Below are 56567 nucleotides of genomic sequence, written 5' to 3'. Positions count from 1 at the left end.
GCAGCGCGTCATCGTCGATCAGCGTGCCGCGCCCGGGGTTGATGAGGGCCGCGCCGCGCGGCAGCAGGCTGAGGGTCTCGGCGTTGAGGGTATTCTCGGTCTCGGGCGTCGAGGGCAGGAGGGTGACGACGATCTGCGCCTGCCTGAGCGCGGCGCGCAGCCCCGCATCGCCGTGCAGGCAGGCAATGCCGGAGACATCCCTGGCGCGACGGCTCCAGCCCAGCACCGGAAAGCCCAGCCCGGCGAGGGCCTTTGCGCAGGCCGTTCCCAGCGCGCCCAACCCCAGCATGGCTACCGGGCGCTCGGACGCCAGCGGCGGCACCACCGGGTTCCAGCGCCCGTTCTGGCTGCTCAGCAGTGCGTCGATGCCCAGATGGGCGCGCAGCACATGGCCGGTGACATATTCGACCATTCCCTGCGTCAGCCCCGGATCAACCATGCGGCACAGCGGCTGGGTCAGGGTGGGGTTGCCCACGATCCGCTCCACCCCGGCCCAGAGGCTGAGCACCGCCTTGCAGCGCGTGAAGGGTGTGAAATCCGGCGGGGTATCGCCGCCTGGAGCATAGAGGATGTAATCGACGGTTTCGGGCGCGGCGGTTGTCACCAGATCGGCGTCGATCTGCGCATCATGGAGGGCGGCGCGCAAGGGCCCCTCCCAATGGGGCCAGCGAGTGACGCCACCGGCAAACAGGATCACGGGTTTCATGGTCGCTCCCTCGGGCGGTGGACGCAGGCGCTTTGGACAAGGCCGAAACCTATCATGATCATGAGCATGGCCGAACCGCCATAGGAAACCAGCGGCAGCGGCACCCCCACCACCGGGGCCAGCCCCATGACCATTGCCATGTTGACGGCGAAATACAGGAAGAAATTGCCCGCCACGCCCAGAATGATCAGCGAGGCAAAGCGTTTGCGGGCCTGAAGCGCGGCAATGACGCAGGTAACGATGATCGCCAGATACAGGATCAGAAGCGACACCCCGCCGATGAAGCCGAATTCCTCGGCCAGGGTGGTGAAGATGAAATCGGTGTGTTTCTCGGGCAGGAAGTTGAGCCGTGACTGCGTTCCCTGCATGAAACCGCGTCCGGACCAGCCGCCAGACCCCAGCGCGATCATCGCCTGATTGATGTGATAGCCCGCGCCAAGCGGGTCAAGGGTGGGGTCAAGGAAGCTGTCGATGCGGCGGAACTGGTAGTCTTTCAGCAACTGCCATTCCGTCCCGCGCGAGGACAGCACCAGTGTGACCAACCCGCCGCCTGCCGCCACCACCACGAAGAAATACCACAGGCTGACTCCGGCAAAGAACATCACCAGCCCGCCGCCGCCCAGGATCAGCAACGAGGTGCCAAGGTCAGGCTGGCGCAGGGTCAGAAAGGCGGGCAGCGCGATGATCAGAACCGCCACAAGCACCCAGAGCGGATGCGAGGTCTTGCGCACGTCAAGCCAGTCATAATAGGCCGCCATCGCCATGATCACCGAGATCTTGGCCAGTTCCGACGGTTGCAGCCGGATCGGCCCCAGCTCAAGCCAGCGCTGCGCGCCCATGCCGACCGATCCGAAGAATTCCACCCCCAGCAGCAGGATCACCGAGAGCGCATAGGCGATCCCCGACATGGAGCGCCAGAACCACAGCGGCACAAAGCCCACGGCAAGCATCACCGCCAGCCCCAGTGCGAAGCGCTTCATCTGCGGCTCTGCCCAGCGCTCCAGATCGCCCCCTGCGACCGAGTACAGCATCAGAAAGCCCACCGAGGCCACCGCCGTCAGCAGCAGCACCAGCGCCCAGTTGACGTGCAGAACCTTGACCAGCCCGGAGGGGGTATGTTTGACGTTATATTCGAGATAGCTCATGCCCGGCCGCGCCCCGAGGCGGGGGTATCAAGCGGACCGATACGCTCGCTGATCTCGCGCAGCATCGATTCGATGCGGTTGCGTTGCGGCTGCGGATAGGCCTCGATCGGAGGCAGTCCACCGGCCTGCGCCGCCAGCATGAGATCGCGGCCGATGGGTGCGGCCGCAGAAGAGCCACCGCCGCCATGCTCAACCACCACCGAAACGGCATAGCGCGGATCCGGATCAGGCCCGAAACCCACGAAAAGCGCGTGGTTACGCCGGTTCCACGGCAACTGATCCTGACTGCGGATGCCTGACGCGCGTTCTGCGGCGGTGATGGAAAACACCTGGCTGGTGCCGGTCTTGCCGCACATGCGCATGCCGTCCTGCACGATACGCGAGGAATACGCGGTGCCGCGCGTGTGGTTGGAACATTCCCACATCCCGCGTTTCACAAGGCTCATGGCAGCGGGCGACAGCCCCAGTGGGGCGTATTCGGGCACCGCCGTCTCTTCGCCGTTGATGGCGCGGACAAGGCGGGGCAGCACGGCGCGGTTGGTGGCCAGCCGCGCCGTCATCACTGCCAGTTGCAACGGTGTGGACAAAACGAAGCCCTGCCCGATGGAGGCATTGACGGTATCGCCGACCAGCCACTCCGCCCCGCGCCGTTCGCGCTTCCATTCGCGCGAGGGGTTCAGCCCCTCGGACATGGAGGAAAACGGCAGGTCGTAACGCACCCCCAGCCCCAGACGCTGCGACATGGCATTGATCCGGTCGATACCGACGCGCTGCGCCATGTCATAGAAGTAGATGTCGCAGCTTTCCGACAGGGCAGTCACCAGATTGACCCGCCCGTGGCCGGAACGGTTCCAGCAATGAAAGCGCCGCCCGGCGATTTCGACATGGCCGGGGCAATAGACGCGCTCCTCCGGCGTGGCGAGCCCGGCATCAAACGCGGCCAGCGCGGTGACCATTTTGAAGGTGGAGCCGGGCGGATAGGCGCCCTGCACCGATTTGTTCGACATCGGGCGATAGATATTCTCGCGCAGTTCGTTGAAATCAGTCACCGAAATGCCGCGCACAAACAGATTGGGGTCAAACGAGGGGGTAGAGGCGATGGCAAGAATGTCGCCTGTCGTCACTTCCAGGATCACCGCCGCCGCGCTTTCCTCATGCAGCCGGGCCATGGTGAAAGCCTGCAACGTGCGGTCAACGGTCAGCTGCACGTTATGGCCCGCATCGCCATCCTGCCGGTCAAGCTCGCGCATTTCGCGGCCCACGGCGTTGACCTCGACCCGCCGGTGCCCGGCGGTTCCCCGCAGTGAATCCTCCATCTCGCGCTCAACCCCGACCTTGCCGATCTGGAAGCGCGGGATCATCAGCAGCGGCTCGGGCGATTCGCGCGCGGCCAGATCGGCCTCCGACACCGGGCCGACATAGCCGACCAGATGGGCGAATTCGGCCTGAAAGGGATAGTGGCGCGAAAAACCGACCTCGGGCGTGATGCCCGGCATGGCGGGGGCATTGGCGGCGACGCGCGCCACCTCTTCCCAGTTCAGGCGGTCGGCGATGGTGACCGGAACAAAGGGTCGGTGGCGCATGATCTCGCGCTCGGCACGGTCGATCTCATCGGGGGTAAGCGCGATGATCTGTGCCAGCCGCTCCAGTGCCGCGCGCGGATCGCCCGCATCCTCGCGCACCAGAACCACGCGGTAATTCTGCACATTATTGGCCAGAATCGTTCCGTGGCGATCCTGAATCAACCCGCGCGCCGGGGGCAGCAGGCGGATGTTGATGCGGTTCTCTTCGGCCAGAAGGCGATACTGATCAGATTCCGCCACCTGCATGGTGCGCATCCGCAGCACCAGCGCGCCGGCAAACACCAGCTGCGCCCCGCCCAGCAGCGCGGCACGCCGCGAGATGGTGCGCACGCTTTCTGCATTGTCCTTTGGTGGCCGTTTCATAGTTTGCGCCCCAGATCATCTACTTCGCCGGTTGCGGGCTTGCGCACCCTGAGCACGAAATGCAGGACCAACACGACGACCGGATAAGCGGCCAGTGTGAAGGCAAGTTTGAGCAGGCTCAAGTCCAGCGGCGGTTGCGGCACCATCACAATCGCAAGAACCAGCCGGTTGGCAAGGGTCATCGCCACGATCACGCCCGAAACCATCGCCCACTCAAGCGCCAGATTGATCTCGCGCACCACCAGCTGGCGACGGCGCAGAAACTCGGTCCCCGCCAGGACCAGCAGTGCCCAAAGGCCGGGCGGGCGCAGCGTGAGCAGGTCTTCGATCAGATAGACTGCGCCGATGACCGGGGCCGGAAGATGTACGGGGCGGCGCAGCAGCCATGCCATGGTCAGGCATAACAGCAGGTCAGGCCCCGGCAGGCCCGTGCCCGTCAGATCCAGCGGCAGAAGGCGCAGGAAGAGCGTGGCGCTCACGATCAGCAGATAGAGCGCCAGAAAGGCCAGCGTATCGAAGCGCAGCGCGTCATTCATCGGCTGTGCCGGTGGTTTCGCTGTCCTCTGCCGGCGTCTGGGCGGCAGGGGCGCCGGTGGCAGGGTCCAGCGGCAGGCCCGTGGCGTCTACCGGGCGCAGCAGGGTGCCCGAATGCCCGATCCGCTCCGCCGGGCGCGAGCGCAGCACGCGCAGAAAATCCAGCCGCCCGTAATCGGCGGCAAGGCGCACCCGCAGGCGACGGTCTGTGCCCTGTAGCACTTCGCCCACCAGCAGCCCGGGCGGGAACACGCCGCCGTCCGAAGCGCTGACCACACGGTCCCCGGGGCGCACGTCATCGGGCGATTCCAGAAACTCCAGCACCGGAACCGGCCCGTTGTCGCCGCTCAGCAGCGCGCGCTGGCCCGAGGGTTGCAGCATCACCGGCACCCGGCTGTTCGAATCGGTCAGCAGGATCACCCGGGATGAGCGCTGGCCGACTCCGGCGATGCGCCCCGCCAAGCCCAGCCCGTCCATCACCGCCCAGCCATCGACGATCCCGTCGCGCGCGCCGACATTGATCAGCACCGATTTGCGGTAAGGTGAGCCCGCATCCGCCATCACCACCCCGGTAACATGCGTCAGCTGCGGGTCCAGCCGCACCTGCGCCAGATCCAGCAGCTGGGCATTGCGCTGCTCAAGCTGTAACGCGGCCTCGCGCCAGGCGCGCATCTGTTGCAATTCGCGGCGAAGCTCCTGGTTCTGCTCATAAATCCGCGCGTAAGAGCGGAAATCCTCGATCATGCGGCTGGCGCGGGTGACGGGGGCCATGGCCCAGTCCATATTGGGCACCACCGCATCGACAAAGGCCATGCGGAAGCGCTCAACCCGTGGGCTGTCGATGCGCCACAACAGGAAGAGGGCGCCAAAGACGATGATCACCACGCCCAGAACGAGCCGGCGCACCGGGCGGACGTAATCAGCCTCGTTCAGACGGTCGTTCGGCACAAGCGGGCCTCGATGGAGCGGCCAGGTCAGCTATCGTAATCGATCGCGTGACGCAGCTGTTTTTCATATTCCAGCGCCTTGCCGGTGCCCAGTGCCACGCAGTTCAGCGACTGGTCGGCCACGGTGATGATCAGGCCGGTCTGCTCGCGCAGCGCCAGATCAAGGTCACCCAGCAGCGCGCCGCCGCCGGTCAGCATGACACCGCGATCAACGATATCGGCGGCCAGATCGGGTGGCGTCGTTTCCAGCGCGATCATCACCGCCTCACAGATGGTCTGCACGGTCTCCGACAGCGCCTCGGCGATCTGACCCTGGGTGATCTCGATTTCCTTGGGCACACCGTTCAGCAGGTCGCGCCCGCGCACATGCATGGTCTGGCCGCGCCCGTCATCGGGCATGCGGGCGGTGCCGATGGTTGTCTTGATGCGCTCGGCGGTGGATTCGCCGATCAGAAGGTTCTGGTGGCGGCGCAGATAGCTGATGATCGCCTCATCCATCCGGTCGCCACCCACCCGGACCGAGCGGGCATAGACGATATCGCCCAACGACAGAACCGCCACCTCGGTGGTGCCGCCGCCGATATCGACAACCATGCTGCCGGTGGGGTCGGTGATCGGCATGCCCGCGCCGATGGCGGCGGCAATGGGCTCGGAAATCAGCCCCGCGCGCCGCGCGCCCGCCGAGAGAACCGACTGGCGGATCGCGCGCTTTTCAACTGGCGTGGCGCCATAGGGCACACAGACAATGACCTTGGGCTTGGAAAACGTGGAACGTTTGGTGACCTTGCGGATGAAATGCTTGATCATCTCTTCGGCGACATCGAAATCGGCGATCACGCCGTCACGCATCGGCCGGATCGCCTCGATGGAGCCGGGGGTACGGCCCAGCATGAGCTTGGCATCCTCGCCCACCGCCAGAACCTGCTTGCGCCCGTCCTTGACGTGATAGGCTACGACAGAGGGCTCATTAAGGATGATCCCGCGCCCCTTGACATAGACAAGCGTATTGGCCGTGCCGAGATCGATCGCCATATCTGACGAAAATAGCCCTCTGAGTCCGAACATTCCGCGTCTTTCCAGCATGCATGATACCGTTCCGCAGGCTGCGGAACGCATTGCGCGCACTTATAGGCCTGCGAGCCCCGCGTCGTAAAGGGCCGAGGCAGGAACCACCGGCACCAAACCGCCCGCGAACGCTCACGTTTCGGTAACAAGGCGCCTCACAGGCAAGTTTGAAGGCAGACCTGAATGCCTGCTTGCGCAGAAGCCTGTTTGCTTGCCGCTGCGCGGCGTTGGGGGGCGCTGCCCCCGCCGCCCTTCGGGCGACTCCCCCGGGATATTTTTGAACAGGTGAAAGAGAAAAGAATGCGCTTTCATCTGTTCGATAAATATCCTGGGGGTGAATGGGCCGCAGGCCCAGAGGGGGCAAAGCCCCCTCTTTTGACGCCCGCCTGTCAGCCAGCCGATTGCATCAGGGCCGAGTTGTTGCCACGGTTCTGGTGCAGGTGCAGCCGGTTGAGCGCGTTGACATAGGCGCGGGCCGAGGCCACCACCGTGTCGGTATCGGCCGATTGCCCGGAATAGACCTGCCCGTCTTTTGACAGCCTGACCGAGACGGTTGCCTGCGCATCGGTGCCTTCGGTCACGGCATGGACCTGATAGAGTTCCAGTTGCGCCTCATGCGGATAGAGCATTTTCACCGCGTTGAAGGTTGCATCCACCGGGCCGTCGCCGGTGGCATCGATGCTTTTCTCGCTGTCGCCGACCAGCATGGTCAGTTCGGCTTCTTGCGGGCCATCGGTGCCGCAGACCACGCGCAGGCGGCGGATCTGCAGGAAATCGTCCTCGCCGGTCGATGCCGTATCCTGCAGCAGGGCGACCAGATCGTCGTCAAAGACCTCTTTCTTGCGATCCGCCAGTGCCTTGAAGCGGACGAACACGTCTTTCAGCTGGTTATCCCCCAGCTCAAACCCCAGTTCAGACAGTTTCGCGCGCAGCGCCGCGCGGCCCGAATGCTTGCCCATGGCGATGTTCTTGGCGGTCAGGCCGATGTCTTCAGGGCGCATGATCTCGAAGGTCTGCACGTTCTTCAGCACCCCGTCCTGATGGATGCCCGATTCGTGCAGGAAGGCGTTCTTGCCCACCACGGCCTTGTTGAACTGCACCGCGAAGCCTGAAACCTGCGCCACGCGGCGCGAGAGGTTCATGATTTTCGTGGTGTCGATGGCGGTGGTGAAGGGCATGATGTCATGGCGCACGCGCATGGCCATCACCACCTCTTCCAGCGCCGTATTGCCTGCCCGCTCGCCCAACCCGTTGATCGTGCATTCGATCTGGCGCGCGCCCGCTTCCACGGCGGCGAGGCTGTTGGCCGTGGCCATCCCCAGATCGTTGTGGCAATGCGTTGAGAAGACGACCGTATCGGCGCCCGGCACCCGCTCCAGCAGCATGAGGATCAGATCGGCGCTTTCGCGGGGCGCGGTGTAGCCGACCGTATCGGGGATGTTGATGGTGCTGGCACCTGCCTTGATCGCCGTTTCAACCACGCGGCACAGGTAGTCGCGTTCCGTGCGCGTGGCGTCCATCGGCGACCATTGTACATTGTCGCACAGATTGCGGGCATGGGCGACGGTCGCCTGAATGCGCGCGACCATGTCGTCCAGGTTCAGGGCGGTGATATCACGGTGCAGCGGCGAGGTGCCGATGAAGGTGTGGATACGCGGGCGGGCCGCGTGTTTCACCGCTTCCCAGGCGCGGTCGATATCGGTGAGATTGGCGCGGGCCAGCCCACAAATCACCGAGTTTTTTGCATTGATGGCGATGTCGCGCACGGCCTCGAAATCGCCTTCCGAGGCGATGGGAAAGCCCGCCTCGATGATATCGACACCCATCTCATCGAGCAGGGCGGCGATTTCCAGTTTCTCGGCATGGCTCATGGTTGCGCCGGGCGATTGCTCACCGTCACGCAGGCTGGTGTCGAAGATCAGAACGCGGTTCTGTTCGGTATTGGTGTTCATGGCTGTCTCTTGGTCTGGTTTCCGAAGCGGGCGGGCGTTGGGCGCTGCATACCTCTGAGCGGTCGCGCCCTATGAAGGCACGCTCAGAGGCCGCTAAGGAGGAGGAGGCCGCGCAGGCCATGCCGTGCCGCTGCATGCGGGGCAAGGTCAGGGCAGAAAGGGCGCATTCCGGTATCCATGCGCCGGACTATACGGGGGCGCGCGGAAAAGAAAAGGGGAAATGTCGCCCCCTGCGCCCCCAGCGCGCGCAGCCCCGGCGGTCAGGCGGCAAAGAACCGTTCGGCTGGCAGGTAGTAGCCGAGCCGCGCGGCCAGTGCCCATTCGTGCTCCGGCCCGGTGTCACCGACCAGCACCACGCCGCCGCGCGGCCAGCCCGGCCCGGTGAGTGCGCCAAGCACGCGGGCGCGGGCCTCGGACCAGGGGGCATAGGGGGCAGGGGCCTGGCTGGCGTGGTCAAGCAGGGCGGGCATGAAGCGGCTCAGGTCGGCGGGGCTGAGCGGGGCCTGCGCCAGTGCCGCGCGGCCCGCACCGGCAACGGTTTCAAGCCGCCGGGCGCGGTTTTCAGACAGATCAGGGCGCCGGGGCAGCAGGTGCAGCGCATTGGTGGAGAACAGGAACGCCACCACATCATGGCCTGAGGCCGCGCGGATGGAAGCATAGGTGCGGTAGTCCAGCCCGATTTCGGCGGCGCGTTTCACCCGCTGGCGCAGCACCTCGATGGGCAAGGTGGGCAGCAGCGCCTCGCGCGCCACGCTCCAGCAATGGCGACGCCAGCCCGCGCCGGGTTCCATGCTCGGGCCGTTGTTATGGCCGGGGCCGGGGATTGCACTGGCTTTTTGGGTGGTGCCGGGCATCTGCCCCTCCATGGCTCTCATGTCTGAGTGCAAGCTGCGGGGGGAAAGCGCGAAAGAAAAGGGCTGTTGCACAGAAAACCGCCCCCGGTGGTGTTCCGGGGGCGGGGCGTGCTGCGGTTTGCTGAAATTTACGGCAGTGCGGGCACTTCGATATGCGGCATGTCGCCGGTCAGCGCTTCGAGGAAGGCGACCAGATCTTCCAGTTCCTCCTCGGCAAAATCATGGCCCAGCATCTGCTGCCCCATCAGATTGACTGCATCGCGCAGATTGGCGACCGAGCCGTTGTTGAAATACGGGTAGGTCACGGTGACGTTGCGCAGGGTCGGTGTGCGGAAGGCGAAGCGGTCAGCCTCGTCGCCCGTCACAAGGAAGCGGCCCGCATCGGTCGAACCCGGAAGCTCGAAGCGATGGAAGTTGCTGTCCGACAGGTTGGGGCCGTTGTGGCAGGCCACGCAGCCGTTATCGACAAACAGGCGCATCCCGCTTTGCTGCTGCGCGGTCATCGCCATCTCATCGCCCATCAGGAAGCGGTCAAAGGGCGAGTTGGGGGTGTTCAGCGTCCGCTCGAACGCCGCGATGGCCAGTGCCACATTGGGCGGGTTCACCGGATCGGGGTCACCGGGGAAGGCCACGGCAAAGGCCGAACGATACACCTCGAACTCTTTCAGGCGGTCGATTGCCTGTTCGAGGGTCATGTTCATCTCGATCTCGGCCTGAATCGGCCCCAGCGCCTGCCCTTCAAGATCAGGCTCGCGCCCGTCCCAGAATTGCGCGCGCAGGAAGCCGGAGTTCAGAACCGTCGGCGTGTTGCGGTCGCCGACCTGCCCGTCATGGCCGGTGGCCCGGGGGATACGGTCGGTCCAGCCCAGTGCGGGGTTGTGGCAGGTCGCGCAGCTGATCACGCCCGAGGCGGAAATGCGCGGTTCAAAAAACAGCATGCGGCCCAAGTCAATGCGCTCGGTGGACATGGTGGCGCCGGATGGAATCGGCGGAATGGCGGGCAGCGGCTCGAACATGGTGATATACTCACCCATGTCCTGGGCCGAGGCCGCGCCGCCAAGGCACAGCGCAATCGCGGTGGCCGTGATGGCAAAAGGCTTGGCAAGTCGCAGGGTCACCAGAAGTCTCCTTTGTTGCCCTGTGCTGCCGATGATTCGTCCTGAACGGCACAGGGGAGGGTGGCTTGTCGCGCGTCACGGGCAGACAAGCAGAGTTCCGGTCACGAAGACATGATCCATGTCAATTTGTGGAATGATTCTAAAGATGACTGGCTTCTGCGCCAAATGGACCTGCTGTGGCAGACGGCGGTCGCGGCGCGGATGCGGTCAGCTCTGACGCGCGGGCGGCCAGGGGCGCAGGGCATCTGCGGCGATCCATGCGCCGACCCATTCCGGCAGCGCCGGGCATTCAAGGCCGGGATAGCCCATGGCCGCGATCAGTTTCTCGGGCGGCAGGATGCCGTTTTCATTGGTCGCCGCCAGCCGGATAAGGATATGGTTCAGCGCCTCGCCGTTTCGCCACATCGACTGCTCTACATAGAGAAAGCGCCGGTCCCAGCCCACCATGCGTGTCCGGGTGCTGAAGCGATGAAACACCCGCACCCGGCGACGGTAGCGGGTGCTGTTGCCTGCCACAGTCATGCCCCAGCCGTGGGCCCGCATGGCCCGGAACATGCCGGTGCGGGTGGAAAAGGGCATGCGGCCAAGGTCGAACAGGGTGAGCGTGCGGCCGTTGTTCAGCTCCATCCAGGGGTCGATATCCCAGGGCCAGCAGCGGTGATGCGACACATGCGTGTCGAACAGCCCCAGCGGCGGGGCATTGCGGAACTTGAACTGCTCTTTGATCAGCCTGACGATCGGATACATGGCGCGCCTTTCCTGCGGTGCGTTTCGTGAACCAGTGCTGTCAGAAGGTCAAGCGCCCGTAGTGCCTTTGCAGGGTTTCACGCCTGCGTGTCACCGGGCGGGATGACCCGGGGGCAGACTTGCCGCGCGGGGGGCATCGGGGCTATCCTGTATGCTGACCCGCGCCTTGCCGATGTCTTGCCCAGTCCTGACCATGCCCTGCCCTAACGCTGAAAGAGAGCCCGCCATGCCCCTTGCCACCGCCACACCCAGCCGCTACAGCCGTGCCGAGCGGCTGTCGGATGCGGTGGTTCATGTCGCCGGGCTGTCGCTGGTGCTGATGGCGGTGCCGGTGCTGATTGTGGTGACAATGCTGCAACGGGGCGATGCCCTGTCGCTGACCGGGGTCAGCATCTATGGCGCGGCGCTGATTGCGATGATCTTCTGTTCGGCGCTGTATAACATGAGCCAGAGCCTGGACTGGGGTGCCGCGCGCGAATGGCTGTTCAAGCGACTGGACCATTCGGCGATCTATGTGAAGATCGCGGGCACCTACACGCCGTTCACGCTGCTTTCCGGCCATGGCATGGCGCTGACCGCCGGGCTGTGGGGGGCCGCGCTGGCGGGTGTGGCGCTGAAGCTGATCTGCCCCTGGCGCTTCCGCTGGCTGGGGCTTGCGCTGTATCTGGGCATGGGCTGGGCCGGGGTGGTGGCCGGGCAGGCGCTGCTGGCGGAACTGCCGCTGACGGTGGTGGTGCTGATGGTGATCGGCGGCAGCCTCTATACCGCAGGGGTGATTTTTTACCTGTGGGAGAAGTTGCCGTTTCACAACACGATCTGGCATGGTTTCGTGCTGGCGGCGAGCCTTGTGTTCTATGCGGCCGTGCTGACCTATGTGCTGAGTGGCGGCTGAGTGGCGGCCGGGCAGGGGGCTTCCTGCCCCCTCTGGGCCTGCGGCCCATTCACCCCCGGGGATATTTTCAGACAGAAAATGAAGGGGCCGGGGCGGGCGTCAGTTTTCCGGGTTGGTCTGGAAAAGATCAAGGAAGGCCGGGCCGAAGCGTTCTGTTGCGCGCTCGCCGATCAGACGGGTGAGCGCATTCAGGTCACCCGGGCGCTGGGCGGCGAGACGGGCGCGCTGGGCCGGGGTGAGGGAGAGCGGCTTGAGCGTGCCACATGCGCCGCGCGCAAGGCGCTGTTCCTCGGCCAGAAGCCGGTCATAGAGCGGGGCAGCATCGGCACCCGCAAGCTTGCGCCGCGCCGGGTGCGGCATGGCGACCGGGGCGCGGGTGATGACCTCAAGGAAGCTGGCGCCGTAGCGTTCGAGTTTGGTGGCGCCGACCCCGGTGATGCGCGCGAATGCGTCCAGCGATTGCGGCTTGCGCTCGGCCATCTCGATCAGCGAGCGGTCGGTGAAGATGACATAGGAGGGCACGCGCGCGGCCTCGGCCAGGCTGCGGCGGTGGGCCTTGAGCGCGGCCAGAAGCGGCGCGTCCTCATCGGAGACCAGCGCGCGGGCCTCGTTGCGGGTGGGGGCATCGGTGACGGTATCTTCGCGCAGATGAATCTCGGCCTCGCCGCGCAGGATGGGACGGGCGGCTTCGGTCATGCGCAGGGCGCCGTGGCGCTCGGAATCAGGGCGGACCAGATCGCGGCCCATCATCTGACGAAACACCGCCTGCCAGCCGGCGCGCGGCAGATCGCGCCCGACGGCGAAGGTGGGCAACTGGTCATGCCCGCGCGCGCGCACCTTCTCGGTGGCATTGCCGGTCAGAATGTCGATCAGATGCCCGGTGCCGAAATACTCGCCGGTGCGCAGCATGGCCGACAGCGCCTTGCGCACCGGCTCGGTCGCGTTGAACAGTTTGGCAGGGGCCGCGCACATGTCGCAATTGCCGCAATCCTCGCTGACCTCGCCGAAATAGGCCAGCAACATACGGCGGCGGCAATGGGCGGTTTCGGCCAGCCCCAGAAGGGTGTTGAGCCGGGCATGATCAGCCGCGCGCCGCTCTGAGGGGGCGGTGCTTTCGTCGATCTGGGCGCGGCGCAGGCGGATGTCATCGGGGCCATAAAGGGTGAGCGTGTCGGCGGGCAGGCCATCGCGCCCGGCGCGCCCGATCTCCTGATAATAGGCCTCGATGGATTTGGGCAGATCGGCATGCGCCACCCAGCGCACATCGGGCTTGTCCACGCCCATGCCAAAAGCCACGGTTGCGCAGACGATCAGCCCCTCTTCGCGCTGAAACATCTCTTCGACCTTGCGCCGCTCCCAGTCTTCCAGCCCGCCGTGGTAGGCGCGCACGGAAAACCCGCTTTCTTCCAGCGCGCGGGCAAGGGTTTCGGTGCGCGCGCGCGTCGCGCAATAGACGATGCCGGACTGGCCGCGCCGCGCCTCGGCAAAGGCCATGATCTGGCGGCGGGGGCTGTTCTTGACGGCGAAGGCCAGCCGGATATTGGGCCGGTCAAAGCCGCGCAGAAAGGTGACCGGCGGCTTGTCGGCAAAGAGGCGGGTGATGATTTCGTCGCGGGTGGCGGCGTCGGCGGTAGCGGTGAAGGCGGCCAGCGGCACACCCAATGCGCGGCGTAACTCACCGATGCGCAGGTAATCCGGGCGGAAATCATGGCCCCACTGGCTGACGCAATGCGCCTCATCCACCGCGATCAGCGAGCAGCCTGAGCGGCGCAGCAGCGCGGTTGTGGCGCTGGCGGCAAGCCGTTCGGGCGCGATATAGAGCAGTTTGAGCCGCTCTTCCTCCAGCGCTGAAAAGATCTCGGCATTCTCGTCGGGCGAATTGCCGGAGGTGAGCGCGGCGGCGGCCACCCCGGCCTCCTGCAAAGCGCGGACCTGATCGCGCATCAGGGCGATCAGCGGTGAAATCACCACCGTCAGTCCGGTACGGCACAGTGCGGGCAGCTGATAGCACAGCGACTTGCCGCCGCCGGTGGGCATGATCGCCAGCACATCCTGCCCCTCGATCACGGCATGCGCGATCTCGCCCTGACCGGGGCGGAAGCCGGGAAAGCCGAAGACGCGGGCGAGAATGTCTTCGGGGCTGGGCCGCGACAGTTCGGGGGGGCTGGATGTCACGGGATCAGACGAAGGCGGACATGTTGTTGGCGATCACGATGCGCACCGCGTAAAGCGCCAGCAGCAGGATCAGGGGCGCAAGGTCAATGCCGCCCATCGAGGGCAGAAAGCTGCGGATCCGGCTGTAGATGGGTTCAAGCAGGCGGTTCAGCCCGTCCCAGATCTGGGCGACAAGCGGCTGGCGCAGGTTGAGCACCTGAAAGTTGATCAGCCAGCTGAGCACGACATGAACGATCACGATGAACCACATCACATCGAGGATCAGGTAGATAATTTGCAGGATCGAGAGCATGCGGCCTCCGGGCAGGCAGAAGGGGCGGGCGAGAAGTCTGGTGCCTTTTCAAGTAAGGTGCGCCCGCGCCAAGGGCAACCGCAAATGCCGCCCCTTGGTTGATGCCGCGCCGCTTGCGGGCTATCTGACGCCTGCTCAGTCGCAAAGGAGGCGCGCATGCTGGTTGTGATTTCCCCGGCCAAGAAGCTGGACTGGCGGCCCGTGGCGGCACCCGTCGGGCTGCCCCGGCTTCATGAGGAAGCCGTTGCGCTGGCGGATATCGCACGCGGCCTTTCGGCGGCGCAGCTGGGGCGGCTGATGCATCTGAGCCCGGCGCTGAGCGCGCTGAACCACGGGCGGTTTCAGCGTTTCGCCGCCGAGCCCGCGCCCGAGGTGCTGCGCCCGGCGGCGCTGGGCTTTGCGGGCGACACCTATGTGGGTCTGCACGCGGCCTCGCTTGAACCCGCCGCGCGGGACTGGGCGCAGGGGCATTTGCGCATCCTTTCAGGGCTTTACGGGCTTCTTCGCCCCGAAGACGGGATACAGGAACACCGGCTTGAGATGGGCACGCGGCTGGCCACCCCGCGCGGCAAGACGCTTTATGACTGGTGGGGCGCGCGCATTGCCCGGCTGCTGAAGGCCGATGCCGAAGCAGTGGGCGCGGCGGCGGTGGTGAACTGCGCATCACAGGAATATTTCGCATCGGTGGCGCCGGAGGTGCTGGGCCTGCCGGTTGTCACCCCCCGCTTTGTGGACAGCGCGGAGGGTGAGGCGCCGCGGGTGATCAGCTTTCACGCCAAGCGCGCCCGCGGGGCCATGGCCCGTTTCGTGATGGAAAACCGCCTGACAGACCCGGCCGAGCTGCGCCATTTCGACGCGATGGGCTACAGGTTTCAGCCCGGCGACAGCCGCCCTGACGCCCCGGTTTTCCTGCGCGAGCACCCGGCGCGCTGAGCATGGCACCCTCATGCCGTCTGGCGCGGCAGAGGGATGGGCGGGCGGACATCGTCGGGCAGGTGGCGGATGATCATATCCGCCAGAAGCGGTTTGCGCAGCGGTTTGGTCAGGTAGTGATCCAGCCCCGCAGACAGGATCGCATCGCGGTCCCCGGCCAGCGCGTGGGCGGTGAGCGCGACAATGGCCACCTGCGCCCCGCCGGGCATCTGGCGGATGGTGCGCGTGGCCTCCCGCCCGTCCATCTCGGGCATGGAGATGTCCATGAAGATGATATCGGGCCGGATATCGGCAAAGCCCTCAACCGCCTGCTGTCCGTTCTCAGCAAAGGTCAGTTCGATGTCGAAACCATCGACCATCTTGGAAAAGACCAGCCGGTTGGTGCGGTTATCCTCAGCGACGAGGACGCGCATGGCGCGGCCCTGGCTGTGATCAGGCCGGGGCGCGGCGACCGGGTTATCCGGCACCAAGGGGCTGCCCGCAGGATCGCTGAGAAGCTGGAGCTGGCGCATCAGCTCCCGCCGGAGAAGGGGTTTTTGCAGGATCGTATGGAAATGCGCGACGCCGGGGTGGTCGCGCAGCTGCGCGGGGCTGGAACTGAGCATGATCAGCGGGATATCGCAGCCCCCGGCACGCAGGTGGGTGGCCAGATCGAACCCGTTCATGCCCACCATCTCATGATCGGTGATCAGCAGATCAAAGGCCGGCCCCTCGCCGCGTTGCATCCGGGAAACCTGCCTGAGCACCTCTTCGCCCGATTCGCACAAGGTCACCTCCAGCCCCTGCGCGCTGAGTTGGCGCTCAAGGATGGTTCGGTTGATCAGGTGATCATCGGCCACCAGAACGTGGCTCAGGCGGATCGGCGCATGGGGGTGCTGCGGCGCATCCTCGGCCACCGGCAGGCTGAGCGTGAAGCCAAAGCACGATCCCCGGCCCTGCTCGGATTCAACCCAGATGTCCCCGCCCATCATCTCGATCAGGCGGCGGCTGATGGCCAGTCCCAGCCCTGTCCCCTCGAACCGGCGGTTGGTCTGGTCATCGACCTGGGCGAATTCGTCAAAGATGGTCTGCAGATTCTCGGGCGCAATGCCGATCCCCGTATCCTCGATCAGGATATGAAGCTGCTGTGTCGCCGCCCCGGATTCGACCCCGGTAACGCGGATCAGCACATGCCCCACTTCGGTGAATTTCACGGCATTGCCGATGAGGTTGGTCAGCACCTGACGCGTCCGCCCCGGATCAGCCAGAAAGCGGGTGGGGAGGAAAAGGTCGTAATCCATCAGGAGGTTGATCTTGCGCTTGCGTGCGCCTGCCTGCAGCAGGATCAGCACTTCATGGATGCAGCGCTCAAGGTCAAAGGGTTCGGGGTGCAGCGCCAGCTTCTCGGCCTCGATCTTGGAGAAATCGAGCACGTCATTGATGATGTTCAGCAATGCCTCACCCGAAGAGCGGATGGTTTCGGCGTATAGAAGCTGCTCATCGCCAAGCGGCGTGTCGCACAGAAGCTCTGCCATGCCCACGACACCGTTCATCGGCGTGCGGATCTCATGGCTCATGTTCGCGAGAAAGGCAGATTTCGCGCGGCTGGCGGCCTCGGCGCGCAGGCGGGCCTCCTCCAGCTCGGTCTCATGGCGCGCGGCCTCGGTCACGTCGCGCACGATCGAGACGATATCGCCGCCCCGCGCACGCCGGTCGATGATCTTGGCCGTCCGCCCCTCCGCGAACCGCACAACCAGCGAGGCGATCGTTTCCTGCTGCCAGCGCTCAACCATCGCCTCCACCCATTCGTCGGGCGCGATGTCCTGCAAGGTGATCAGACCGTCATGCGCAAGGATTTCCAGCAGGCGACGGTACTGCACGCCCGGGCGCACCTCAGGGAAGGCTGTGAAATGGCTCAGGAAAGCCTGATTGGCAATCACCAGTTCCTGGCTGGCGTTATAAACGGCAAAGCCATCGCGGATGGTGTTGAGCGAATCCCACAACCGGCGCTCGGCCATCACGGCGTTGCGATGCGCCGCTTCCAGATCGCCGCGCGCCTTGATCTGTTGCCCTTCCAGCGCACCCGATTGCGCATCGCGCTGTCTGCGCCGCTCCTCGGTCAATACGCGGCCCAGACGCTCGATTTCGGCGCGCGCGGCATCCAGATCGCGGGTGCGCTGGTCCAGCAGCCTTTCAGCCACCAGCCGGGCGCGGCGCTCCTGGGCCAGCTTGTCAAACAGCGTCATTGAAATGCGCGCTCCGAAATCCTGCGCGCCCGCCCGTCGCGGGCAGGCTTTCGCCGCAGGATTGCAGATCAGACGTGAAGGTCAGATTAACCGCGCCCGGCGGAGAGGAATTTTCCGGGCGCGGCCTGCGCCGTGGTCAGAGGCGCTCGATCGCCAGTGCAATGCCCTGACCGCCGCCGATGCACATGGTCACCAGCGCGCGCTTGCCGCCAATGCGCTCAAGCTCGTAAAGCGCCTTGACCGTGATGATCACCCCGGTGGCCCCCACCGGATGGCCCAGCGCAATGGCGCCGCCGTTGGGGTTCACGCGGGCAGGGTCAAGGCCCAGCACCTTGTTCACGGCCAGCGCCTGTGCGGCAAAGGCCTCGTTCGATTCGATCACATCGAAATCGCTTGCCTTGAGTCCGGTGCGGGCCAGAAGCTGCTCCACCGCCGGAACCGGGCCAATGCCCATGACTTCCGGGCGGACCCCGGCGACGGCATAGCCCAGAATGCGCGCCAGCGGCTTCAGGCCCGCGGCCTGCGCGGCAGAGGCGCGCGCCAGCACCACCGCCGCCGCCCCGTCATTGATGCCGCTGGCATTGCCCGCCGTCACCGTGCCGTTCTTCTCGAATGCCGCGCGCAGCCCGGCCAGCGCCTCGGCCGAGGTTTGCTTGGGGTGCTCGTCGGTATCAAAGGCCACCTCGCCCTTGCGGGTTTTCAGCATGAAGGGCGCGATCTGGCTGGCAAAGCGACCTTCGCTGATGGCGCGGGCGGCGCGGTTCTGGCTTTCCAGTGCGAAAGCGTCCTGTTCCGCGCGGCTGATATCGTGCTCGCGCGCGACATTTTCGGCGGTCACGCCCATATGGCCGGTGCCGAAGGGGCAGGTCAGGGCGCCCAGCATCATGTCCTGCACGGCAACATCGCCCATCTTCTGGCCAAAGCGCTGTGCGGGCAGGATATAGGGCATCCGGCTCATGGCTTCGGCGCCACCGGCCAGCGCGAAATCGGCATCCCCCAGCATCAGGGCTTGCGCCGCCGAGACAATCGCCTGCGCGCCCGAGCCACAGAGCCGGTTCACATTCATGGCGGGGGTGGTGTCCGGGATACCGGCCTGCATCGCCGCCACGCGCGACAGATAGGCATCGCGCGGCTCGGTATTGCCGACATGGCCGAAGACCACACTGCCGATCTGCCCGCCCTCGACCCCGGCGCGCGCCAGCGCGGCCCTGGTCACATGCGTGGCGACCTCGGAAAGCGGGGTTCCGGCAAGACTGCCGCCAAAGGTGCCGATGGCAGTGCGCGCACCGCCGAGGATGACGATATCGTCCATGGATGTGACCTTTCGTTGTCTGTTTCCCGCTTTGTATAGCGGTGCCGCCGCAGTGATGAAAGCCACCGCGTCTGCAACGGCGCACGACGCGGCGACAGGGGCGGCCCGCCACCCTTCATCTTGCCGGAAATACGCGCGGGGGGTGAATTCGGCATAGCCGAAGAGGGGGGCAGACAGCCCCCCTGCATCAGTGCCGTCAGCGCTTGCGCTCAACCTTGCGCCGGGCCTTGGCCTTGCCCGCCCGTGCGGCGGCGGCCTTGCGCGGCTGGTAGCGGCTGCGTTTGCCGCGCGCGGGGCGGGCCATGGCCTCGCCCTCGATCTCCATCAGCTCCAGAATCAGCCCGCCGGTCACCGCCTCGGCCTCGGACAGCTTGACCGTCACCCGCTGCCCCAGCCCGATCACCTGACCTGAGCGGTCGCCGGTCAGGGTCTGGGCATCGGCGTCATGGTGGAAATATTCATCCCCCAGCGAGCGGATCGGCACCAGCCCGTCGGCGCCGGTCTCATCAAGCTTCACGAACATGCCGAACCGCGCGATGCCCGCAACGCGCCCGCTGAACACCGCGCCGATGCGCTCTGACAGGAAGGCGGCCAGATAGCGGTCAGTCGTGTCGCGCTCGGCGGTCATCGAGCGGCGCTCTGCTTCGGAAATCAGCTTGGCGGTCTCGGCCAGATGCTCGATATCCCATTCCGTCAGGCCCTCTTTGTGCGCATCGGGTTTCCAGCGATGGGCACTGATCAGGGCGCGGTGCACGATCAGGTCCGAATAGCGCCGGATGGGCGAGGTGAAATGCGCATAATTGCGCAATGCCAGACCGAAATGGCCAAAGTTCTCAGGGCTGTAATAGGCCTGTGTCATCGAGCGCAGGGTCGACATGTTGATCAGTTCGTCAAACTCGCCACCCTCGGCCTGCTTCAGCAGCGCGTTCAGATGGCGGGTCTGCAGCACCTGCCCCTTGGCCAGCACATAACCCGCGCTCACCGCGATCTCGCGCAGCGCTTCGATCTTTTCAGGGCTCGGTTCTTCATGGACCCGGAACAGCAGCGGCGAGCGCCGTTCGATCAGTTCCTCGGCGGCGGCGACATTGGCCAGCACCATGAACTCCTCGATCACCCGGTGGGCGTCGATCCTGTCCTTGAACGCAACCGAGGTGACCTTGCCCTCCTCCGACAGGATGATCTGACGCTCGGGCAGGTCCAGATCCAGCGGCTGACGGCGCGCGCGGGCGGGCAGGGTGGCCTGCCACGCAGCATAAAGATCGGCCAGCGGGCGGGCCAGCGGCTCGGTGGCACCGTCCAGCCGACCTTCGAACGCGGCCTGCGCCTGCTCATAGGTCAGCGAGGCATGCGAGCGCATCATGGCGCGGGTGAAGCGATGCGAAATCTTGTCACCCTGCGCGTTCAGCACCATCCGCACAGCGATCACGGCGCGGTCCACATGCTCGTGCAGCGAACACAGATCGCCCGACAGGCGGTCAGGCAGCATCGGCACCACGCGGTCGGGGAAGTAGGTGGAATTGCCGCGCCTGCGCGCTTCGCGGTCCAGCTCAGAATTGGGGAGGACATGGGCAGCAACATCGGCGATGGCCACCCAGACGATGAAACCGCCGGGGTTTTTGGCATCGTCATCGGGCATGGCCAGAACCGCATCATCGTGATCGCGCGCGTCTGAGGGGTCGATGGTGAAAAGCGGCAGTTCGCGCAGATCCTCGCGCTTGCCCAGCGACGCGGGGGTCATCGCATCGGCTTCAGCGATGACGGCATCGGGGAAATGGTCAGGGATACCATGCTGGTGAATGGCGATCAGCGAGACGGCCTTGGGTGCCGAAGGGTCGCCCAGCCGCGCGGTGATGCGCGCCCGCGGCAGGCCCATGCGGGCCGGGCCGGTCTGCTCGGCCTCGACCAGCTCGCCGTCGCGCGCGCCCTCGGTCTGGCCATGGGGCACCATCCACTCCATGTCGGCGCCCTTGTCGATCGGCACGATCCGCCCGCCCTCGGCCCCGATGCGGAACAGCCCCAGCACCTTGCGCGGATTGGTGCCCAGCTTGCGGATGATACGGGCATGGTAGTCGTGATCATCGCCGCGCACCTGCATCAGCTTGGCAAGGATGCGGTCACCCTCGCCCGGCGCGGGATCGCCCGGGCGGGTCAGCACCAGAACGCGCGGCGTAGGGCCGGGGCCGCGCCAGTCCTGCGGCTCGGCGAAAAGATCGCCCGAGGCGTCGGGACCCAGCACCGTCAGCAACCCGACAGGCGGCAGGCGGTCTGTGGCGTGGCGGCGTTTGCGGCGGGAATAAAGGCCCTCTTCCTCCATCTCGGCCAGAAGCCGTTTGAGATCGGGCCGTGCCGCGCCCTTGAGCCCGAAGGCACGCGCAATCTCGCGCAGGCCCGTGATCTCGGGGTTTTCGGTCAGCCAGCTGTGCAGGTCGGTCTTGGAAGGAAGCGTGCTCATGCCCATGCGGCTATCATGACGCGGCGCTGGCGTCATCGGGATTCTGCGCTAGGTGCGCTCAGCGGTTGATCCGGCGGACTGCTTCGCAGAAGCCTTTTTTGTTCAGAAAGGGGGCGCTGCCCCCGCCCGTCCATCTGCGATGGCCGGACTCCCCCGGGATATTTCTGAACAGGTGAAGCAGGGGCGCGGCGCCCCTTTCATCTTGCCGGAAATACGCGGGGGGTGAGCGGCGTCTCGGGGGCCTTCCAGTGGAAGGCCCCAGCTTTGAGCGCCGAGCCCGTGGCCCGATCTGGAAAGAGGGGCCGGGGAATGGGCCGCAGGCCCAGAGGGGGCCAAGCCCCCTGTTGTTTTTGAAAGGAAAGGGGGCGCAGCCCCCCCAAGGGCGCGCGCGCCCTTTTTCCGTAAAGGGGCGAGGCGGAGATCAGCCGGGCCGGTTCTGGCCAAAATAACCCTGAAGGACGCGGGTGTAGACGGCCTTGAGCGTGTGAATATGACTGATTTCGACATGCTCGTCGGTCTGGTGCATCGACTGGCCCACGAGGCCGAATTCGACGACCGGGCAGTGATCCTTGATGAACCGCGCATCCGAGGTGCCGCCCGAGGTGGAGAGTTCGGGGGTAACGCCGCACTCCGCCTTGACGGCCTGCGCCACAAGCTCGGTGAAGGGGCCCGGCTCGGTCACGAAGCTTTCGCCTGACACCCTGGCCGACAGTTCCAGCGCTATCCCGCTTTGCGCCGCTGCCGCCTCGGTTTCCTGTTGCAGCCATGCGGTCAGGCTTTCGCCCGTATGGCCGTCGTTGAAGCGGATGTTGAGCACGGCGCGGGCCTGAGCCGGAATCACGTTCGAGGCGGTATTGCCCGTGTCGATCGTGGTCAGGGCAAGGGTCGAGGGGTCGAAATTGCCATTGCCCCGGTCCAGTTCGTGGCGCGCCAGCCGGTCAAGCAGCGCCACCAGCGCGGGCAGCGGGTTGCGGGCGCGGTGGGGATAGGCCGAATGGCCCTGAAGGCCGCGCGCCGTGATCGTTGCGGTCATCGAGCCGCGCCTGCCGTGTTTGATCATCTCGCCCATGACCTGCGGGCAGGTGGGTTCGCCGACCAGGCAATGGGTCATGCTTTCGCCCTCGGTTGCCATCCAGTCCAGGATTGCGGTGGTGCCGTCGATGGAATCACCCTCTTCATCGCCGGTGATGGTAAGGATGACCGCGCCGTCTTCGGGTGGCGTTTCGGTAACAAAATCCACTGCAGCGGCTACGAATGCCGCCACGCCTGATTTCATGTCGCAGGCCCCGCGGCCCCAGAGGCGCCCTTCGGCGATGGTGCCGCTGAACGGATCAAAGCGCCAGTCCTCCGGGTTGCCGGGGGGCACCACATCGGTATGGCCGTTGAAGCCGAAGCGACGGTTGGCCGATTTCTCGCCCCAGCGGGCGAACAGGTTCGACACTGCGCCGCGTTCGATCCGCGTGCAGGTGAAGCCCGCCATTTCCAGTATGGGTTGCAGCAGCGTGAGCGCGCCGCCCTCATGCGGGGTGACCGAGGGGCAGCGGATAAGCCGGGCGGTCAGATCGGCGGGGTCTGTTGCGGGCATCGGCTTTCCTTTCGGCGGGGTGTTGGCGGTGTTTGGCGGGTGGTGATGGCAGGGTGCGGCCGCGATGCTGGCTAGCGCGCGCGGGCGCGCGGTGCAAGCGTTTGCCCGATACCGGGCCGGGGCGAAAGGGCAGGGCGATGATTCGCAGCAGATGCCGGTTGCAGAAAACCGGGTGAGAATTATGACTGTCACAGTCACAATATCGCCGGTTTCTTAATGCATGACATTGACGAAGGCGCTTGCTGTGTTACGCTTTACACAAGGTATGTGTTCGTTTTGGTTTTTGTTCCGCGTGTGTGTGCGGAAGGGTATTGCCGGAACCTGTAGTGCAGGCGCTGGTGGGTCGGCCAACGGTCGGGCTGTTGTTGTCAGCCACGATGCGTCGGGTCGAATTGGCGGACATGCGGCGGAATGCAGACAGAAAATATAACGAATGAGACCCGTCTGACGCGCATTCAGGCGCTTGTCGTTGAAATTCTCAACGACCTCCTGCGCGCGCCGATCGAGCAGATCGACGTTTCGATCAACCGTGCGATCGAGCGGATCGGGGCTTATTGCAAGCGTGACCGCTCCTATGTTTTCGTCAACGCCGGTGCGGTGACCAGCAATACGCATGAATGGTGCGCGCCGGGTATCCAGCCCCAGATCGAGCATCTGAAGGATCTGCCGTTGTCGCTTTACGGGCCGATGGCCGAGCCGTTGGAGAACGGCGTGCCCTTCCATGTTCCCGATGTCACAGCGCTGCCCGAAAGCTCTTCGGTGCGGGAGTTGCTTGAAGGGCAGGCGATCCGCTCCATTCTTGTGGTGCCGATGCGTGCCGATGGCACATTCTACGGTTTCATCGGCTTTGACGGCGTACACAATACCCATGATTTTCTTCCGGGTGAGCTGTATCTGCTGCAGTCGGTTGCCGATGTCATCTGCTCGGTTCTGCAGCGGCGCGAGAGCGACCGGGCCGTGCGGGCCGTTCAGGTGGAACTGGACAATGAGCGCGCCTTTCTCAGCAGCATTCTGAGCACTTCAGCCATGGGCATTCTGGTGCTGGACCGTCAGGGCGTGATCCGTTTCGCCAATGACGCCGCCGAGCAGGTTCTGGGCACGACCCGCGCGCGGATGATCGGCCAGCACCATGATGAGGCGGAGTGGTTCGCGCTGGGCGAGGACGGCTTGCGCCCGGACGCCGGGAATTCGCCGTTCGAGCGGGTGCTGGCCTCCGGCCAGCCGCTTGCGGACACGCGCTTCACCCTGCGCAGTCCTTCGGGTACGCGGTATTGTTCAGTCCATGCCGCGCCGGTGCCCGGGGGCAACCTGCATGATGCGCGGGTGGTCTATGCCGTGCTCGATGTCACCGATCAGGTGCATGCCGAGCGCGCGCGCGAAGCCGCGCTGGATGAGGCGCGGCGCGCCAATGCTGCCAAGACCCAGTTTCTGGCCAAGATGAGCCATGAAATGCGCACCCCGCTCAATGGTGTGCTGGGGATCGCCGAGGTTCTGGAACGCCTGATCACCGACCCCGATCAGGCGCGCATGGTCAAGGTGATGCATGATTCGGGCACTTTGTTGCTGAACATCATCAACGATCTTCTCGACATGTCCAAGATCGAGGCCGATCAGCTTGCGATCGAGCAGGTGCCCTTCAGTGTGCCCGAACTGGCGCAGCGGATCGAAACCGTTCATACCCTCAAGGCATCCGAGAAGCAGCTTTCCTTCGGGGTGGCGGTGCAGGGTGACGCCGGTGCCAAGCGGCTGGGGGATCCGCATCGCATTCTGCAGATCCTTCACAATGTGATCGGCAACGCGATCAAGTTTACCGAGACCGGCTCTGTCCGGGTTGAGATGGATTGCACCGATGCCGATCAGATCCTGATCGAGGTGCGCGATACCGGCATCGGAATGACGCATGAGCAGCAGGTGCATGTCTTTGAGGAATTCGGGCAGGCCGACGGCTCCATCGCGCGCAAGTTCGGCGGGACCGGGCTGGGCATGCCGATTGCGAAACGGCTGGTGAACATGATGGGCGGCACCATCGGCTTTCAGTCGCAACTGGGGATCGGCACGCAGGTGACGATCACGCTGCCTTTGCCGCGCCTCACTGCGGCAGAGGGCGAGCAGGCCCGCAAGCCGGTTGCCGATTCCCATTACGATCTGTCCGGTCTGCGCGTGCTGGCTGCCGATGACAACCGCACCAACCGGATGATTCTGGGCGCGATGATGGGTCAGCTGGGCATGTCTTCGGTGCTGGTCGCCGATGGCCCCGCTGCGCTGGAGGCCTATGAGAAAGAACCCTTCGATGCGGTGATTCTGGATATCTCGATGCCCGAGATGGACGGGGTGATGGTGCTGAAGGAGTTGCGCGCGCGCGAGGCCAAGAAGGTGATGCGCGGCAAAGGCAAAGCCGATGAGCGCCTGCCGATTCTGGCCTTCTCCGCCAATGCGATGTCACATCAGGTTGAGGCCTATATGGCCGCCGGTTTTGACGACTGTCTGACCAAGCCGCTTCAGCTGGAGCGGTTGCGCAGTGCGGTGGGTACGCTTGTGCCGGGCAGCACGCTGGTCACCAAACCGGCGGCGGAATAAGCGGGAGAGCGTGGCAGCGGTTTGCGGTTTACCGCCCCGTTTGCTCATCGCGCCTGCTGTTCAGCGCCATGTGTCGATACATTCAACCGCCTCCTCGGCGGTTTCGACATAATGCACAAGGTTCAGATCCTCGGGCGAAATCGTTCCGGCCTCGGCCAGCGCATCCCAGTTGATCACGCGTTCCCAGAATGAGCGGCCGAACAGCAGGATGGGAATGCCCTTCATGCGCCGTGTCTGGATCAGCGTCAGCGCCTCGAACATCTCATCCAGCGTGCCGAACCCACCCGGGAAGATGGTGATCGCCTGGGCGCGCATCAGGAAATGCATCTTGCGCACCGCGAAATAGTGGAAGTTGAAGCTGAGGTCCGGGGTGACATAGCTGTTGGGGGCCTGTTCATGCGGCAGCACGATATTGAGGCCGATGGAAATGCCCCCGGCTTCGGCAGCGCCTCTGTTGCCCGCCTCCATCACCCCCGGGCCGCCCCCGGTGCAGATGACGTGCTCGCGGTTGTCCTTGGCGACACTGCGCAGGGTCATCAGGCGCGCGAACTCCTGCGCCTGGGTGTAATAATGCGAGAGGCTGTCCAGCCCCGGCTTGCCCGAGGGCTTGTCAGGGGCGGGGATGCGCGCGCCGCCGAACATCACCACCGTCGAGGCGATCTGCCGCTCGGTCAGCAGTATTTCGGTCTTCATCAGTTCAAGCTGCAGCCGCACCGGGCGCAGCGCGTCGCGTTTGATGAAGTCCAGATCATCAAAGGCCAGCCGATAGGCCGGGTTCAGGGTCTGCGGTGTCTCGGGTACGGCCTGCGATGTGCGAACGTCCTGTTCCGCATCGGGAAAGGGGCGGAAGCGGGGGGTGTCGTTCATCAGATGTCCTTTGCCTGCATTGCGTGCCTGTCCGCCCAAGGCTATAGCCTGCGTAACCCCGTGACCAGAGCCGCAGGAGCAGACCATGCCGATTGACGAACTTGAAACCGCCATTGAAGCCGCATGGGACGCGCGCGACACCATCACCCCCGCCACCCGCGGTGCGGCGCGTGACGCTATCGAAGCCACGCTTGAGGCGCTGGATACCGGCGCACTGCGCGTGGCCGAAAAGCGCGGCATGGACTGGCATGTGAACCAATGGGCCAAGAAGGCGGTGCTGCTGGGTTTCCGCATCAAGGACATGGAGCCGCAGGAAGGGGGGCCGCAGGGTAGCGGCTGGTGGGACAAGGTTGACAGCAAGTTCAGGGGCTGGGGCGAGAACCGCTGGAAAGAGGCGGGCTTCCGCGCTGTGCCCAACTGCATCGTGCGCAAATCGGCCTATATCGCGCCGGGCGTGGTGCTGATGCCGTCCTTCGTGAACCTTGGCGCCTATGTCGACAGCGGCACCATGGTCGATACCTGGGCGACGGTGGGAAGCTGTGCGCAGATCGGCAAGAATGTGCATCTGTCCGGCGGCGTGGGCATCGGCGGCGTGCTGGAGCCGATGCAGGCCGGCCCGACGATCATTGAGGACAACTGCTTCATTGGCGCGCGTTCCGAGGTGGTCGAGGGTTGTATCATTCGCGAGGGTTCGGTGCTGGGGATGGGCGTGTTCATCGGCAAATCCACCAAGATCGTTGACCGGGAAACCGGCGCGGTGATGTATGGCGAAGTGCCCGCCGGGTCGGTCGTGGTGGCAGGCTCGATGCCATCGAAGAACGGCGTGCATCTTTATTGCGCGGTGATCGTCAAGCGGGTGGATGCGCAGACGCGTTCCAAGACCTCGATCAACGAGCTGCTGCGCGACTGACATCGGGCGGCGCCTGTTCGCGCCCGTGTCACCTGTCATCTGACCGTGCCGCGCCGGAAACGACTTCGTCAGAATGAACCCTCTGTCTCACTTCGGGGCAGGGGGTTTTTTCATTGGCATCCGGACGGGCAGGGAAGGGGCGTATTTTTGGCAAGATGAAGCCGGGGCGGCGCACTCCGCCGGGCGGCGGCCGCAGCGGGGCGGGGCCTTGCGGAACGGAACCGAAAGGCTAATCTGGCGTTGATTGTCCACACCCTTCTGGAGGAGTCCCCCATGTCGCGTCGCCGGTTCCCGCTTTTCGCCCTCTCCCTTGCTGCGCTGCCCATGGCGGCCCAGGCGCAGGAGGAAGGCATTTCCGGCGCGCGTATTCTGGCCTGCGAGGCGGATCGCACGGCCGAGGGCTGTGCCACGCTGCTGTCGAAGCTCTTTGTCTGTGATCAGGCCGAAGAGATGACGGGGTGTGCCGATCTTCTGGCACTGCGTGAAGCGGCCGTTGATCTGAATGAGCGCGAGGCGGCGCTGAACGGGGAAGAGGCTGGCGAAGAAGGGGACGATGAGGCTGGCATCGTCGAGGAACCCGAAGAGGACGAGAACATCGAGGTTGAGGTGCGCGCGGAAGGTGAGTTGGTCGACGAGCTGGAGGATGAGGCGTTGACCGAGGGTGAAGAGCGGCTGCGCGAAGAGGATGAGGAAGACGAGAACGGCGCTGACGGTGATGCTTTGGAAGACGAGGCCGGCACGGAAGCTGGTGGCGCGGATGCCGAGGGTGCTGATGCCGAGGGCGCCGGGACTGAAGGGGCCGAGACGGAAGGCGCCGACGAAGCGGGCGCGGAAGAAGACGGCGCGGAAGCGGCGCAGTCCGAGGGTGCTGATGCAACCGACACCGCTTCGGGTGAAAACGCGACCGATGACGCTGCTGCGACTGATGACACTGCCGAGGCCGGGGCAGTGGTGGGCGAGGAAAACGCCTGCCCGGTCGCGGCCTCAGATGACTGGGCGGCATGGGTCAGTGCCATGCCCGGCCCGGACGGGCCGAAACTGATTGTGACCGGCACCGTCACCATGCCTTCCCCCGGCTACAGTGTGACGCTGGAACAAGGCATCAGCGATCGCTCTGCCCAGCCTGTGCAGGTGGTTCAACTGGTTTACGAGGCGCCCCAGATGGACGCGCCGCAAGTGCTCAGTGATTATGACCTGCGCTTCGAGATGGCTTCGCCCGCGCCGGTTGATGGCACCCAATCGCCGTTCCGGGGCGTGCGGGTGCTCTGTGGTGAGCAGGAAATCATCCTGATCGAGCCTGTCGAGGTGGCCCAGTAAAAAGGCACTTCCGTGTCGCCGCTGACCAGTCTTGCACTGCGTCTTGCCCTTGCTCCGATCTGTCTGATGCAAGGAATGATGGTGCGCCGCAAGGTGCAGCGCTTGCCCGAGGCGGTGGGGCCAAGGCAGGGACAGAGTGGCGCGGGCCCGGTGCTCCGGCTTCTGATCATGGGCGAGTCCTCGGCCGCCGGGGTTGGGGTGGTGCATCAGGATGATGCGCTGGCGGGGCAGCTTGTGGCCGCGCTGGGCGGCTATGACCTGCGCTGGCACCTCGAGGCACGGACCGGCGCGACCACGGCGCATGCCCTTGCCGGCCTGCGCGCCTTGCCGCCAACACCCTTTGATGCGGCGGTCGTCGTTCTGGGGGTGAATGATGTGATCCGGCAGGTGCCACTGCGGCGCTGGCTGGCCGAGCAGCGCGCGCTCTGGGAAGTGCTGGAAAGCCGCTTTGGCCTTCGCCATATCTACCTGTCCGGCGTGCCGCCGCTGGGCAGATTTCCCGCCCTTCCCCAGCCCCTGCGTGCTCTTCTGGGTGCGCGCGCAAGGCTTTTCGACACGGCACTGGCGGCAGAGGTGGCCCGGCGCCCTTCAGGTCAGGCGGTCCTGCACCCTCTGCCGTTTGACACCGATACGCTGAACCCGGCGCTGATGGCTGTGGACGGCTTTCACCCCGGGCGCGAAATTTACCGCGACTGGGCAGGGCTTATTGCGGGGGCAATCCGCGCCGACTTCGCCTGAGGTGCGGGGACTTGCAGCGGCGCTGCTTTCCTGTCACTTGGCGGGCGATCAAGGCACAGGGCGATGAACGCGCGCGGAGGGTGGCGGATGGCGACTGAAAGCACGGGCGACAAGCCGGAAAAACGGCGTCAGCAGGTCTATACATTGCTGGTTGAGGTCGGGCGCAGTGCGGGCGACGGGCTTCCCAAGGGCTGCACTGGTGCGGGGCTTCTGATCTATGCCTCAGGCGTGGATGAGGCCGAGGCCGTGCGCGAAAGCGTGGCGATCCTCAAACAGGCGGATATGGCACCGCTGGACGTGACCGGCTACGGCACGCTGGAAGAGCGGCTGGCGCAGGGCGACGAGATTGACGAGAGCGAACGCGCGCTGATGCAGCGCGCGCTTGAGGAGAATGCCGTGATCGTGGCGCAGATGACGCCGTTTACCAGCGACTAATACTGGGCGACTGACGTTTCACAAGACCGAGCGTGAAACGTGCAGCGCTCTGCGAAGAATGCAGCTTCTGTGGCGTCAGGTCAGCCGGTCATTTCTTCTCGATGGTCACGCGGCGCGCTTCGGCACCCTTGGGGGCTTTCCGGGGTAGGCTGACGGTCAGCACCCCGTCCTTGAGCGCCGCGCTGACTGCGCCTTCGTCAGCGTCTGCGGGCAGGCGGAAGCTGCGCTCAAAACTGCCGAACTGGCGCTCGCTGAAATACCAGGTGTCGCCTTTTTCCTCGCGTTCCGATTTCTTCTCGCCCCGGATGCGTACCAGACCGTTTTCAACCGTCAGGTGGATATCCTCTTCAGCCACGCCGGGCAGTTCCATGCGGATCGAATAGGAACTATCGTCTGACGAAGCTTCGGATGCGGTGTTCACCCAGTCCGCCAGTTTGCCGCCAAACTGGCGGAAGGGCTCATAAAGGGTCGGCCAGAAATTACCGAGCGGTGTTTTTTCGACCATGTCCGTCTCCATTGCAATGGGTTGCGAAGGTCTTCCATGATCTGTGACTCACGCTTTGATTGCCTTGATCCACGTCAATCCAAAGTCAGCCCGCCCGGTGGCGCCGTCGCACGCTTGCGGGCCTTCCGGGCAGCGAGAGGCGGCTGTCGTTGCGCGCCTTTGCGGCGACCAGCTTGCCTTTGGCCACCACCGCCAGCCGGTCCGGGCGCAGGCGCAGGGCCTCAACGGGGTTGCCCGCGTCCAGCACCACCAGCGACGCGGTGCAGCCCGGTTCCAGCCCATAGCCCTGCAACCCCATGATGCGGGCGTTGGCGTTGGTCACCATGTCAAAACAGCGGCGCATCTCATCGGGGTGGGTCATCTGCGCGACGTGAAGGCCCATGAAGGCCACGTCCAGCATGTCGGCGGTTCCCAGCGAATACCATGGGTCCAGCACGCAATCCTGCCCCCAGCCCACGGTGATGTCCTGGGCCTGCATTTCCTTGACGCGGGTCAGCCCGCGCCGCTTGGGAAACGTATCATGCCGCCCTTGCAGAACGATGTTGATCAGCGGGTTGGGGATGGCGCTGATCCCGGCCTCGGCGATCAGCGGCAGCAGTTTGGAGACATAGTAATTGTCCATTGAATGCATCGAGGTCAGATGCGAGGCGGCCACCCGCCCGTGCAGGCCCAGCCGCTGCGTCTCATAGGCCAGTGTCTCGATATGGCGGCTCATCGGGTCGTCGGTTTCGTCGCAATGCATATCGACCGGCAGGCCACGATCGGCCGCGATCTTGCACAGGTTGGTGATGGACCAACTTCCCTCATCCATCGTGCGCTCGAAATGCGGGATGCCGCCCACGACATCGACACCCATGTCGAGCGCGCGCAGGGTCTGTTCCAGCGCGTTCGGGTCGCGGTAGAGGCCGTCTTGCGGGAAGGCGACCAGTTGCAGGTCGATATAGGGTTTGACCGTCTCGCGCACATCCAGCAGCGCCTGCACCCCCTTCAGATCAGGGTCGCAGGTATCCACATGGCTGCGGATCGCCAGCAGGCCCATGCTGACCGCCCAGTCGCAATATTCCAGCGCGCGGGCCTTCATCTCGTCGATGGTGGCAATCGCCTTCAGCTCACCCCAAAGCGCGATCCCTTCCAAAAGCGTGCCCGAGGCATTCACCCTTGGCTGGCCGTAGGAAAGCGTCGCATCCATATGAAAATGGGGGTCCACGAACGGCGGGCAGACCAGATCGCCGGTGGAGTCGATTACTTGCCCGGCCTCGGCCCCCTCCAGCTTTTCCACAGCCGCGATCTTGTCGCCCCGGATGCCGATATCAGCTACCCGGCCATCCGGCAGGGTGCCGCCCTTCACGATCAGATCGAACATCAGCGTTCCCCCTTGTTGAACGGCACCATCAGCGCCGCCGGAACCGAGGCGCGGCGCGACATGATCACCAGCGCCAGAATGGACAGAAGGAAAGGCATCATCAGGAACACCTGATAGGGCACATCGGCCCCCAGCGCGGTCTGTTGCAGGCGGATCTGCAACGCATCAAAGACGCCGAACAGCACCGCACCCAAAAGCGCCTTGCCCGGCATCCATGCGCCGAACACCACAAGCGCAATGCAGATCCAGCCACGCCCGTTGACCATTTCAAAGAAGAACGAGTTGAAGGCCGACATGGTCAGAAAAGCGCCGCCCACCGCCATCAGGCCCGAACCGACGATCACCGCGCCCATGCGGATGCCGGTGACGGACAGCCCCTGTGCGGCCACCGCCGAGGGGTTCTCGCCTGCTGCGCGCAGGGCCAGCCCCAAGGGCGTGCGGTAGAGCACGACCGAGACCACCGCCACCAGCACGAAGGCCAGATAGGTGAGCGGGGTTTGCGTGAACAGCGCGGGGCCGATCAGCGGCAGGTCCGACAGGTATGGAATTGGCAGCGGCTGGAATGCCTCGATCCGGGGCGGGGTGGTGACGCGGGGCAGGGCGAGGCGGTAGGCGAAATAGGTGGCCGAGGTTGCCAGCAGCGTCACCCCCAGCCCCACCACATGCTGGCTGAGGCCGAAAGGCACCGTGAGCGTGGCATGCACAAGGCCGAACAGCATGCCCGCTGCCATGGCCATCATCACCCCGGTCCACAAGCCGCCACCGGAATAAACCGTCACCCAGCCCGCAAAGGCCCCTGCCACCATGATCCCTTCAATCCCAAGGTTCAGCACCCCCGCGCGTTCGCAGATCAACTCACCCATCGTGGCGAAAATCAGCGGCGAGGCGATGCGGATCACGGCGGCCCAGAAGCTGGCCGACAGCAGGATATCAAGGATTTCCATCATCTCTCAGCCCCTGCGCACGCGAAAACGGGTCAGTGCGATGGCCGGCACCATGGTCAGAAGGGCGGTGGCCAGCATGATATTGGCGATATAGGTGGGCACGCCCGCAGCCCGGCTCATGCTGTCCGCGCCCACAAACACCCCCGCGACGAAAATGGCCGAGACGACCACGCCCAGCGGGTTCAGCAGCGCCAGCATCGCCACGATGATGCCGGTGTAGCCAAAGCCCGGGCTGATATCGAGCGTCAGGTTCCCCTTCAGCCCCGCCACCTCGGAAAACCCGGCCAGCGCCGCCAGCCCGCCCGACAGAAGCGCGGTTTTCAGGATGACGCGGCCCACCGGGATGCCCGCGAACTCGGCGGCCTGCCGGTTCTGGCCGACCGCGCGCATCTCATAGCCCAGCGTGGTGCGCGACTGGATCACCCAGACCACCAGCGCCGAGATCAGCGCCAGCGCGAAACCCCAATGCAGGCGCAGGCCCTCGACGATGCGGGGCAGGCGGGCCTCGGGGATCAGGCGCGAGGATTGGGGCCAGCCCATGCCCATCGGGTCTTTGAGCGGGCCTTCCAGCAGCATCGAGACGAAGAGCAGCACGACGAAGTTGAACAGCAGCGTGGTGACAACTTCATCCACGCCGAAACGCACCTTCAGTAGCGCAGGCCCCAGCAACACCAGCGCCCCCGCCAGCATCGCCGCCCCCGCCATGGCGGGTAGCAGCAGCCCCGAGGGCCAGCCCAAAGCGCCGGTGCCCAGCAGCACCGCCATTACGGCACCTGCGTAAAGCTGCGCCTCGGCGCCGATGTTCCACAACTTGGCGCGGAAGGCCACGGCGACGGCCAACCCGGTGAAGATCAGCGGCGTTGCGCGGTTGAGGGTTTCGAGCAAAGCAAAGCGCGAACCCGCCGCGCCCTTGAGGATCAGGCCCAGCGTGGCGAAGGGGTTGGCCCCGGCGAGCATGGCCAGCAGTGAGCCCGCCAGCACTGTCAGCGCCAGCGCGATCACCGGAAAGCCCAGCGTGCGCGCCAGCGTGGGGTTGGCGATGGGCTCAAGCCGCATGGGTCACTCCGTCAAAGCCGCTGCCAGCCATCCACGCACCCAGCCCCGCCGCCGTCATGGAGCCACGCTGGAAGGGGGGCGACAGGCGGCCTTCATAGATGACATGAATCACGTCAGACAGCGCCATCACCTCATCGAGGTCTTCGGATATCAACAGCACCGCCGCGGCCCGGTCGCGCGCGGCCAGAAGCTGGCCATGCACGAAACTGATCGCGCCGATATCGAGGCCCCGCACCGGCTGGTTGGCCAAAATGACCTTTGGCCCCGGTTCCATCGCGCGGCCCAGGATCAGCTTTTGCATGTTCCCGCCCGACAGCAGGCGGATGCGGGTTTCGGGGCCGGGGCAGCGCACATCGTAGCGGGTGATCACCTGCTGCGCGAAGTCACGCGCCGCGCGCCAGTTCATCCAGCCCCGGCGCGAGAAGGGCGCTATGCTGTAGCTTTCCAGAATGGCGTTTTCCGTCAGGGTGAAATCGGCGATGGTGCCGGTTTTGTGGCGGTCTTCGGGGATGCGGGCGATACCTGCATCCATCGCCGCGCGAGGCGACCAATGGCGCGGGGCCTCGCCATGCAGGGCCATCTGGCCGGAAACCGGGCGTTCCAGCCCCGCGATCAGATCAGCCAGCGCGGCCTGCCCGTTGCCCGAAACACCCGCCAGCCCGGTGATCTGACCGGCATGCAGCGCAAGGTCCGCCGTCTTCAGCCCCGGCGCGTTGCCGTGATCCGGGGTGGTAACGTTCTGAAGGGTCAAAAGCGCCGGGCCGGGGGCGCTGGCGCGCAGCTCTGGCGGTTTGACCTCGGCGCCGACCATCAGTTCGGCCAGTTTGTGGCGGTCAGTCTGATCTGTGGCCACCTCGCCCGCCAGCTTGCCATGGCGCAGCACCACGACGCGGCTGGAAATCGCCATAACCTCATGCAGTTTGTGGCTGATGAACACGACCGACAGCCCCTTGGCCACCATCTTGCGCAGGGTAACAAACAGCCCCTCGGTTTCCTGCGGGGTCAGGACGGCGGTGGGTTCATCGAGGATCAGGATGCGGGCATCACGGTAGAGCGCCTTCAGGATTTCGACGCGCTGGCGTTCCCCCACGCTCAGGCTGCCCACCCGGTGCTCAGGCACCACCGACAGGCCGAAATCGCGCGCAAGCTGCACGATCCGGGCGCGGGCGCGGGCCTTGTCAAAACCGGGCTTCCAGAGCGGGCGGGTGCCCAGCAGGATATTTTCCAGCACCGACAGGTTATCGGCCAGCGTGAAATGCTGGTGCACCATGCCGACACCCGCCGCCAAGGCGGCGCGCGGGTTGCCCGGCGGCAGGGGCTGGCCGAACAGCTCCACGTGGCCCTCGTCCGCCGTGTAATGGCCGAAGAGGATGTTCATCAGCGTGGTCTTGCCCGCGCCATTCTCGCCCAGCAGCGCCACAACCTCGCCCCGGTGCAGGGAAAAGCTGACCGCATCATTGGCGGTCAGCGCTCCGAAACGCTTGGTGATGCCATCGAGGCGCAGGACAACCTCCTGCGCCCCCATTTCCCCGGACATTTACATTGACCGTGGTTCGTCGTCGTTGATCTCGACCTCGTACTCACCGGCGCGGATCGCGGCCTCACGCTCTTCGACAAGTTCCATGATCTCGGCGGGGACGCGGCCTTCAAAGGTGCCCAGAGGCGCCAGCGAGGAGCCGTCGTTGATCATGTAGGAATAAACGCCATAGTTCTCGGCCGAGAACACCCCGCCCTTGACCGCCGCCACGGCGGCATCGAGCGTGGGTTCAAAGTGCCAGATGGCCGAGGCGACCACCGTATCGGGGTAATCAGCCTGCGTGTCGATCACATTGCCGATCGCCAGCACGCCGCGTTCCTGCGCGGCGTCTGCCACGCCGAAGCGTTCGGCATACATCACATCGGCGCCTGCCTCGATCATGCCGAAGGCGGTTTCCTTGGCGCGGGGGGGATCGAACCATGAGCCGATGAAGGCCACCTGAAAGCGGATTTCCGGGTTCACCTCACGCGCGCCGGCCATGAAGGCATGCATCAGGCGATTGACCTCAGGGATCGGAAAGCCGCCGACCATGCCGATATTCCCGCTTTCAGACATCGCGCCCGCGATCAGCCCGCTGAGATAAGCGGCGTCCTGGATATAGTTGTCGAACACCGCGAAATTGGGCAGGTCCGGGTCATGCATGAAGCTGGAGCCCATGAGGAAGGCCACATCCGGGTATTCGGCGGCAACCTCGCGCGCCTCCTGCTCGACGCCGAAAACCTCGCCGATGATCAGTTGCACCCCGGCCTCGGCATATTCGCGCATCACGCGGGCGTAGTCGGTGTTCGAGACATTCTCGGTGAAGGTATAGCTGATATCGCCACGCTCCTGCGCGGTCTCAGCCGCCAGATGAATGCGGCTGACCCACTGCTGTTCAACCGGCACGGTATAGACACCGGCCACGCGCAGCGGCTCTTGCGCCAGAAGGTGGCCGGGGGTGACGGCAAGGCCGGTGAGCGCGGCACCGGCGGCAACCGTGGCCAGAAGGCGGCGGCGGGTGAGTGTGAAGCGGGCGTTGGTCATGGTGAATGTCCCTGTTGCTGGCGGTTGGGTCGACAGGCGATTTTTTATCTTACGGTCAAATTGATGACATGAAAGCAGGCCTGCTCCAAGCGATTCGTGCCACGGCAGTGCCGGGCGGGCGACCGGGTGATGCACCGCCGATCAAAAAAGATCAAGAAGACGGCGGAAAGGGGCGGCACTGGGCAAACTATCGGCAATGCTTGCAAATTGCGCGCCTGAGCCCCAGAAAGTGCCGCATCATCCTTTGGCCGGAGCGCGCCCTTGACCCTGCATGCTGCCTTTCCCCGTGTCGGTCTGGACTGGGCCTTTCAGCGCTATGAAACCCTGCGCGCGCGCCTGCCGCAGGCCGGGTTTCCGGCGGCGCCCCGGATGGTGGCCGATCTGTCCGAGGTGTTTGAGCGCTTTGATGCCTTTGTGCTGGACGCTTTCGGAGTGCTCAACATCGGCGAGACGGCGATTGACGGCGCGGTTGAGCGGGTTGCGCAGATGCGCGACCTTGGCAAGCGGGTGGTGGTGCTGACCAACGGCGCCAGTTATCCGCGCGAAACCGCGCTGGCGAAATACGCGCGTCTGGGGTTTGATTTCACGGCAGATGAGGTTGTCGCCAGCCGCGATCTGGCCGGTGAAGCGCTGGCGGGGCGTGGCGGGCTCTGGGCCGCAATCACCGCGCCGGGGGCGAGCTTTGATGACCTTCCCGCGCGGGTGGAGGCGCTGGAGGGGGATGCGGCATTGCTGCGCCACGCCGACGGCTTTCTGTTCCTCGGATCAGAGGGCTGGACGCCTGAACGGCAGGCGGCGCTGGAGGCTGCCCTGTGCGCCAAGCCCCGCCCGGTGCTTGTGGCCAACCCTGACATCGTCGCCCCGCGCGAGGACGGGCTGACGCTGGAGCCCGGCCATTTCGCCCATGACCTGCCGGGACATGACGGCCCGCTGGCCCCGGCCTTCTACGGCAAGCCCTTTGGCGGGGCGTTCGGGGCGGCGCTGGCGCGGCTGGGAGATGTGCCGCGCGAGCGGGTGGCGATGGTGGGCGATACGCTGCATACCGACGTGCTGGGCGGGCGCGCGGCGGGGCTGGGGACGGTTCTGATTGCCCGGCACGGGCTGTTTTGTGGCGTTGATCCGGCGGTTTACATCGCGCGCTCCGGGATTGTGCCGGACATCATCGCCACGACGACCTGACAGGAACCCGCAGCGCGGGCGGCCCCTGGACCTGAGCTTTGGGCGACGTAAGCGCCCCGCAAGGGCAGGCGGTATTGCGCCGTAAGTGGATTTTCGCCCATGGCCCCAGCACCCTTTTTGCGAATCGCCGCAATCAAGATAGCATAGGGGGCCAATAACAGGTGCGGCCCCGGCAGGGGGGACCGCCCGGCAACGGCAGAAAGCACACAGGCAATGCAAGTCATCCTTCACAAGACCCCGTTGTTACCCTTGGCAAAGGCGCCGCCTTCTTTCGGGCTGACGCTGGGCGACAGTGTCGATCTGCGCGCCGATACGAAGGGAACAGTTACGGCGCTGTTCTGGCGCAAGGGATTCTGGCTGCCGCTGATCGGGCAGCGCGGTCGGCTGGTGCCCATTGGCCAGCTGGCACCCGAAGCGGCCGAGCTGATCGCGCCCGCGCTGCGCCAGGGCGCAGACCTGCGTGTGCGGGTTGTCGAAATCTGCCCCGCGCATATGAGCGCCCGAGGGCAGGATGCCATCTGCGTCTCGGTCTGGGGTGACCATGACCGTTTGGCGCAGGCCCGCGAACGCGACGCGATGTTTGTTCACACGCACGCCTCGGAGGCGCGGGAACCCGCTGCCTCGTGATCTTCGGTTGATACCGCGACTGTGCAGGAGAAACTGAATGCGCACCGATAACAGCGGACAAGACGAGCGTTTTCTGCACGTCGATCTGCCGCAGCAACGCCAGAGCAAAACGCTTGTTCGCCCGGAAGGGAAGCAATCGCATGGCGGCGCTTCAGTGAACGGCGGCACCAGGCGGCCGCTGCTCAGGGCTGCCGATGAAGGAGGCGGCAGGAAAGCCGATGTGGCAGCGATGGTGCAGCTTGAGCTGGACTTTGAGCGCGCGGTGGCGGGCTGCCGCCAGATCGCGGCGTTCCGGCGCAACGCCGCCACATGGGAGCTGTTTTTGCTGCTCGCGCTGAACCACGGCAAGTCCGGGATGGGAATTCATGAGACAGTCGATCAGATCCAGTGCAGCGCGCTGGGGCAATCTGCCCTGCTCAAGTTCATCCAGCAGCAGCGTGACGTCGGGACCATTCTGGTTACACCCAGTGCCGACAAGCGCAGCAAGGCCTCCCTCAGCCTGAGTGCGCCGATTATGCAGCGGCTTGAAATGCTGTTCGCGCAGCGCACCCGGCTTCAGATCGCGGCTACAGCGCGGATCTGAACCAAGGCCGGGAAGGCATGTTATGCGGGGGTCAGCCTTGCGCGGAAAGGGCGTTGTCACTTTGCTGTCGCGCACGGCCTGCCCGCGAAAGCTGGTGGTTGCGCAGCGACAACAGCGCGTTCAGTTCATCCAGAACGGCATCATCGGGGCGCACGCTCCACTGGCTGCGCTTCGCGTGCGTTTCAAACAGCAAAAGCCCGTCTTCGCGCCGTTCGCGCATGAATTTCAGCAGGGCGCTGTCGCTCAGGTAGTCGGAATGAACCCGTTTCGCCAGCTTGTAGAGCCCGGCTGAACCGGCATCCTCTTCCGAGGCCAGCAGCATCAGCAGCTCCCAGGTGGTTGCGTTCCGGCGAAACACGGAAAGGCGCTCAGAGTTGGAAATCCGGCGCTCATGATCCAGCTCGATTTGCAGGGCATCCACGATCATGTGAAAAGCCCTCCGCAACCGGATTCAAGAAAAGGACGCCGAATTGCCATCGGAGCCCGGAAGGGTGCGATGTGTTTCAAGAGAATATCCGCCTCGACTTATTTGACTTCAGCAATAACGCCGCAAAGCGGGATAAGTTGCATCGTCGCGTGAAGTTTTATGAACTTTTTGCTAAAGTCAGACACTGAAATGACAAAGCCGGATCTGCTCCGCTCCGGCGCCGCCTTACTGCACCGAGATACCAAGCGCACGCAGACGGGCGGCGTGGGTTTCGTGGCTGAAACGGCGGCTGACAAAGTCCTGCGCGCGGGTGATCTGGGCGGTCAGCGCGACCGGGTCTGCCATCAGCCGCCGGGCCATCGCAAGCGCCGTCTGCGGGGTGGCGTAAAGCGCCGCATCCTCAAACAGCGGGCGATACATCTCCGGCAGGATCACCGGGCGGCCGGTGGCCATGGCCTCGATAATGGTGCGGCCAAAGCTTTCGACCCAGTCAGGATGGGCGAAATAGATGAAAACGTCGATGCTGGCCAGAAACGCGCGCGGATGCAGTGCCCCGAACGGATGCACCACCCAGTTGGATGGCAGAGCGCCCAGAACCGCTGCCGGGGCTGTTGCGCCGCCCAGAACATGCACTTCCACATCCTTGTCTGCCGGATAGGCGGCAAGAATATCGTCGCGCGTGGCGGGCCATTTATGGGCATGGTCGCGCGAATGCCGCCCGATGCGCAGCGGCGCATCCGGGCTGCGGGCGCGGGGCGGGCTGGCCCAGCCGCGCAGGTCGATGATGTTGTGCCAGTCTTCATCAGACAGGCGGATATGCGCCAACTGATCGGCGTGGTGGCGGTGCAGCGCCTCGCGCACCAGGGGGCCGATGGGATGCCAGAACGCATCCTTGCCGAACTGGTGGCGGATATTGGCGGCGCAACGCGCCAGCGTGTACCGCTCCACCCCTTTGGCGGAATAGTCGCTCATCGGCGGCTGGTTGACGATGACCCTGATCTCGCGCGCGTCGATCCGCGGCAGGTAGCGCTGGCGGTGTTGCAGCACCGGCGGATAGCGCAGGATCAGCAGATCGCAGCGGATATCCTCGCCATAGGTCAGATGCTGGATGGTCTCACCGTCGATCAGGGCGCGCACCTCATCCAGCATATGGGTCTTCAGGTCCTGCTCAAAAAGGTCATAGCGGAACATCTCCACCAGCCCCAGCGGCAGGCCGCGCTCCTTGCAGAAGCGGATTTCTTCAAGGCAGGATTGCACGCTGCCGCCGAGCATCCGGTAGTCCGAGGCCATGACCACCGGCAGATACCGCGGCCCCGCGCGCCGCCCAGGCCGCATGAGGGCGGGCACGGGGAAGGGGCGGGGGCCGGGGTCGCCGTCATAGCGCAGGGTATCGGCATAGGCGTGGTGATAGGCCTGCGCATCCTGATAGGCCTTGCGCGCACCGAAGGGGAAGCCGTTGATGCCCAGATAGGGGTCAGCGATGATGGAGCTGTCGGAGTCGCGCTGAAATGCCAGCGGGCCGGACGGCAGATGCACCACCGCGCCCGCGCCGAACAGGCGCTGAATGCGGCGGATCAGTTCATTATCGGCGGCAAAGCGCACAGTATCCCAATACCCCAGCGCCTCATGCACCGGGGCGCGGCGAAACAGGAAGGACGAGGTGTTGGTGAAGATCACCACGCCCTCGCCGGTCCAGCGGGTAAAGCTGAGGTCATCGCGGGCGCGGGCCTGTTCGGTGGTGCAGCCGATGACCTGCGGGTTCGCCTCCAGATAGCGCATCTGGGTTTCAATCCGCAGCGGATGCGCCCAGTCATCGGCATCCTGCAGCGTGACAAACGTGCCGCGCGCCAGATCAAGCCCATGGTTGCGCGCGACATAGGCGCCGGCGTTCTGTGGCATGCGGATGACCCGGATGCGGGGGTCGGCCTGCGCGAAGGACCGGGCGACCTGCAGCGTGGCGTCGGTGGGGCTGCAATCATCCATAACGATGATGTCGAGGTTCTGCCAGCTCTGCTCCTGAAGCGAGCGCAGGGTGGCGGGCAGGGTTTCCGCCGCGTCATAGGCCGCGACCAGAACGCTGACCAGCGGCCCGTCGGTCACCGGCGTGGCCGGTGCGGCCATGGTCAGCCGGTCATAGGCCGAGGGGGCGGGGCTATCGGTCAGCGCCAGCGGCGGGATGGCGAACCGGGCCAGCGCGGTGTTGATCGTGGCCAGCCGTGCCTGCGCCGTTGTGTGGAAATTGCCGTGCACCAGCAGCGCATCGGCTGACAGCGCCCCCGCCAGCGCGCCCCGGCGAAAGGCGGCGCGGGCGGCGGTGCCCTCGCCCAGATGGTGGAGGCACAGCAGTTCAAGCGTCAGAAGCGCGCCCAGAAGCTTCAGGTCAGCGGTGCCGGAACGGGCGGTTTCAAGATGCTCCAGCGCCTTGCGATAGCCCGAAGGGGATTTGTCGCGCATGTGCCATTGCGCCAGTTCATGCGCGGCCCGCACCTGCGCACCGGGCGCGCCTTGCGCGGCGATCCGCGCCACTTCTGCCAGTGGCTTGCCATTGAAGCCCAGCGTCAGCAGGCAGCCGCGCAGCAGGTCCAGCCGCGCCAGAGCGGCGTCAGGAAGGGGCAGGGGCGCAATGCCCCGTTCCTGCCCGTGGCGCAGGAAATGCACGACCGGGTTCAGCCCGCTTTGCGCGGCCGCGGGGCAGGAGGTCAGGTAGTGGCGGGTGCTGAATCCGGGGCCGGGGTCACGGCCCATCGCCCCGCCCAGATCGGTGAAATGGCGCAGCGGGTCAAGCCCGGCGCGTGCCACTTCCGGATAGGTTTTCAGATACCAGTGCGCATCAAACAGGCCCGACCTGGCGATCAGTCCGCGCTGGACGGCATGTTCCATCTGCATCACCCGAAGTTCGGCCCGCTGGGTTTACGGGCTTTTCGCCTTGCTGCGCCTGACCGGCTTTTTCGCTTGCATCCGGGCAGGCGCGGCTTCCGCGCCCGGCGTCGGCGTCGGCGTCGGCGTCGGCGCCGTGACAGGGTCAGGCAACGAAGCCGCGACGGGGGCGGAACCTTCGCGCCGCGCGCTCAGATCCATGAATTCGCGCATCAGCTGCAACTGGGCCTCGACGCGCAGGAATTCAGCCTCCAGCTTTTTGCGGTGCGCCGCCGCGCGCGCAAGGTCATCCTGCAGGCGGGCGTTCTGGCTTTGCAGCACTTCCACCATCTCGGTTTGCGCCTTGAGTGTCTGTTTATCGGCGACGGATGACGCGCGCATCGTCTCGCGTTCTTCGGTCTGCTTGGTCAGGCGCGCTTCCAGTGCGTCAATCTTCTGCTGGTGCTGCCTCGCGTTATCCTCCGCCTGCTTGCGGGCAGCGACGCTTTCTTCAAGGGTGGTCTCAAGCCGCTTGAACTTGATGAAAAGCGGATCAAGCCGGAACCAGACGGCAGGAAAATCCGGGTCGGTGGAAAGGTTGCTTTCCGAGCGGTAGCCCGAGTCGGCAAGCGCCTTGCTCAGCGCATCAAAGCTGCTGGCCCCTTCATAGAGGGCCAAAGCCCCGGCGCGCAGGATGATATGGGCGAACCGCTCAGAAGCGGGAAGCGCCAGCGCCATGTCAACGATCTGCCCCTCCATGCCGGGCGCATCAATGATCAGCGCGTTCTTCTCGGACGGATCCACGCCCGCGCGCGTCATGACCGTTGCCAGCGGCAGCGTATCGACGGGTGTGGTAACCGTTTGGGCCATGCCGGGAAACAGATCGCTCAGCGCCGGAAGCGGCGCCTTCAGGCTGGAGAGGGCGGGAAAGTTGAACTGGCGCAGCTTCGCCTGCCCCTCGTCCGGGGCGATGGCAAGCGCCATGATTGTGCAGCGCGCATCCGTAGCGGCCTTGCGCAGCATGGCCACCGCCGCCGGGCCGGGTTCGATCAGGACGATGCGGCGGGCCTGAGTGGCGAGCAGCTCGGGCAGATCAAGCCCGCTGCCCGCGCCCAGATGAACGACCGTGCCAAGCTGGGAAAGCTTCTTGAGCGGATCAACAAACGATTTCGGCATTCACGTCTTTCCTCATCAGGCAATCGCGGTGCGCACTGTGGCGAGGCGCGGTCTGGCACTGCGCCCGGCGGCTCATTGCCCGCGCCGCAGCGCCGCGCTCAGCCAGCGCAGGGGGGCTGTCATACGGTAGGATTTCGAGCTGTAGAAGGCCGCGATTTCAGCCTCCTGTGCCCGGCGTGTCGCGTCAGCCTCTGCCAGCCGCTGCGTCAGAAGCGCGACCTCGCCGCCCCTGTCCTGCACCGCGCGCCTGAGGTCTTCGGCCTCGGCCTCAAGCTTTTCAAGGGCAAGGCTACGCTCGTTCAGGGCGCTCAGGCTCTGCTCGGCCAGCGTGGCCTGTTCCCGGCTTTCTTCGGTGTGGCGACGTTGCTGCGCGCTCAGGTCCTGTTGCAACGTTCCGGCCCGCGCTTCGGCGGTTTTCAGCGCCTGCTCCAGCTGCCGGATCTGCGCCTCACCGCTTTCAAGCCCCTGGCGCAACTGCACAAGCTGGGCAGATTTCCGCTCCAGCTCATCGCGGTTGGTGCTGACAGTTTCCTGCAGAGTCAGGAGTTCGGCGAGAATGCTGTCATGCTCTTCCTGACGGGCGGTGAGGCTGGCCTTGTATTGCTCGACCTCACGCAACACCTTGTTCTCGCGCTCAATGGCGTGGCGCAGGGTGGTGAATTCGTCCTGCGCGCTCTGCAGGTTGACGGGTTTGCCTTCGCCGCCCTGACTGCTGGCGACCAGCTCTCCGGCCAGCGCTGCGGCCCGGGCATCACGCGCCAGAACCGCCTGCCCGACAAGGCGAAGCAACGCCGAGCTCTGCTCATCCTCAGCGGGCGGGTCAAGCGGGGTGCCCAGAAGCGCCTGCGCCCGGTCCGGATCGGCGAAAAGGGTGATGTCGTCGATCAGCGCCAGCCTGCGGCGGTTGCGGCGCAGAAGGTCCACCAGCGCGCCGGTGCGCTTTGTCCAGCCCTCCAGCGCCTTTTTGGCCACAGTCCCGCTTTCCAGCGCCCGGCCGATGTCGATATCGGGCTGCATGAACACCACCACCATCCGCGCCTGCGGATCGGCCTGTGCCGCATGTTCCAGCGCCTCAAGGCTCTCGACACAGGTAAGCCCCGCCACGTCCTTGAGAATGCCGCTCAGCGCGTCTGCGCGTGCAGGGTGGGGGATATCGGTGAAAACCAGAATATCTGACCCTGTCCCGCCTGCATTCATGTTGTCGCTCAAACCAGCCTCCACCGTGTCTGCACTGTAGCCCTATAACGACCAGAGGCCGCTGCGTCATCATTTTCTGAGCCAGCTATGCCCTTGACTGCAGAGGCTCTGGAGTTTCCGAAAGCCTCAGATCCCTCTTGAGAAATGTCCGGAACCAAGGTTCAGCCACTCAATATCTGGGACTTCGCAGCCTTATGGGCCACAAGAAAGGCGTTGTACTCTTCAAATGCCTTGCCCTTCAGAAGGTCAGCCATCAATCGCCCTCGTGCCTCAGCGTAACACCGTCCTAGCCGAGCATCAGTAGGCGCATCAAAACCCTGAAAATTTCCCGGTTTCGGTGTAAATTCTCCAAAGACCGGCCCTTCAGCAGACTTGAGGAAATCTATCCGCATGAACGGGATAGGAACCTTCAGACTGATTTTCTCTGCCAATTCGATGTATTCCGCAGGAACGCCGGTTCCTTCGAATGCCCGGTCCTCATAGCGGCCTGTCCGAACACTGTGCCCGTCTCGATTGTAATAGCAAATCCGGGTGGGTAAGCGTGTCGCTTCTTGAACCAGCGCCACTTCTCCATAAAAAGTCAGCATTTTCAAATCGTTTGGAAGGAAACCATCTTCGTTCAAGATGAGTTCTTCAACCATCCAGCTGTCCGGGCGGCCGAGCTTATCGGGAATCTTCTTTGCATCCTCAATAAACTCTGCGAAGGAGCTAAGTGCGGTGTTCGCTCCCAGGTTGTAAATCGCGTCGTTCGACAGAAAAGAATAAACGCCTTTGGAACTTGCGGCGCGCGAAGGTTTCACCACAATCCCTTGCCTAGGGCGCACTTCGGCAAGGGAAACCCCATTTTGATATGTGTTCGGAACACGCAGCCCCAACAGACGCGCAAATGCTTGTCCATTGGTCTTGTCGTCCAGAAGTGCTTCGGCTGATTTCGTACCCGCGCGCGACATCGCAGAGTTCATGACTTTCTGAGACCATGCTTCACAAGCGAATGAGCATGTGAAATCCTTCAGCGCAAACGGAAGTATTTTCTGCCTCTGAACCAGTGGCTCCCCCAGAAAACGCGACGGTATATGTTGCGCCAGATGTTTCAGATCGTCTGCCCTGCTTTTGGGAATATGGGCCATGATTTCACGAAACTGTTGCTCGAGGTCAACATATTCGAGGGTCAAAACCGATGCGCGCTTGAGGCCCGCATCCAGAAGTACTTCGGCCATTGCAGCCGAATCCGAAGTCTTGACGATCTGGAAGTCGGCATAGGCGCAGGGCTGTGCCTTGCTAATCACGCAGTCCGTAATATCCGCTTCGAACATTTGTATATCAGCAAGCACCTGCCTGACTTGCTGCGGCGGGCCCTCGAAATGGGCTTGCACATGTCCCGCCCTCCGGTTGCGAACCCAGCCGAAAACTTTGCGCTGATTGGCGGCGTGACGAACGCGCGCGCGAAATCCGACGCCCTGAACCGTGCCGTACAGTGTGACAAGGAACGCGATTGTTGTGGTGTCAGTCATAGGTGTTGCTTGCCTTATGTTTCACCCCAAGACCAGCCAGCCGCCGCGCATGCATCGCATAGCTGTAATGCTCCTCCAGATAATCCGACGCCTTTTTCACCTGCGCGTCATAGGCGGCAGGGTTGGCGCAGAGCTGGCGGGCGGTGTCGATGGCGGTTTGTGGGGTGGCGTAGAGGGCGCGGTCGCCGAAGAGAGGGCGGTGGCTTTCCGGCAGGATGACCGGGACGCCGACCGCCATGGCTTCCAGCACATTGCGCGGGAAGGATTCCACCCAGTCGGGATGGGCGAAGAAGATGAACACATCCAGCCCCGCCAGAAAATCCCTGGGCGGCAGCTTGTTGAAGCCATGCACGACCCAGTTCGCAGGCATATGCCCGATCATCGCCTCAGCCGTGTCAGCGCCGCCCAGAATATGCACCTCGATATCCGTGGCCTCGGGGTAGATGGCCAGCAGGTCTTCGCGGGTGCTGGGCCATTTCACGAAATTGTCGCGCGCATGGCGGCCGATGCGCAGCTTGCCGCCGGTGCCCGGCGTGTGGGCCGGGCGGCGCCAGTCGGGCAGGTGGATGATGTTGTCCCAGTTATCAGGCGAGAGGGTGATGTGCTTCAGCTCATCGCCGTGGTGGGTCAGGATCGCCTCGCGGACCATCGGGCCGTTGGGGTGCCATGTGGCGTCCTTGCCGAAGTAGTGGCGCAGATTGCTGGCGCAACGCTCAAACTGGTAACGGCGGATGCCGGTTTTCGTGTAGTCGCTCATTGGCGGCTGGTTGATCACCACGCGGATTTCTGCCGCGTTGATGGTGGGCAGGTAGCGGTGGCGGTATTGGAGGATTGGCGTATAACGCAGGAGCAGAAGATCGCAGGAGACTTCTTCGCCATAGGTCAGGATCTGGACCTGATCGCCGTCGATCTCGGCGCGGACCTCAGGCAGCATGTCCGGACGAGTCCGGTCACCCAGATCATAGCGATACATCTCGAACAGGCCCACGCGGTAACCCGCAGCCTTGGCAGCCCGTATCTCCTGAAGGCAGGAGGCGACGCTCCCACCAAACATGCGGAAATCCGAGGCGATGATCACCGGAAAATGCCGTTTGGCGGGCAGTTTGTGCTTGTCCGGCCGCATGATGGCGGGAATCGGGAAGCGCCGCTTCGCCGGGTCCTTCTCATAGCGCAGATCTTCATGGGTGCGATGATACTGGCTTTGCGCGTCAAAATATTCCTTGCGCGCACCGAACAGGAAGCCGTTTATCCCCAGCGCATCATCGGCAACGATGGAGCTTCCGGAATCGCGCTGGAACGCCAGCGGGCCGGATTTGATGTCTACCACGGCCTGTTTCCCGAACACCTTTTTCATGCGCCGGACCAGTTCGTTATCGGCGGAGAAGCGGGCGGTATCCCAGTAGCCCAGTTTCTCACGCATCGGCGCACGGCGGAACATGAAGGACGAGGTGTTGGTGATGATGAAATGGCCCATACCCGTCCAGCGCGTGAAGCCCAGATCGGGGTTGACGCGCGCCTGCTGGGTGGTGCAGCCCATCACCGCCTCATTGTCGATCAGGAAGCGCGCCTGCGTTTCAATCCGCAGCGGATGCGCCCAGTCATCGGCATCATGCAGGGTGACAAAATCGCCGGTCGCCAGATCCAGCCCTTCGTTGCGCGCGATATAGGCGCCGCCGTTCTCGGCCATCCGCACCAGCCGGATACGCGGATCACCCGCCGCGATCCCCTCGACCACGGCGCAGGTGTTGTCGGGGCTGCAATCATCCAGAACGATGATCTCCAGGTTTTTCCACGTCTGCTCCTGCAGCGCGCGCAAAGCCGTGCCGATGGTATCCGCGCAATCATAGGCCGCGATCAGCACCGTGACCTTGGGCATGCCGGTGCCGGAAACGGCGGGCAGGGATTGCGCAAGGGTCAGGCGGTCATAGGCGGTACGCCCGTCATCGGGCAGAAGCGCCATTTCGGGGAGGGCGTAGCGGCGCAGAACAAGGTTCATCCGCAGCAGACGGTCTTCGGGCCGGTCAAAGAAATTGGTCCAGGCCAGTAGCACATCGGCTGAAACCCGCCCGTCCATGCCGCCTTGCCGGAACCGCTCTGCCGCCTCTTCCCGGCGGCCCAGATACAGAAGGCACAGCAGCTCCATCACCAGCAGGCGGCTTTTGCGCGCAAGGTCCGGGCCGTTCTGATGGGCGAGGGCGATGTATTCCAGCGCGGCCTCATAGCCCTTGGCCGATTTGCGGCGCATGTTCCACAGCGCGAGTTCATGCGCGGCAACAAGGCGCTCGGCCGGTGTTTCACCTTGCCCGGCAAAGTGCTTCAGTTCGTTTTCTGCGCGCGAGGTCAGACCGAAGCTCAGCAGTTTCTGGCGCACGGCCCTGATCGGTTCGGGTGAGCCGCCAGCGCCCGTATCGGCACGGGTGCGCCGCCCCTCCTTCATGCCAAAGAGGATGTAATGTGCCAGCGGGTTAAGCCCGCTTTGCGCGACATCGGGGTAGGTTGCGCAGTAATACCGCGTGTCAAACCCGCTGCGCGGGTTGCGGCCCATCTCGGCACCCAGCCGCAGATAATGCTCTGCCGCTGACAGACCGCTGCCTGCGACATCCGGGTAAGTATTGGCGTACCAGCCACCATGAACCTGCCCCGACCCTGCAATCAGCTGCAACTGCTCATCGAGACTCATCGAAATCGCCATGCTACCAACCTGCTTACTGTCACGCTGAAGCTGGTACTCAAGTGACCGGCAAATGTAAATCCGGCGCGGCCCTTCCGCGCGGTAGGCCATGCGCACGCTTTGGTTGTCTGATCCGGCGCGGATGGGGAGCAGCCGCGAAAACCCGGCCCGGCGTGGCCTGACGGGTGATCACTGAAGGGCAGGACTGGGCGGAAAAGGATGGTGCTGTGAGAGAGGATTGAACTCTCGACCTCACCCTTACCAAGGGTGTGCTCTACCACTGAGCTACCACAGCATCGTCTCCGGGCGGCTGGATAGACGCAATTCAAACCCCGCGCAAGGGTAATCTGGACGGTTTTTCAACCTTGCGCTAAGACAGGCAGCATGAACATGCCGAACACCCCGACACGCCCTGCCGGCCGCCGTGCCACAAATCCGCCTGAAAAGGCGGGGCAGGTCCGCGATGAGCGGCTGAAGGCAGCGCTCAAGGCCAATCTGGCGCGTCGCAAGGCGCAGGCGCGTGCGCGCAGCCAGGACAAGAACCCTGACAAGGAAGGAACGCCCGACCATGGCTGATGCCCGGTTCGAGGATGGACAGGAGCGCCCGCTGCGGCTGATCGCCCGCGACAGCGAGGATCTGAAGGTGGTCTCGGCGCTGGTGCAGGATGCGGTGCTGAGCGCGCAGGATCTGAGCTACAGCGCCCGCCAGCGCCGCTTTTCGCTGCTGCTCAACCGTTTCCGCTGGGAAGACCGTGCGGCAGCGCAATCTGCCGGGCGCGCCTTTGAGCGGGTGCGCGCGGTGCTGGATTTCGCCGATGTCACCCGCGTGGCGCATCAGGGGCTGGACAGGCGCGACCCTGACACGGTTCTGTCGTTGCTGGCGGTGGAATTCTCCGCCACCGATGGCAGCGATTCGGCAAGCCCCGGCCGTGTGCTGCTGACCTTCGCCGGTGACGGGGCGATTGCGCTGGATGTGGGTTGCCTTGATGCCATGCTGGCCGATGTGACCCGCCCCTATGCCGCGCCCTCGCGGCGCGCGCCGGAACATGGGCCGGACTGAATACAGCAACCTCTGATCACGGCAACCTCTGATCACGGCACCCTCTGAACGGCCCCCACCGACGGCCCCATCTACAGGAAACCACCATGCCCGCCCTTCTAGACAGCCGCGATGACGGTTTCGATACCGCGATCGCGGCCCTTCTCGGTGCCAAACGCGAAGAGGCGCAGGATGTCGATGACACCGTCGCCGCCATCATCGCCGATGTGCGTGCACGCGGCGATGACGCGGTCATCGAGTTGACCGCGCGCTTCGACCGGCTTGAACTGACGCCCGCAACGCTGGCTTTCAGCGCGGCGGAAATTGAGGCCGAATGCGCGCGCGTCCCGCCCGAAGACCGCATGGCGCTGGAACTGGCCGCTGAACGTATCCGCGCCTATCACATCCGCCAGCGCCCCGCCGATGCCCGCTGGACCGATCCGGAAGGCGCCAGTCTGGGCTGGCGCTGGTCTGCGGTGGCGGCGGCTGGGCTCTATGTGCCGGGGGGGCTGGCAAGCTATCCATCCTCGGTGCTGATGAACGCCATTCCGGCGCAGGTTGCCGGGGTTGAGAAGCTGGTGATCTGCGTTCCCACGCCGGATGGGGCGGTGAACCCGCTGGTGCTGCTGGCAGCGCGCATCGCGGGGGTGGAAACGATCTACCGGATCGGCGGCGCGCAGGCGATTGCGGCGATGGCCTATGGCACCGAAACCATCGCGCCGGTGGACAAGATCACCGGGCCGGGAAATGCTTTTGTCGCGGCGGCCAAGCGGCGGGTGTTCGGGCGGGTGGGGATCGACATGATCGCCGGACCCTCGGAAATTCTGGTGATCGGCGACGGCACCGGCGATCCGGACTGGATCGCGCTGGACCTGCTCAGCCAGGCCGAACATGACGAAAGCGCGCAGTCGATCCTGATCACCACCTCGAAGGATGAGGCACGCGCGGTCACGGTGGCAGTGGAAAAGCATCTGGAAACGCTGGAACGCCGTGCCATTGCCGGGGAAAGCTGGCGCACGCATGGCGCGGTGATCGTGGTGCGCGATCTGGCTGAGGCCGCGATGCTGTCAGACCGCTTTGCCCCGGAACATCTGGAACTGTGTGTTGATGACCCTGACGCGCTGTTGCCAAAAATCCGTCATGCGGGTGCGGTATTCCTTGGCCACTGGACGCCCGAAGCCATCGGCGATTACATCGGCGGGCCAAACCATGTTCTTCCCACCGCGCGTTCTGCGCGCTTTTCTTCGGGGCTCTCGGTGCTTGATTTCATGAAACGGACCACCATCGCCAGCATGACGCCGCAGGCGCTTGCGGCCATCGGGCCTGCTGCCGAACGGCTGGCGATCTCGGAAAGCCTGCAGGCGCACGGGCTGAGTGTGCGCGCCCGGCTTGACCGGCTGAACCGGGGGCAGGCATGAGCGATCCGGCGCTTTTCATCGGTTACGCGGCGGCGGGTTTGGGCACGGTCTGCTGGCTGCCGCAGACATGGAAGACATTGCGCACCCGCGCGGTGGCCGATCTGTCGTTGCCCACCAACCTGATCTTCTTGTGCGCGATCCTGCTGTGGCTGGCCTATGGGGTGATGCGCGTCGACATGCCGCTGATCGTGGCCAACGCCTTTTCGGCTGTCTGCATCGGGGCGATCGTGGTGGCCAAGCTGCTTTGGGGTCGCGCGCCGGTGACAGCGCCAGCCCCGGCGCGGGGTGAGCCGCCGGTGCCGGGCGGAGCGGCCTGAGATGGGGGCTTTGCCCCCTCTTGGCCTGCGGCCAATTCACCCCGAGCGTGTTTCCGGCAAGGTGATGGGGGGCAGGGCAGATCAGGCAGGGTGCAATTCGCGCCTTGATCCCCCCCGCGCGCTAAGGCATCAAACGGGACCGACCTTGCCGACGGACGCCCCATGAACCGTATCTGCCATATCGAGATCGACGATTCCGGCCTGCCTGCGCCCACGCCCGAAATGGAGCAGGAGCGCCGGGTGGCCGTCTTTGACCTGATCGAGGACAACAGCTTTGCCTTGCCGCCGCGCGATGACCGCCCGGTGCCGGAGGGGCCCTACCGCCTTGAACTGGCGATTCGCGAGAAACGTCTGGTCGTGGATATCGCGCAGGAGAGCGGCGACAAGGTGGCCGAATTCCACCTCAGCCTGGGGCCTTTCAAACAGGTGGTGAAGGATTACGATCAGATCTGCGCCAGCTATTTCGATGCCGTCAAACGCCTGCCGCCCAGCCAGATCGAAGCGATCGACATGGCGCGGCGCGGTATCCACAATGAGGGCGCGCGGGTGCTTCAGGAGCGGCTTGAGGGCAAGGCTGAAGTGGATATCGATACCGCGCGCCGCCTTTTCACCCTGATCTGCGTGCTTGATCGCGGGGGCTGATTTGGGTGCAGGTTTTCCCCAGTCCGTTCTGTTCTGCTGCGACCACAACGCCGTGCGCTCGCCCATGGCGGAGGCGCTGATGAAGCAATACTACGGCCAACGCGCCTATGTGCAGTCAGCCGGGGTGCATAGCGATCTGGAGATCGACGGTTTCGCCATCGCCGCCAGCGCCGAGATCGGCATCGAGCTGTCGCGCCACCGTTCGCGTAGTTTCGAGGAGATGGCGCAATGGGGCGACGACCTTTCCGGCTTTGATCTGATCGTCGCGCTGTCACCTGCCAGCCAGCGCGCCGCGCTGGAAATGACGCGCTATGCCCATATCGATGTCGAATACTGGCCGATCATGGACCCTTCCGGGCTGGGCGAAACCCGCGAGGCCAAGCTTTCGGCCTATCGCCAGACCCGCGACCAGATCCGCAGCCGCATGATTGCCCGTTTCGGGCCACCAACCGAGGACCAGACCCGATGACTGCCCAGAAAACCGCGCAAGACCTGATCGCCGCCTATTACACCGCCTTCAATGCCGGGGATGCCGAGGGGATGCTGGCATTGGTCAGCGACGATATCGAACACCATGTTAATCAGGGCGCTATCCGCAGGGGCCGCGCGAAATTTGCCGAATTCTGTGCGCATATGGGCGTCAGCTACCGCGAAGAGCTGAAGGATATCGTGATTTTCGCCAGCGAAGACGGCAGCCGGGGCGCGGCTGAATTTGTGGTGCATGGCGTGTATCTGAAAACTGATCCCGGCCTTCCGGAAGCGAAGGGGCAGCGCTATGTCCTGCCTGCGGGCAGTTTCTTTGCGTTTGCCGGTGGGAAGATCACCCGCGTGACGACCTATTACAACCTGCAGGACTGGGTTGATCAGGTTTCAGTATGACGCTGCGGGTTGAGGCCCTGACCGGGGCCGCGCTGGACGCGGTGCTTGATGAGGTGGCGCGGTTGCGCATCGCCGTGTTCCGCGCCTGGCCCTATCTGTATGACGGCGATGAAGCCTATGAGCGCCGGTATCTGCAGACCTACCGCGACAGCCCCGGGGCCGTGCTTGCCGGTGCCTTTGATGGCGCCTCTCTGGTCGGTGCTGCGACCGGCACACCGATGGAGGACCATGCCGGAGACTTCGCTGCGCCCTTTGCCGCGACCGGGCTGCCGCTGTCTGACATTTTCTATTGCGCCGAATCCGTGCTGCTGCCGGAATATCGCAGGAAAGGCGCCGGGCATCGGTTTTTTGACATTCGTGAGGCGCATGCGCGCGAAATAAGCAGGAAATATGTTGCGTTTTGTGGGGTCGTGCGCTCCGAGGACCACCCGCTCAGGCCCGCCTCCTATCGCCCGCTGGATGGCTTCTGGCGCAGCCGGGGGTATGCGCCGCTGCCCGGCGTGGTCGCTGAATTCCGCTGGAAGGACATCGGCCAGAGCGCCGAGACGGCCAAGCCCCTGCAATTCTGGATGAAGGAACTGACATGAGCGATCAGGTCACTATCGCCGCTGCCGCCTATCCGCTGGACTGGTTCGACAGTTTCGGGGCCTATGAGGCCAAAATTGCGCGCTGGGTGGCAGAAGCCGCGGGGCAGGGCGCCGCGCTTCTGGTCTTTCCGGAATATGGGGCGATGGAACTGGCCAGTCTGGGCGGCAAGGCCGTTGCCGCCGATCTGGAGGGTGCGCTGCGCGAGGTGGCGCGCCACCGCCCGGCGGTGGATGCGCTGCATGCGCGGCTGGCGGCGGCGCATGGGGTGCATATCCTCGGAGGCTCCGGCCCGGTCTATGCGGGCGAGCGACCGGTCAACCGCGCCACGCTTTACGGCCCCGACGGGGTGATCGGCCATCAGGACAAGCAGATGATGACCCGGTTCGAGCGTGAGGACTGGGATGTCGTCGCAGGCGCGGGGCTGACGCTTTTTGAGACCCCTCTGGGCAAGATCGGCGTTGTGATCTGCTATGACAGCGAATTTCCCCTGCTGTCGCGGCAACTGGCCGAGGCCGGATGCGAAATTCTGCTCGCGCCAAGCTGCACCGAAACCTGGGCCGGCTTTACCCGGGTCCGTGTGGGCGCGATGGCGCGGGCGCTGGAAAACCAGTGCGTGGCGGTGCATGCGCCGCTGGTCGGCAAGGCCGAATGGTGCGTGGGTGTCGAGGAAAACACTGGCCGCGCCGCACTTTACGGCCCGCCGGACCGGGGCTGGCCGGATACCGGCATTCTGGCCGAAGGGGGCGCTGACGTGCCGGGCTGGACGTTTGCCACCATTTCCCGCGCACAGATCGCGGAAACCCGGGCGGACGGCGTGGTTCTCAACCATCGTGACTGGGCGGAACAGGCGGAAAAGGTCGCTGTCCCGTTGGTGCAACTTAAATCTTGAACTTCTGCCCGTTAAGGTCCATCTAAACGGCGCCCGCGCCACTGCGGGAGAATTTTCAATGGAGTGACCATGGCCAAGGAAGAACTGCTCGAATTTCCCGGCGTCGTCAAGGAACTCCTGCCGAATGCGACGTTTCGGGTCGAGCTGGAGAACGGCCATGAGATCATCGCACATACGGCAGGCAAGATGCGCAAGAACCGCATCCGTGTTCTGGCAGGCGATCGCGTACAAGTTGCAATGAGCCCCTATGATCTGACCAAGGGCCGGATCAACTATCGCTTCAAGTGATGAAGCTTGTATTAGGCTCGGCCAGTCCGCGGCGGTTGGAATTGCTGGCGCAGATTGGTATCGTGCCCGATGACATCCGCCCCGCGGATATCGACGAGACCCCCGCACCCCGCGAATTGCCACGCCCCTATTGTGCCCGCATGGCGCTTGAAAAGGTGACGGCGGTGCCCCGGGGCGCTGATGAAATCGTGCTCTGCGCCGATACCACCGTGGCACTGGGCCGCCGCATTCTGGGCAAGCCCGCGGATGCTGCCGAGGCTGCGCAGTTTCTGATCGCGCTGGGCGGGCGGCGGCATTCGGTGATCACCGCTGTGGCGGTGCGCTGCGGCGAGCGCCTCTGGCAGCGCGAGGTGGTGACGGCTGTCAAGCTCAGCCGCCTTTCGGATGTTGAGCTGAACAGCTATCTTGAAAGCGGTGAATGGCGCGGCAAGGCGGGCGGCTACGGCATTCAGGGCCTCGCCGGAGCGCTTGTGCCGTGGATATCGGGCTCTTTCACCGGGGTTGTCGGCCTGCCGCTGGCGGAAACGGCGCATCTGTTGCAGGCGGCAGGGTATCGGAGGCGGGCATGAAGGGCGATGCGATCGTTCTGGGCGAGATTGAGGGACGCGAAGTGGCGGCCTTTCTGGTGGACGGACAGCTTGACGATCTGGCGCTGGCCTATGACGGGCTGGCGCCCGGTGCCATCCTGCGCGGCGTCGTGGGGCGGCCGGTCAAGGGGCTGGGCGGTGTGTTCATCGACCTGCCGGGCGGCGAGCGCGGCTTTCTGCGCCAGCCCAAGGGCCTTGCCCCCGGTCAGCGGGTGCTGGTGCAGGTCTCGGGCGTGACCGAGCCGGGCAAGGCGCTGCCGCTCAGCCTGCGGCTGATGTTCAAGAGCCGCTATGCGATTGTCACCCCCGGCGCGCCGGGCCTGAACATTTCGCGCGCTCTCCGCGACGAAGATCTGCGCGCTGAACTGACGGCGCTGGCGACGCAGGCGATGGCCGGGGCGGGGGCCGATCTGGGCCTGATCCTGCGCTCTGCCTGCGCCGATGCCGAACCGGACGAGATCGCCGCTGACGTCACACAGATGCGCGATCTGGCGCAGGCCGTGCTGGCGGACATCACCGGCCCGCCCGAGTTGCTGGTGGATGCGCCCGGCCCGCATGAACTGGCATGGCGCGACTGGGGCACGCCCGAGCTGATTGATGACAGCGCGGATGCGCTTGAGCATCACGGCGTGCGCGATCAGATCGACACCCTGCTGCGCGCTGAGGTTGCGCTGGGCGGCGGGGCCTCGATGGCGGTTGAACCGACACGCGCGCTGGTGGCAGTGGATGTGAACACCGGCGGCGATACCTCCCCCGCTGCCGGGCTGAAAGCCTGCATCGCCGCTGCCCGCGAACTGCCGCGCCAGCTGCGGCTTCGTGGCCTTGGCGGGCAGGTGGTGATTGATTTCGCACCCTGCCCGAAGAAGGACCGCCATGTGCTGGAACAAACCCTGCGCAAGGCTTTCCGCCCCGATGGCGTGGAAACCACGCTGGCAGGCTGGACGCCGCTTGGCAATTTTGAGCTTCAGCGCCGCCGCGACCGGCAGCCGCTGGCGTTGTGGGCGACGCCATGAATGCCCGCTGCCCCGTCTGCCGCAAGCCCGCCGCGCCGGAATATCGCCCCTTTTGCTCGCGCCGGTGCGCCGATGTCGATCTGGCGCACTGGCTGCGCGCCGATTATGCCCTTCCCGGCCGCGACGGCGAAGCGCTGGAGGTCGATGACGCTGCGGAAGACCCCTCCGATGGGAATGACGGCGCGCCCCGGCACTGAAGCATAGCGCAACACCGGGCGCAGGGTTTGCTCAGGGGAATGCGTCAGGGTGAAAGGCAAGGCTGAGCGCGTTTCAGTTCGGCGCGCCTCGGGCGGAAACAATCGCCAGAATTATCCCTGAAATACCAGATTCTCGCCACAATCAAGGCTTTCTGCTACCCCAATCGGCGTTTACCGAAAGGGCAGAGGGCCGGGAGTGGCCAGTGTTCAAGAGGTATCAGGATGACCCGGGATAATTCAAAAACCGAAACCGAAGAAGCCAAGACCCTGTCTGGTCCCGGCGCGCCTGAAGGCGGCCCTGACGGCATTGTTCACGGGACTGATGAGGGTG

Annotated in this window: 52 protein-coding genes and 1 tRNA gene (1 of these 53 running past the window's edge); 23 read left to right on the top strand and 30 right to left on the bottom strand. The window is 64.7% G+C overall.

The window, feature by feature from the left end; all coding sequences use genetic code 11:
- From V7Q53_RS08710 to V7Q53_RS08665, 10 genes are all read right to left on the bottom strand, one after another.
- On the bottom strand, positions 1-706 hold the 5' portion of the coding sequence (locus V7Q53_RS08710) for a 2-hydroxyacid dehydrogenase (protein WP_333828145.1). Its footprint begins 230 nt before the window's first position; 706 of the gene's 936 nt are visible here — the first part of the coding sequence; the start codon lies at positions 704-706; its stop codon lies off the left edge, out of view.
- Positions 703-1851, bottom strand: coding sequence for a rod shape-determining protein RodA (rodA, locus tag V7Q53_RS08705; RefSeq protein WP_333828144.1), 1149 nt, complete (start codon positions 1849-1851; stop codon positions 703-705). Before rodA ends, V7Q53_RS08710 begins: the two co-directional genes overlap by 4 nt.
- Complete coding sequence (mrdA, locus tag V7Q53_RS08700; RefSeq protein ID WP_333828143.1) at positions 1848-3797, bottom strand: penicillin-binding protein 2; 1950 nt, start codon at positions 3795-3797, stop codon at positions 1848-1850. The genes rodA and mrdA overlap by 4 nt, the downstream gene beginning before the upstream one ends.
- Positions 3794-4333, bottom strand: coding sequence for a rod shape-determining protein MreD (locus V7Q53_RS08695; protein ID WP_333828142.1), 540 nt, complete (start codon positions 4331-4333; stop codon positions 3794-3796). Before V7Q53_RS08695 ends, mrdA begins: the two co-directional genes overlap by 4 nt.
- A complete protein-coding gene (mreC, locus tag V7Q53_RS08690; RefSeq protein ID WP_333828141.1) occupies positions 4326-5279 on the bottom strand; it encodes a rod shape-determining protein MreC in 954 nt (317 codons plus the stop codon). Before mreC ends, V7Q53_RS08695 begins: the two co-directional genes overlap by 8 nt.
- Before the next feature lie 26 nt (positions 5280-5305).
- Positions 5306-6343 (bottom strand): rod shape-determining protein, encoded by a 1038-nt coding sequence (locus V7Q53_RS08685; RefSeq protein ID WP_333828140.1) that lies wholly within the window; start codon positions 6341-6343, stop codon positions 5306-5308.
- 389 nt (positions 6344-6732) lie between these two features.
- Positions 6733-8295, bottom strand: a complete 1563-nt coding sequence (locus V7Q53_RS08680) for a 2-isopropylmalate synthase (RefSeq protein ID WP_333828139.1) — start codon at positions 8293-8295, stop codon at positions 6733-6735.
- A 260-nt stretch (positions 8296-8555) separates the two neighbouring features.
- Positions 8556-9149: a hypothetical protein gene (locus V7Q53_RS08675; protein ID WP_333828138.1), complete on the bottom strand. Its 594-nt coding sequence runs from the start codon at positions 9147-9149 to the stop codon at positions 8556-8558.
- A 128-nt stretch (positions 9150-9277) separates the two neighbouring features.
- Positions 9278-10267, bottom strand: a complete 990-nt coding sequence (locus V7Q53_RS08670) for a cytochrome-c peroxidase (protein WP_333828137.1) — start codon at positions 10265-10267, stop codon at positions 9278-9280.
- 207 nt (positions 10268-10474) lie between these two features.
- Complete coding sequence (locus tag V7Q53_RS08665) at positions 10475-11014, bottom strand: acyl-CoA thioesterase (RefSeq protein ID WP_333828136.1); 540 nt, start codon at positions 11012-11014, stop codon at positions 10475-10477.
- A gap of 226 nt (positions 11015-11240) precedes the next feature.
- On the opposite strand from V7Q53_RS08665, the gene trhA reads away from it, so the two are divergent.
- Positions 11241-11906: a PAQR family membrane homeostasis protein TrhA gene (gene trhA / locus V7Q53_RS08660; RefSeq protein WP_333828135.1), complete on the top strand. Its 666-nt coding sequence runs from the start codon at positions 11241-11243 to the stop codon at positions 11904-11906.
- 99 nt (positions 11907-12005) lie between these two features.
- Here the strand turns inward: trhA and recQ are convergent, their stop codons facing one another.
- A complete protein-coding gene (gene recQ / locus V7Q53_RS08655) occupies positions 12006-14081 on the bottom strand; it encodes a DNA helicase RecQ (RefSeq protein ID WP_333828134.1) in 2076 nt (691 codons plus the stop codon).
- 4 nt (positions 14082-14085) lie between these two features.
- Positions 14086-14373 (bottom strand): YggT family protein, encoded by a 288-nt coding sequence (locus V7Q53_RS08650; protein ID WP_333828133.1) that lies wholly within the window; start codon positions 14371-14373, stop codon positions 14086-14088.
- A gap of 156 nt (positions 14374-14529) precedes the next feature.
- Between V7Q53_RS08650 and yaaA the strand changes: the two genes are divergently transcribed.
- Entirely contained in the window at positions 14530-15306 is a 777-nt protein-coding gene (gene yaaA, locus V7Q53_RS08645; RefSeq protein WP_333828132.1) for a peroxide stress protein YaaA, read from the top strand.
- A gap of 11 nt (positions 15307-15317) precedes the next feature.
- On the opposite strand, the gene V7Q53_RS08640 is transcribed toward yaaA, so the two are convergent.
- The 4 genes from V7Q53_RS08640 to dapE all read right to left on the bottom strand — a co-directional run bounded on the left by V7Q53_RS08640 (position 15318) and on the right by dapE (position 22880).
- On the bottom strand, positions 15318-17531 hold the full coding sequence (locus tag V7Q53_RS08640; protein WP_333828131.1) for a response regulator: 2214 nt from the start codon (positions 17529-17531) through the stop codon (positions 15318-15320).
- Positions 17532-17667: 136 nt separating this feature from the next.
- Positions 17668-18843, bottom strand: a complete 1176-nt coding sequence (locus tag V7Q53_RS08635; RefSeq protein ID WP_333828130.1) for an acetyl-CoA C-acyltransferase family protein — start codon at positions 18841-18843, stop codon at positions 17668-17670.
- Between the two features lie 196 nt (positions 18844-19039).
- Positions 19040-21295 carry a ribonuclease R gene (gene rnr / locus V7Q53_RS08630; protein WP_333828129.1) on the bottom strand — a complete coding sequence of 752 codons (2256 nt, stop codon included), beginning with the start codon at positions 21293-21295 and terminating at the stop codon, positions 19040-19042.
- Between the two features lie 421 nt (positions 21296-21716).
- Complete coding sequence (gene dapE / locus V7Q53_RS08625; protein ID WP_333828128.1) at positions 21717-22880, bottom strand: succinyl-diaminopimelate desuccinylase; 1164 nt, start codon at positions 22878-22880, stop codon at positions 21717-21719.
- A 411-nt stretch (positions 22881-23291) separates the two neighbouring features.
- Here dapE and V7Q53_RS08620 point away from each other — a divergent pair, with 411 nt between their 5' ends.
- Positions 23292-25457 carry an ATP-binding protein gene (locus V7Q53_RS08620; RefSeq protein WP_333828127.1) on the top strand — a complete coding sequence of 722 codons (2166 nt, stop codon included), beginning with the start codon at positions 23292-23294 and terminating at the stop codon, positions 25455-25457.
- A 60-nt stretch (positions 25458-25517) separates the two neighbouring features.
- On the opposite strand, the gene V7Q53_RS08615 is transcribed toward V7Q53_RS08620, so the two are convergent.
- Complete coding sequence (locus V7Q53_RS08615) at positions 25518-26324, bottom strand: LOG family protein (protein ID WP_333828126.1); 807 nt, start codon at positions 26322-26324, stop codon at positions 25518-25520.
- Between the two features lie 85 nt (positions 26325-26409).
- On the opposite strand from V7Q53_RS08615, the gene dapD reads away from it, so the two are divergent.
- The 4 genes from dapD (at position 26410) to V7Q53_RS08595 (ending at position 29724) form a co-directional block, all read left to right on the top strand.
- On the top strand, positions 26410-27234 hold the full coding sequence (gene dapD, locus V7Q53_RS08610; protein ID WP_333828125.1) for a 2,3,4,5-tetrahydropyridine-2,6-dicarboxylate N-succinyltransferase: 825 nt from the start codon (positions 26410-26412) through the stop codon (positions 27232-27234).
- Positions 27235-27507: 273 nt separating this feature from the next.
- Positions 27508-28551, top strand: a complete 1044-nt coding sequence (locus tag V7Q53_RS08605) for a hypothetical protein (RefSeq protein ID WP_333828124.1) — start codon at positions 27508-27510, stop codon at positions 28549-28551.
- A gap of 12 nt (positions 28552-28563) precedes the next feature.
- Positions 28564-29289 carry an SGNH/GDSL hydrolase family protein gene (locus tag V7Q53_RS08600; RefSeq protein ID WP_333828123.1) on the top strand — a complete coding sequence of 242 codons (726 nt, stop codon included), beginning with the start codon at positions 28564-28566 and terminating at the stop codon, positions 29287-29289.
- An 87-nt stretch (positions 29290-29376) separates the two neighbouring features.
- On the top strand, positions 29377-29724 hold the full coding sequence (locus tag V7Q53_RS08595) for a hypothetical protein (protein ID WP_333828122.1): 348 nt from the start codon (positions 29377-29379) through the stop codon (positions 29722-29724).
- Between the two features lie 88 nt (positions 29725-29812).
- On the opposite strand, the gene V7Q53_RS08590 is transcribed toward V7Q53_RS08595, so the two are convergent.
- The 6 genes from V7Q53_RS08590 to V7Q53_RS08565 all read right to left on the bottom strand — a co-directional run bounded on the left by V7Q53_RS08590 (position 29813) and on the right by V7Q53_RS08565 (position 36152).
- Positions 29813-30229, bottom strand: a complete 417-nt coding sequence (locus V7Q53_RS08590) for an Hsp20/alpha crystallin family protein (protein ID WP_333828121.1) — start codon at positions 30227-30229, stop codon at positions 29813-29815.
- An 85-nt stretch (positions 30230-30314) separates the two neighbouring features.
- The gene (locus tag V7Q53_RS08585) at positions 30315-31592 is read right to left on the bottom strand and encodes an amidohydrolase family protein (protein ID WP_333828120.1); all 1278 of its coding nucleotides are present in this window, start codon (positions 31590-31592) and stop codon (positions 30315-30317) included.
- Positions 31592-32536: an ABC transporter permease gene (locus V7Q53_RS08580; RefSeq protein WP_333828154.1), complete on the bottom strand. Its 945-nt coding sequence runs from the start codon at positions 32534-32536 to the stop codon at positions 31592-31594. Before V7Q53_RS08580 ends, V7Q53_RS08585 begins: the two co-directional genes overlap by 1 nt.
- Before the next feature lie 6 nt (positions 32537-32542).
- The gene (locus V7Q53_RS08575) at positions 32543-33592 is read right to left on the bottom strand and encodes an ABC transporter permease (RefSeq protein ID WP_333828119.1); all 1050 of its coding nucleotides are present in this window, start codon (positions 33590-33592) and stop codon (positions 32543-32545) included.
- Positions 33582-35129 (bottom strand): ABC transporter ATP-binding protein, encoded by a 1548-nt coding sequence (locus V7Q53_RS08570; protein WP_333828118.1) that lies wholly within the window; start codon positions 35127-35129, stop codon positions 33582-33584. The genes V7Q53_RS08575 and V7Q53_RS08570 overlap by 11 nt, the downstream gene beginning before the upstream one ends.
- Positions 35130-36152, bottom strand: a complete 1023-nt coding sequence (locus tag V7Q53_RS08565) for a BMP family protein (protein ID WP_333828117.1) — start codon at positions 36150-36152, stop codon at positions 35130-35132.
- Positions 36153-36413: 261 nt separating this feature from the next.
- Here V7Q53_RS08565 and V7Q53_RS08560 point away from each other — a divergent pair, with 261 nt between their 5' ends.
- From V7Q53_RS08560 to V7Q53_RS08550, 3 genes are all read left to right on the top strand, one after another.
- Positions 36414-37331, top strand: a complete 918-nt coding sequence (locus tag V7Q53_RS08560; RefSeq protein ID WP_333828116.1) for an HAD-IIA family hydrolase — start codon at positions 36414-36416, stop codon at positions 37329-37331.
- A gap of 213 nt (positions 37332-37544) precedes the next feature.
- Positions 37545-37958: a hypothetical protein gene (locus V7Q53_RS08555; RefSeq protein WP_333828115.1), complete on the top strand. Its 414-nt coding sequence runs from the start codon at positions 37545-37547 to the stop codon at positions 37956-37958.
- Between the two features lie 37 nt (positions 37959-37995).
- Positions 37996-38541 (top strand): hypothetical protein, encoded by a 546-nt coding sequence (locus V7Q53_RS08550; RefSeq protein WP_333828114.1) that lies wholly within the window; start codon positions 37996-37998, stop codon positions 38539-38541.
- Between the two features lie 31 nt (positions 38542-38572).
- Here the strand turns inward: V7Q53_RS08550 and V7Q53_RS08545 are convergent, their stop codons facing one another.
- The 7 genes from V7Q53_RS08545 to V7Q53_RS08515 form a co-directional block, all read right to left on the bottom strand.
- Positions 38573-38968, bottom strand: a complete 396-nt coding sequence (locus V7Q53_RS08545) for a hypothetical protein (RefSeq protein WP_333828113.1) — start codon at positions 38966-38968, stop codon at positions 38573-38575.
- Between the two features lie 225 nt (positions 38969-39193).
- On the bottom strand, positions 39194-41848 hold the full coding sequence (locus tag V7Q53_RS08540; protein ID WP_333828112.1) for a glycosyltransferase: 2655 nt from the start codon (positions 41846-41848) through the stop codon (positions 39194-39196).
- Between the two features lie 30 nt (positions 41849-41878).
- A complete protein-coding gene (locus V7Q53_RS08535; protein WP_333828111.1) occupies positions 41879-43000 on the bottom strand; it encodes a hypothetical protein in 1122 nt (373 codons plus the stop codon).
- A 72-nt stretch (positions 43001-43072) separates the two neighbouring features.
- A complete protein-coding gene (locus V7Q53_RS08530; protein WP_333828110.1) occupies positions 43073-44209 on the bottom strand; it encodes a hypothetical protein in 1137 nt (378 codons plus the stop codon).
- A gap of 149 nt (positions 44210-44358) precedes the next feature.
- A complete protein-coding gene (locus tag V7Q53_RS08525) occupies positions 44359-45708 on the bottom strand; it encodes an ATP-grasp fold amidoligase family protein (protein ID WP_333828109.1) in 1350 nt (449 codons plus the stop codon).
- Positions 45701-48400: a glycosyltransferase gene (locus V7Q53_RS08520; protein ID WP_333828108.1), complete on the bottom strand. Its 2700-nt coding sequence runs from the start codon at positions 48398-48400 to the stop codon at positions 45701-45703. Before V7Q53_RS08520 ends, V7Q53_RS08525 begins: the two co-directional genes overlap by 8 nt.
- A gap of 199 nt (positions 48401-48599) precedes the next feature.
- A tRNA-Thr gene (locus V7Q53_RS08515) sits at positions 48600-48674 on the bottom strand.
- An 89-nt stretch (positions 48675-48763) separates the two neighbouring features.
- Here V7Q53_RS08515 and V7Q53_RS08510 point away from each other — a divergent pair.
- The 13 genes from V7Q53_RS08510 to V7Q53_RS08450 all read left to right on the top strand — a co-directional run bounded on the left by V7Q53_RS08510 (position 48764) and on the right by V7Q53_RS08450 (position 56236).
- Positions 48764-48955, top strand: coding sequence for a hypothetical protein (locus tag V7Q53_RS08510; RefSeq protein WP_442954424.1), 192 nt, complete (start codon positions 48764-48766; stop codon positions 48953-48955).
- The gene (locus V7Q53_RS08505; RefSeq protein WP_333828107.1) at positions 48948-49439 is read left to right on the top strand and encodes a DUF2948 family protein; all 492 of its coding nucleotides are present in this window, start codon (positions 48948-48950) and stop codon (positions 49437-49439) included. Before V7Q53_RS08510 ends, V7Q53_RS08505 begins: the two co-directional genes overlap by 8 nt.
- A gap of 86 nt (positions 49440-49525) precedes the next feature.
- Positions 49526-50836 carry a histidinol dehydrogenase gene (gene hisD / locus V7Q53_RS08500; RefSeq protein ID WP_333828106.1) on the top strand — a complete coding sequence of 437 codons (1311 nt, stop codon included), beginning with the start codon at positions 49526-49528 and terminating at the stop codon, positions 50834-50836.
- Positions 50833-51153, top strand: a complete 321-nt coding sequence (locus tag V7Q53_RS08495) for a SemiSWEET family sugar transporter (protein ID WP_333828105.1) — start codon at positions 50833-50835, stop codon at positions 51151-51153. The genes hisD and V7Q53_RS08495 overlap by 4 nt, the downstream gene beginning before the upstream one ends.
- A 162-nt stretch (positions 51154-51315) precedes the next feature.
- Positions 51316-51795 carry a UPF0262 family protein gene (locus V7Q53_RS08490; RefSeq protein ID WP_333828104.1) on the top strand — a complete coding sequence of 160 codons (480 nt, stop codon included), beginning with the start codon at positions 51316-51318 and terminating at the stop codon, positions 51793-51795.
- A 1-nt stretch (position 51796) separates the two neighbouring features.
- Positions 51797-52264: an arsenate-mycothiol transferase ArsC gene (locus tag V7Q53_RS08485; protein ID WP_333828103.1), complete on the top strand. Its 468-nt coding sequence runs from the start codon at positions 51797-51799 to the stop codon at positions 52262-52264.
- A complete protein-coding gene (locus V7Q53_RS08480; RefSeq protein WP_333828102.1) occupies positions 52261-52674 on the top strand; it encodes a ketosteroid isomerase-related protein in 414 nt (137 codons plus the stop codon). The genes V7Q53_RS08485 and V7Q53_RS08480 overlap by 4 nt, the downstream gene beginning before the upstream one ends.
- A complete protein-coding gene (locus tag V7Q53_RS08475) occupies positions 52671-53261 on the top strand; it encodes a GNAT family N-acetyltransferase (protein WP_333828101.1) in 591 nt (196 codons plus the stop codon). Before V7Q53_RS08480 ends, V7Q53_RS08475 begins: the two co-directional genes overlap by 4 nt.
- Positions 53258-54151: a carbon-nitrogen hydrolase family protein gene (locus V7Q53_RS08470; RefSeq protein WP_333828100.1), complete on the top strand. Its 894-nt coding sequence runs from the start codon at positions 53258-53260 to the stop codon at positions 54149-54151. The genes V7Q53_RS08475 and V7Q53_RS08470 overlap by 4 nt, the downstream gene beginning before the upstream one ends.
- Positions 54152-54220: 69 nt before the next feature.
- Positions 54221-54439 (top strand): translation initiation factor IF-1, encoded by a 219-nt coding sequence (gene infA / locus V7Q53_RS08465; protein ID WP_333828099.1) that lies wholly within the window; start codon positions 54221-54223, stop codon positions 54437-54439.
- Positions 54439-55008: a Maf family protein gene (locus V7Q53_RS08460; RefSeq protein WP_333828098.1), complete on the top strand. Its 570-nt coding sequence runs from the start codon at positions 54439-54441 to the stop codon at positions 55006-55008. The genes infA and V7Q53_RS08460 overlap by 1 nt, the downstream gene beginning before the upstream one ends.
- Positions 55005-56039, top strand: coding sequence for a ribonuclease E/G (locus V7Q53_RS08455; RefSeq protein WP_333828097.1), 1035 nt, complete (start codon positions 55005-55007; stop codon positions 56037-56039). Before V7Q53_RS08460 ends, V7Q53_RS08455 begins: the two co-directional genes overlap by 4 nt.
- The gene (locus V7Q53_RS08450) at positions 56036-56236 is read left to right on the top strand and encodes a DNA gyrase inhibitor YacG (RefSeq protein ID WP_333828096.1); all 201 of its coding nucleotides are present in this window, start codon (positions 56036-56038) and stop codon (positions 56234-56236) included. Before V7Q53_RS08455 ends, V7Q53_RS08450 begins: the two co-directional genes overlap by 4 nt.
- Positions 56237-56567 lie beyond the last annotated feature (331 nt).

Source organism: Pararhodobacter sp., from assembly GCF_036802785.1.
GTDB lineage: Bacteria > Pseudomonadota > Alphaproteobacteria > Rhodobacterales > Rhodobacteraceae > Pararhodobacter.
This window is presented reverse-complemented; position numbering and strand designations above follow the sequence as displayed.

Excerpts from the sequence above, each read along its gene's own strand:
- V7Q53_RS08635 (WP_333828130.1), bottom strand. The coding sequence starts at position 18,843 with ATGGACGATATCGTCATCCTCGGCGGTGCGCGCACTGCCATCGGCACC.
- V7Q53_RS08505 (WP_333828107.1), top strand. The coding sequence starts at position 48,948 with ATGGCTGATGCCCGGTTCGAGGATGGACAGGAGCGCCCGCTGCGGCTG.
- mrdA (WP_333828143.1), bottom strand. The coding sequence starts at position 3,797 with ATGAAACGGCCACCAAAGGACAATGCAGAAAGCGTGCGCACCATCTCG.
- trhA (WP_333828135.1), top strand. The coding sequence starts at position 11,241 with ATGCCCCTTGCCACCGCCACACCCAGCCGCTACAGCCGTGCCGAGCGG.
- V7Q53_RS08535 (WP_333828111.1), bottom strand. The coding sequence starts at position 43,000 with ATGCCGAAATCGTTTGTTGATCCGCTCAAGAAGCTTTCCCAGCTTGGC.
- yaaA (WP_333828132.1), top strand. The coding sequence starts at position 14,530 with ATGCTGGTTGTGATTTCCCCGGCCAAGAAGCTGGACTGGCGGCCCGTG.
- V7Q53_RS08615 (WP_333828126.1), bottom strand. The coding sequence starts at position 26,324 with ATGAACGACACCCCCCGCTTCCGCCCCTTTCCCGATGCGGAACAGGAC.
- V7Q53_RS08570 (WP_333828118.1), bottom strand. The coding sequence starts at position 35,129 with ATGTCCGGGGAAATGGGGGCGCAGGAGGTTGTCCTGCGCCTCGATGGC.
- V7Q53_RS08545 (WP_333828113.1), bottom strand. The coding sequence starts at position 38,968 with ATGATCGTGGATGCCCTGCAAATCGAGCTGGATCATGAGCGCCGGATT.
- V7Q53_RS08685 (WP_333828140.1), bottom strand. The coding sequence starts at position 6,343 with ATGTTCGGACTCAGAGGGCTATTTTCGTCAGATATGGCGATCGATCTC.
- V7Q53_RS08525 (WP_333828109.1), bottom strand. The coding sequence starts at position 45,708 with ATGACTGACACCACAACAATCGCGTTCCTTGTCACACTGTACGGCACG.
- V7Q53_RS08590 (WP_333828121.1), bottom strand. The coding sequence starts at position 30,229 with ATGGTCGAAAAAACACCGCTCGGTAATTTCTGGCCGACCCTTTATGAG.
- V7Q53_RS08510 (WP_442954424.1), top strand. The coding sequence starts at position 48,764 with ATGAACATGCCGAACACCCCGACACGCCCTGCCGGCCGCCGTGCCACA.
- rodA (WP_333828144.1), bottom strand. The coding sequence starts at position 1,851 with ATGAGCTATCTCGAATATAACGTCAAACATACCCCCTCCGGGCTGGTC.
- V7Q53_RS08460 (WP_333828098.1), top strand. The coding sequence starts at position 54,439 with ATGAAGCTTGTATTAGGCTCGGCCAGTCCGCGGCGGTTGGAATTGCTG.
- V7Q53_RS08680 (WP_333828139.1), bottom strand. The coding sequence starts at position 8,295 with ATGAACACCAATACCGAACAGAACCGCGTTCTGATCTTCGACACCAGC.
- V7Q53_RS08640 (WP_333828131.1), bottom strand. The coding sequence starts at position 17,531 with ATGACGCTGTTTGACAAGCTGGCCCAGGAGCGCCGCGCCCGGCTGGTG.
- V7Q53_RS08565 (WP_333828117.1), bottom strand. The coding sequence starts at position 36,152 with ATGACCAACGCCCGCTTCACACTCACCCGCCGCCGCCTTCTGGCCACG.
- infA (WP_333828099.1), top strand. The coding sequence starts at position 54,221 with ATGGCCAAGGAAGAACTGCTCGAATTTCCCGGCGTCGTCAAGGAACTC.
- V7Q53_RS08595 (WP_333828122.1), top strand. The coding sequence starts at position 29,377 with ATGGCGACTGAAAGCACGGGCGACAAGCCGGAAAAACGGCGTCAGCAG.
- V7Q53_RS08455 (WP_333828097.1), top strand. The coding sequence starts at position 55,005 with ATGAAGGGCGATGCGATCGTTCTGGGCGAGATTGAGGGACGCGAAGTG.
- V7Q53_RS08575 (WP_333828119.1), bottom strand. The coding sequence starts at position 33,592 with ATGCGGCTTGAGCCCATCGCCAACCCCACGCTGGCGCGCACGCTGGGC.
- V7Q53_RS08650 (WP_333828133.1), bottom strand. The coding sequence starts at position 14,373 with ATGCTCTCGATCCTGCAAATTATCTACCTGATCCTCGATGTGATGTGG.
- V7Q53_RS08620 (WP_333828127.1), top strand. The coding sequence starts at position 23,292 with ATGCAGACAGAAAATATAACGAATGAGACCCGTCTGACGCGCATTCAG.
- V7Q53_RS08695 (WP_333828142.1), bottom strand. The coding sequence starts at position 4,333 with ATGAATGACGCGCTGCGCTTCGATACGCTGGCCTTTCTGGCGCTCTAT.
- V7Q53_RS08520 (WP_333828108.1), bottom strand. The coding sequence starts at position 48,400 with ATGGCGATTTCGATGAGTCTCGATGAGCAGTTGCAGCTGATTGCAGGG.
- V7Q53_RS08550 (WP_333828114.1), top strand. The coding sequence starts at position 37,996 with ATGCGCACCGATAACAGCGGACAAGACGAGCGTTTTCTGCACGTCGAT.
- V7Q53_RS08585 (WP_333828120.1), bottom strand. The coding sequence starts at position 31,592 with ATGTTCGATCTGATCGTGAAGGGCGGCACCCTGCCGGATGGCCGGGTA.
- hisD (WP_333828106.1), top strand. The coding sequence starts at position 49,526 with ATGCCCGCCCTTCTAGACAGCCGCGATGACGGTTTCGATACCGCGATC.
- V7Q53_RS08495 (WP_333828105.1), top strand. The coding sequence starts at position 50,833 with ATGAGCGATCCGGCGCTTTTCATCGGTTACGCGGCGGCGGGTTTGGGC.
- V7Q53_RS08580 (WP_333828154.1), bottom strand. The coding sequence starts at position 32,536 with ATGGAAATCCTTGATATCCTGCTGTCGGCCAGCTTCTGGGCCGCCGTG.
- V7Q53_RS08480 (WP_333828102.1), top strand. The coding sequence starts at position 52,261 with ATGACTGCCCAGAAAACCGCGCAAGACCTGATCGCCGCCTATTACACC.
- V7Q53_RS08490 (WP_333828104.1), top strand. The coding sequence starts at position 51,316 with ATGAACCGTATCTGCCATATCGAGATCGACGATTCCGGCCTGCCTGCG.
- V7Q53_RS08540 (WP_333828112.1), bottom strand. The coding sequence starts at position 41,848 with ATGGAACATGCCGTCCAGCGCGGACTGATCGCCAGGTCGGGCCTGTTT.
- V7Q53_RS08470 (WP_333828100.1), top strand. The coding sequence starts at position 53,258 with ATGAGCGATCAGGTCACTATCGCCGCTGCCGCCTATCCGCTGGACTGG.
- V7Q53_RS08605 (WP_333828124.1), top strand. The coding sequence starts at position 27,508 with ATGTCGCGTCGCCGGTTCCCGCTTTTCGCCCTCTCCCTTGCTGCGCTG.
- V7Q53_RS08675 (WP_333828138.1), bottom strand. The coding sequence starts at position 9,149 with ATGCCCGGCACCACCCAAAAAGCCAGTGCAATCCCCGGCCCCGGCCAT.
- V7Q53_RS08665 (WP_333828136.1), bottom strand. The coding sequence starts at position 11,014 with ATGTATCCGATCGTCAGGCTGATCAAAGAGCAGTTCAAGTTCCGCAAT.
- rnr (WP_333828129.1), bottom strand. The coding sequence starts at position 21,295 with ATGAGCACGCTTCCTTCCAAGACCGACCTGCACAGCTGGCTGACCGAA.
- dapE (WP_333828128.1), bottom strand. The coding sequence starts at position 22,880 with ATGCCCGCAACAGACCCCGCCGATCTGACCGCCCGGCTTATCCGCTGC.
- V7Q53_RS08450 (WP_333828096.1), top strand. The coding sequence starts at position 56,036 with ATGAATGCCCGCTGCCCCGTCTGCCGCAAGCCCGCCGCGCCGGAATAT.
- dapD (WP_333828125.1), top strand. The coding sequence starts at position 26,410 with ATGCCGATTGACGAACTTGAAACCGCCATTGAAGCCGCATGGGACGCG.
- V7Q53_RS08555 (WP_333828115.1), top strand. The coding sequence starts at position 37,545 with ATGCAAGTCATCCTTCACAAGACCCCGTTGTTACCCTTGGCAAAGGCG.
- V7Q53_RS08475 (WP_333828101.1), top strand. The coding sequence starts at position 52,671 with ATGACGCTGCGGGTTGAGGCCCTGACCGGGGCCGCGCTGGACGCGGTG.